The sequence below is a fragment of the Streptomyces sp. NPDC028331 genome (genome assembly GCF_055565775.1).
This window is the reverse complement of the sequence record NZ_JBVHTR010000009.1, coordinates 170,443-228,113: the sequence shown is the minus strand read 5'-3', so window position 1 is coordinate 228,113 and position 57,671 is coordinate 170,443. Positions and strand designations below refer to the sequence as shown.

The window sequence follows — 57,671 nt, the reverse complement described above, 5'->3', positions numbered from 1 at the left end:
CGATCGCCACGCGCGGGGGTGTCAAGACCGTCCACATCGCGAAGGACGGCGACGTCACCGTCGGCATGGGCCGGGCCGTCCTGCCCGCGGGGGACGTCACGGTGAGTGTCGGCGAGCGTAGCTGGCCCGCGCGCAACGTGAACATGGGCAACCCGCACGCGGTCGCCTTCGTCGACGACCTCGCGCACGCGGGCAATCTGTTCACCCCGCCCCCGTTCAGCCCGGCCTCCGCCTACCCGGACGGGGTGAATGTCGAGTTCGTGGTCGACCGCGCGCCCCGCCACGTCGCGATGCGCGTCCACGAGCGCGGCTCGGGGGAGACCCGCTCGTGCGGTACGGGCGCGTGCGCGGTCGCCGTCGCCGCGGCCCGCCGCGACGGCGCCGACCCGGCCGTGACGGGCACCCCCGTGACGTACACCGTGGACGTCCCCGGCGGCACCCTGGTGATCACCGAGCACCCGGACGGCGAGATCGAGATGACCGGCCCGGCGGTGATCGTCGCCGAGGGCGAGATCGACGCCGAGTGGCTGCGGACCGCCGCCCGCTGACGGGTCGCCCGAACTCGAGCCGCCGCGTTGTCCTTTGAGGGGGCGAACGGACGGCGCGCCGAAGCACGGCGTGGCACGCGGGCGGTGACGCCGCGCACCGCGCGGTGGCCGGAAGACACCTCTGCCGCGCCGTGCACGCCTCCGGATCGCAGACCGGAACGCTTCCGGTGCTCCGATCCCCAGTTACCGGCCGGTGCGAAGATACGAATCGACGGCCGGAAGTGGTTCCCCTGGCCAAAACGCGTAAACCTTCAGGACATCGCTCGAATGGGTGATCCGTTTCACGCTCGGCGAGAGCCGGTCGGGCGGGCGTGGTGGGCTCGATAGCATCAAGCACCGGCCGGGACGGGGGACCGTCGCGAGCCCCTGCGCCGCGAACGCCAGCAGGCACCCCGTCCGCCGGTCCACGCAGCCGGAGGTGCCCATGAGTGCGGAGGCCACGAATCCTGCCGACCCCGCCCCTTCAACGCCCGGGACCCACCGCAGAAAGAGCCGCGCCCGGCTCGACCTGCGCCGGCTGGGCCGGGCCGCACTGCTCGGCCCGGCCACCCGCGACCGGCTGCCCGACGCGATCGGCCACGTCGTCGAGGCCCATCGCGCCCACCACCCCGACGCCGACCTGGAACCGCTGCGCCGCGCCTACCTGTTGGCCGAGTCCTCGCACCGGGGACAGATGCGCAAGAGCGGCGAGCCGTACATCACGCACCCCCTCGCCGTGACCCTGATCCTCGCCGAACTGGGTGCCGAGACCACGACGTTGACCGCCTCCCTGCTGCACGACACGGTCGAGGACACCGATGTGACGCTCGAGCAGGTGCGCGAGCAGTTCGGCGAGGAGGTGCGCTACCTCGTCGACGGTGTCACCAAACTGGAGAAGGTCGACTACGGCGTGGCCGCCGAGCCCGAGACCTTCCGCAAGATGCTCGTCGCCGCAGGCAACGACGTCCGCGTGATGTCGATCAAACTCGCCGACCGGCTGCACAACATGCGCACCCTCGGCGTGATGCGCCGCGAGAAACAGGAACGCATCGCGAAGGTCACCCGGGACGTGCTCATCCCGCTCGCCGAACGCCTCGGCGTCCAAGCGCTCAAGACCGAACTCGAGGACCTGGTCTTCGCGGTCCTGCACCCCGAGGAGTACGAACGCACCAGGGAACTCATCGCCGAGAACGCGGCGCACGGCGACGACCCGCTCGCCGAGACGGCCGACCAGGTGCGCACGGTGCTGCGCGAGGCCGGGATCCCGGCCGAAGTCCTCATCCGGCCACGGCACTTCGTCTCCGTCCACCGCATCTCCCGCAAGCGCGGCCCGCTGCGCGGCGCGGACTTCGGGCGCCTCCTGGTGCTCGTCGGCGAGGACGCCGACTGCTACGCGGTCCTCGGCGAACTGCACACCTGCATGACCCCGGTGGTCTCGGAGTTCAAGGACTTCATCGCCGTCCCCAAGTTCAACCTGTACCAGTCGCTGCACACCGCGGTCGCGCGGGAGGACGGCGAGGTCGCCGAAGTCCTCATCCGCACCCACCAGATGCACAAGGTCGCCGAGGCCGGGGTGATCGCGCTCGGCAACCCCTACGCCCCCGCCTCCGACGACCCGGCCGACGGCGAGCGCGCCGACCCCACCCGGCCCGGCTGGCTCTCCCGGCTGCTCCAGTGGCAGCAGGCGGCGCCGGACACCGACACCTTCTGGTCGTCGCTGCGCGAGGACCTCGCCCAGGACCGGGAGATCACCGTGTTCCGCCCCGACGGGGGCGCGCTGGGGCTTCCGGAGGGCGCGAGCTGTGTGGACGCGGCGTACGCGCAGTACGGGGAGGACGCGCACGCCTGTATCGGCGCCCGGGTCAACGGCCGGCTGGCGACGCTGAGCACGGTCCTGAAGGACGGCGACACCGTGCAGCTCCTCATGGGCCAGGACCCGGCATCGGAGCCGTCCCGGGAGTGGCTGGAGCACGCCCACACCCCGGCCGCACGGATCGCGATCCAACGATGGCTGGCGGCGCATCCGCTGTCCGCCGAGACGTCCGGCGGCGCCTCGGCGCCGGGCGCTGAGGGCTCGTCGGACGGCGCCGCGGAGCACGCCACCGTGCTCAGGGCCGCCGCACGCCCGCCGGCGCTGCCCGCGCGCTCCACCACGGACACGCCCGGCGCGCGCGCCGCCAACGCCGTCGTGGACCTGCCCGGTGCCTCCGTGCGCCTCGCGGGCTGCTGTACACCCGTCCCGCCGGACGAGATCACCGGCTTCGCGGTGCGCGGGGGGTCGGTGACCGTGCACCGCGTCGAGTGCGCCGGAGTGGAGCGCATGAAGAGCGCCGGGCGCGAGGAGGTCGGCGTGCGCTGGGGGGACACCACCGAGTGCCGGGTCACGCTCGTCGCGGAGTCCTTCGGCCGCCCGCACCTGCTGGCGGACCTCACCGAGGCCATCGCCCTGGAGGGCGTGGCGATCGTCTCGGCCACCGTCGAGCCCCCGAGCCAGCAGCGCGTGCGCCACACGTACACGCTCCAGCTCCCGGACGCGTCGCATCTGCCGGCCCTGATGCGGGCGATGCGCAACGTGGCGGGCGTGTACGACGTGAGCAGGGCCCAGCACCCGGCGACGACCGTGCACTAGTAGCTGTGACGGGGACCCGCGGGGAGCTCCGCCCTCCGCCGCTGCCGGACCCGGGCGGGGCGGCCCGCCCGGGTCAGCCGTCCCCCCGGCTGAACCCTTTCGGGTGGGACCGATGCGCGTCGGACACGTGCGGGCAGTGCGCGCTGATAGCGGTGGTCCATGCCGCTCAGCCTTCGTACCGTCACCCCACGTGTCCACCGTGCCCAGGCGGCCCTGCTCGCCTGCGCCCTCTCCGGCTGCCTGATCGCCGCGAGCGCCCCCTCGCCCGCCGTCCCCCTCGGCATCGGCGACCGGCTCTACCCCACGCTCGGCAACCCCGGCTACGACGTCCGGTCGTACGACCTCTCCTTCACCTACAGCGGCGACAACGGCAAGCCGCTCGCCGCCGTCACCACCGTCAACGTCCGCACCACCCAGCGGCTCGAGCGCCTCAACCTCGACTTCGCGCACGGCACCGTCCAGTCCGTCGACGTCAACGGCGCGCCCGCGGACTTCACCAGCGCGGGGGAGGATCTGGTGATCACCCCGGAATCCCCGCTTCCCAGGGGCAGCCTGCTGCGCATCACCGTGCGGCACACCAGCGACCCCGTCTCCGCCGGGAACCGGCAGGGCGGCTGGGTGCGCACCGACGACGGGCTCGCCATGGCCAACCAGGCCGATGCCGCCCACCTGGTCTTCCCGTGCAACGACCACCCCTCCGACAAGGCGATGTTCACCATCCACGTGACCACGCCGGACGACTACACGGCCGTGGCCAACGGCGATCCGGTGAGCACCCGGCGCAGCGGCAGGGCCATCACCTGGACCTACCGCACCGAACACCCCATGGCCACCGAACTCGCCCAGGTCTCCATCGGCCGCAGCGCCGTCCTGCACCGCAGGGGACCCCACGGCCTGCCCGTCCGCGACGTCGTGCCCGCCAAGGACCAGGCGCGACTCGAACCCTGGCTGGCGAAGACACCCGACCAGATCGCCTGGCTGGAGAAGAAGGTCGGCCCGTACCCCTTCGAGACCTACGGGCTGCTGATCGCCCAGGCCAAGACCGGGTTCGAACTGGAGACACAGACGCTGTCCCTCTTCGAGAACCACGTCTTCACCGAGCCCGCCTATCCCGCCTGGTACGTCGAGTCGATCATGGTGCACGAGCTGTCCCATCAGTGGTTCGGCGACAGCGTCACCCCGCGCACCTGGTCCGACCTGTGGCTCAACGAGGGCCACGCCACCTGGTACGAAGCCCTGTACGCGGACGAGACGGCGCACCGGTCCCTCGAAACGCGCATGAAGGCGGCGTACGCCCTCTCCGACGGCTGGCGCGCCTCCGGCGGCCCGCCCGCCGCGCCCAAGCCCCCGAAGCCCGGCCAGAAGATCAGCATCTTCCGGCCCAGCGTCTACGACGGCGCCGCCCTGGTGCTGTACGCCCTGCGCCAGGAGATCGGCGCCCGAGCCTTCCAACGCCTGGAGCGGGCCTGGGTCGCCCTGCACCACGACTCCACGGCGACCACCGCCGATTTCGAACGCCTGGCGTCCGACATCTCCGGACGCGACCTCGGCGCCTTCTTCAGGGGCTGGCTCGACGGCGAGAAGACCCCGCCGATGCCGGGCCACCCCGACTGGAAGAGTGACCCCGTCGGCGGCGCCCAAGGCCCCGAACAAGTCGGATGACGCGACGGGCCGCACCGTGCGACCATCATCAGGTCGGCGGCGCGGCCCCCAGCGGGCGGGTGACCGGGAATCTCCCGGGGTACTCAAGCGTTGAGACAGGTGACGACGTCTGTGACGGCTCTCCACGGCCGCCACCCCGTCACCGCAACCGGATTCCCATCGACGTAAGGACCCAATGACCTCCTCTTCTTCCCCTTCCCAGGACACCAAGCGCCTCGCGCACGCCTACCCCGAAGGTCTTCGGGCCGATGCCCTGATGGAAGAGGACGTCGCCTGGAGCCACGAGATCGACGGAGAGCGGGACGGCGACCAGTTCGACCGCTCCGACCGCGCGGCCCTGCGCCGTGTGGTCGGCCTGTCCACCGAGCTCGAGGACGTCACCGAGGTCGAGTACCGGCAGCTTCGCCTGGAGCGCGTCGTGCTCGTCGGGGTGTGGACGTCGGGGACCGTGCAGGACGCGGAGAACTCCCTGGCCGAGCTGGCCGCCCTCGCGGAGACCGCGGGCGCGCTCGTGCTCGACGGCGTGATCCAGCGCCGTGACACGCCCGACGCCGCCACCTACATCGGCTCCGGCAAGGCGAACGAGCTGCGCGACATCGTCCTCGAAACGGGCGCCGACACCGTCGTCTGCGACGGTGAGCTGAGCCCTGCCCAGCTGATCCACCTCGAGGACGTCGTCAAGGTCAAGGTCATCGACCGTACGGCCCTGATCCTGGACATCTTCGCCCAGCACGCGAAGTCCCGAGAGGGCAAGGCGCAGGTCGCGCTCGCCCAGATGCAGTACATGCTGCCGAGGCTGCGCGGCTGGGGTCAGTCGCTGTCCCGGCAGATGGGCGGCGGCAGCGGCGGCCTCGCGACCCGCGGCCCCGGTGAGACCAAGATCGAGACGGACCGGCGGCGGATCCGCGAGAAGATGGCGAAGATGCGCCGGGAGATCGCGGAGATGAAGACCGGCCGCGAGATCAAGCGCCAGGAACGCAGGCGCCACAAGGTGCCCTCGGTCGCCATCGCGGGCTACACCAACGCCGGCAAGTCCTCCCTGCTCAACCGCCTCACCGGCGCGGGCGTCCTGGTCGAGAACGCGCTGTTCGCGACCCTCGACCCCACCGTGCGCCGGGCCGAGACCCCGAGCGGGCGGCTGTACACACTGGCGGACACCGTCGGTTTCGTACGGCACCTGCCGCACCACCTGGTCGAGGCGTTCCGCTCCACGATGGAGGAGGTCGGCGACTCCGACCTGATCCTGCACGTGGTCGACGGTTCGCACCCGAACCCGGAGGAGCAGCTGGCCGCCGTGCGCGAGGTGATCACGGACGTCGGCGCCACCGACGTACCCGAGATCGTCGTGATCAACAAGGCGGACGCGGCGGACCCGCTGGTGCTGCAGCGGCTGCTGCGGGTCGAGAAGCGCGCCATCGCGGTCTCCGCCCGCACCGGTCAGGGCATCGAGGAACTGCTGACGCTCATCGACGACGAACTGCCGAGGCCGTCGGTCGAGATCGAGGCCCTGGTGCCCTACACGCACGGCCGGCTGGTCGCGCGCGCCCACTCCGACGGCGAGGTGATCTCCGAGGAGCACACCCCGGAGGGCACCCTGCTCAAGGCCCGGGTGCACGAGGAGCTGGCGGCGGAACTGGCGCCGTACGTGCCGGCTCCCGCGCTCTGACGCACGGCACGAACGAACGAAGCCCGCTCCCTGTCCGACAGGGAGCGGGCTTCGCTTCTTCACGGCTGCTCGGGGACGGGCGGCGGCGAGGCGGGGCGCGTCACCGGTCCGCTCACCGGTCCGCGAATTTCCTGCTCACGCCCTCGTACACACCCTTGGCCACCGAGCCCAGTCGCGGACCGGCCAGCCAGCCCGAGGACACCGGGCCGATCGAGGTGTTGGACACCAGCGCTGGTTTGCCGTCGGCGCCGGTCTCCACCCAGCCGCCGCCGGACGCACCGCCCGTCATGGTGCAGCCGATCCGGTACATCGTCGGGTCCGTCCGCCCGAGCGACAGCCGGCCCGGCTTGTCCTGGCACCGGTACAGCTTCTGGCCGTCGTACGGAGGTGCCGCCGGGTAGCCGGTCGCGGTGATGCTGTCGACCTTCGGCACCGCCGGTGCGTCGAAGTCCACCGGGAGCGCCGAACCGACGGTCTCCTCCAGGGACTTCCCGCCGGTGCCCTGTTCCGGCGTCACATGGATGACGGCGAAGTCGTACGACGCGCCCTGGCCGCCCGTCTCGCCTCCCTGCTCGATCCACTGCTCGGAGGTCTGCGCCCAGTCACCCCACCAGACACCGTACGGTGCGATCTCCTGCCGCGTCGCGTTCCTCAACCCGGGCTCCGCCTTCGCGGAGTTGTTGTACGCCGGCACGAAGGCGATGTTGCGGTACCAGCCGCCGTTCCTCCCCGCGTGCACGCAGTGGCCCGCCGTCCACACGAGGTTGGACTTCCCGGGGTGCGCCTGGTCCTCCACCACGGTTCCGGAACAGACCATCGTGCCCTTGGGGGAGTCGAAGAACACCTTGCCCGCCGTGGGCGCGTTGTCGTGGTACGCGGGCGGCACAGCCTGTGCCTTCACCGGTGCCGGGGTCGGGTCCGTGACGCCCTGGTCGCCCGAGAGGTCGCTGGAGTCGACCTCCTTGGCGGGGTCATGCGCCTTGCGCATCCGGTCCGGGTTCCACAGACCCTTGATGATGGGGTTGATGAAATCGTCGGCCTCGCGCAGCCAGTCGTCCTTGTTCCAGTTCTTCCAGGCGCCGTTCTTCCACTTGTCGATGTCGATCCCGTGCTGCTTGAGCTTCTGCTTGATGTCGTCCGGGATCTTGATCTTGCCGGCGCCGGGGGAGGACACGGACGCGCTCGCCCCCGCGTGGGTCGCGCTGCCGCCGTCCGAGTCGCAGGCGGTCGCGGTCAGCGCCAGCGCCGTGGTGAGGCCGACCGCCGCCAGCACGGTGGAGGCTCTGGGGCGCGCACTCCTTTCCGAGCGGTGGGCGAAGAACGGTCGTATCGGTCGCATGGTGGAACTCCGCCTGGACGGAACGGTATCGGGCAGCGGTGTACAGCCGAGGAGGACGGTACCGCCACGGCGACGCCGGCCCCACCGCCTGCTGCTGGGCCGTGCATCCGGGGTGTACCCGCAGGGCGTTGCCCATCACCTGCGGAGGTGGCGGCGCCGCGGAACCGGCCGGGTCCGGCCGCCCGTTGCAGGCGGGCGCCGCCGTCAGGCGGTGATCGGCGCAATGATCTTCCGCCCGCCCGCTTCCCCGTGCCGCTCGGGTCGTTGGTAGGTGCGGGGCCCGCCGTCCCGGCTCGAGCCCTCGCCCATCGCCTCTGAACAGCGGGAGGAACTGACGTCGTGACCGTGACGGAGACTGCGGTGGTGCCGGTGGAGGGCGCGTCGGAGAGGCGCGCGGAAGCCGAGCAGGGGCGTGAAGAGAACTACGGAACCGAGCGTGTGCGCGGGGCCCACGACCAGATTCTGCGGCGGCAGTCCGCGCGCGAGTCCGCTGCGCGCACCTACGCGCGCGCCCTGCCGATCGTCCCCGTGCGGGCGCGCGGGCTCACCATCGAGGGCGCCGACGGCCGCCGCTACCTCGACTGTCTCTCCGGCGCGGGCACGCTGGCCCTCGGTCACAACCACCCGGTGGTCCTGGAGGCGATCCGGAAGGTCCTCGACTCCGGCGCTCCGCTGCACGTGCTGGACCTGGCCACGCCCGTGAAGGACGCCTTCACCACCGAGCTGTTCCGCACCCTGCCGCCCGCCCTCGCCGATCGCGCCCGGGTGCAGTTCTGCGGACCGGCCGGGACGGACGCCGTCGAGGCAGCGCTGAAGCTGGTGCGCACCGCCACCGGGCGAAGGGGCCTGCTGGCCTTCACCGGCGCCTACCACGGCATGACCGCAGGGGCGCTGGAGGCGTCCGGGGGCGCCAACGACGTCCGCGTGACCCGTCTGCCGTTCCCGCAGGACTACCGGTGTCCGTTCGGCGTCGGCGGCGAGCGCGGGGCCGAACTCTCCGCCCGCTGGACGGAGTCCCTTCTCGACGACACCAAGTCGGGGGTGCCCCTGCCCGCCGGGATGATCCTCGAACCGGTCCAGGGCGAGGGCGGCGTGCACCCGGCACCGGACGCGTGGCTGCGCCGTATGCGGCGGATCACCGAGGCCCGGGCCATCCCGCTGATCGCGGACGAGGTGCAGACGGGTGTGGGCCGCACCGGACGCTTCTGGGCGGTCGAGCACAGCGGGGTGGTGCCCGATGTGATGGTCCTGTCCAAGGCGATCGGCGGCAGCCTGCCGCTCGCCGTCGTCGTCTACCGTGACGACCTCGACGTGTGGAAACCCGGCGCCCACGCCGGCACGTTCCGCGGCAACCAGCTCGCCATGGCGGCCGGCACCGCGACCCTCGCCTATGTCCGCGAGAACGGCCTCGCCGAGCGCGCCGCCACGCTCGGGGCCCGCATGCTGGACCGACTGCGCTGCCTCGCCGCCGAGTTCCCGTGCGTCGGGGACGTGCGCGGCCGGGGACTGATGATCGGCATCGAGCTCGTGAACCCCGAGTCCGCATCCGATCCGGCGCCCCATGACTCGCCGGCCCCTCTGACCGCGGGCACCGGACCACGCCCGGCGGCGCCCGCGCTGGCCGCCGCCGTGCAGCGGGAGTGCCTGCGGCGCGGACTGATCGTGGAACTGGGCGGGCGGCACGCGAGCGTGGTCCGCCTGCTGCCGCCGCTGACGATCAGCGACGAGCAGACGGACGCGGTCCTGGACCGGCTCGCGGACGCGGTGGCCGCCGTGGCCCGAGGGCCGGTGGTCCACCCCTGAGCCCGCCCGCCGTGTGGGCCCGCCCGCCGTACCGCTTCGCCGGCACGGCACGAGAACGGGCCGGCGACCCGGAACGGCCTCCGCCGACCCGGTCGGCCTGCATCGGCCGGTAGGGCCTCCACCGGCCCGGGTCACCGCACCGGCATCCGCATCCGCATCCGCATCCGCATCCGCATCCGCACCCGCACCGCCGCGCCCGTCGCCGTACGAGCCGGAACGACCTCACGAGGTACGCCCCTTGAACGCCACCCCCGCCCGCGACGGCGACCGCCCCGCCACCACACGGGACACCGGCCATGCGCCCGTCACCGCGCCCGCACCGGGACCCGAGACGCTGCCCTCTCAGCAGGCGACGTCTCCGGAGGCCCGAGAGCCGCACGTCAGCCCGGCCGACCCCCTGGACCACCCCGATCCGCACACGGCGGCCCAGGCCGCGACCGTGGAGAACCTGCTGCGCTGCTGGGTCCGCGAGAACGACCTCGCCGCCCCCGCCGACGGCACCCTGCGCATCCCGCTCCCCGCCGGCGGTACGGCACTCCTCGTCCCGGTCCACTACTGGTCCCCCACCGGCTGGCACCGCTTCGGCCTGCCCCGCCTGGCCGGCGCACCGCACCAGGCACCGCCCGTGGACGCGGTGACGGTGGCGGCACTGCTGGCACGGGAGGCGGGCGCCGGCCCCGCACCGGCACAGGAGCCGGGCACCGTGCCGCACCACATCACCGACCTGCTGGCCCGTGTCGCCGACTCGGCACGCCGCACCACCACCTTCCTCACCGACCGCCGCGAACGTCCCGCGGACGGAGCGGACCTCTTCCTCTCCGCCGAACAGGCCCTGCTGCTCGGACACCCCATGCACCCCACGGCCAAGAGCCGAGAGGGCCTTTCCGACACCGAGGCCCGGCTCTACTCACCCGAGCTGCGCGGCTCCTTCCCGCTGCACTGGTTCGCGGTCGCGCCCTCGGTGTGCGCCTCCGACTCGGCATGGACGGAAGGCGGCCGGCCGGTGCTCGCCGGTCGGCTCACCGAACGGCTCGCCGGCCCCGATCTCCCGCTGCCCGACGGCTTCACCGCACTGCCGCTGCACCCCTGGCAGGCGCGTGAGATCCGGCACCGCCCGCAGGTCGCCGCCCTGCTGGACGCCGGACTGCTCCGGGACCTCGGCCCGCACGGCACCCCCTGGCACCCCACCTCCTCCGTCCGCACCGTCCACCGCTCGGGCGTTCCCGCGATGCTGAAGCTGTCGCTGGGCCTGCGCATCACCAACTCCCGGCGGGTGAACCTCCGCAAGGAACTCCACCGGGGCGTCGAGGTGCACCGCCTGCTGCGCGGCGGCCTCGGCCGTCAGTGGCGTGCCGCGCACCCCTGTTTCGACATCGTCCGCGACCCGGCCTGGGTCGCCGTCGACGACCAGGACGGCAACCCGGTCACGGGACTTGACGTGGTGATCCGCCACAACCCCTTCGCCCCGACGGACGACGCCTCCTGCGTCGCCGGACTCCTCTCACCCAGGCCCCGCCCGCACCCCGACGGACGGCAGCGCTCCGCCATGCGCTCCCGGCTCGCCGAGATCGTCACCCGCCTCGCCGGGCGCACCGGCCGCTCACGCGGCGCCGTCGCCACCGAGTGGTTCCTGCGCTACCTCCAGCACTTGGTGCGCCCGGTGCTCTGGCTGGACAGCGAGGCCGGCATCGCCCTGGAGGCGCACCAGCAGAACACCGTGCTCCTGCTGGACGCCGAGGGCTGGCCCGCGGGCGGCCGCTACCGCGACAACCAGGGCTACTACTTCCGCGCGCCCCGCCGCGCCGAACTCGACGCGCGGCTGCCCGGCATCGGCGCGCACAGCGACACGTTCGTCTCCGACGAGGTCACCGACGAACGCTTCGCCTACTACCTCGGCATCAACAACGTGCTCGGTCTCATCGGCGCGTTCGGCTCCCAGCACCTGGCCGACGAGCGGCTGTTGCTCGCCGCCTTCCGCCGCTTCCTCGCCGGCACCGCCACCGGTCCCGACCGGCTCCGCACACCCCTGCCGGCCCGCCTGCTCGACTCACCCGTCCTGCGCTGCAAGGCCAATCTGCTGACCCGGCTGCACGGCCTGGACGAACTCGTCGGCCCGGTCGACACCCAGTCCGTCTACGTCACCATCACCAACCCCCTTCACCTGACCTGATCACCACCAACCGCCTTGATCCCCGAGGAACATGACCCGTCCCGTCTTCTGAGAGGAGCGTCGCCGTGCCTCCCACCGACGCGAGCACCGACACCGGCACCGCCTCCGCAGAGCCCGTCACCGCCCCGGGCCCTGGAGCCGGCGCCCCGTCCGGCAACCGTCCCCACTCCGGCCCGGACTGCGAGGAAACCCTCGATCTACGGCTGCCCCGTGAGTTCCTGGCGCTTCACGTCCAGGAGCAGCCGGGCACCCCGGCCTTCCCGCCGGACGACGACCTCCTCGACCACCCGGCCGACTGGGGCGCCGTGACCACCCCCGTCGGTGTCCTCCACCTCGTGCCGGTCCACCTCGGCCGCGATCTCCCGCTGATCGCACGCTGGATGAACGACCCCGCCGTGGCGGTCTTCTGGGAACTCGCCGGGGACACCTCGGTCACCGAGCGGCACCTGCGCGCCCAACTCGCCGGTGACGGACGCAGTTTCCCCTGCCTCGGCGTGCTGGACGGCACCCCCATGAGCTACTGGGAGATCTACCGCGCGGACCTCGACCCCCTGGCCCGCCACTACCCCGCCCGTCCCCACGACACCGGGATCCACCTCCTCATCGGCGGTGTCGCCGACCGCGGACGCGGCCTCGGCTCCGCACTGCTCCGTTCCGTCGCCGACCTGGTCCTCGACCGGCGTCCTTCCTGCGTACGCGTCGTCGCCGAACCCGACCTGCGCAACACCCCCTCCGTCGCCGCCTTCCTGAGCGCCGGCTTCCGGTTCTCCGCCGAGGTCGACCTGCCCGACAAGCGGGCCGCCCTGATGGTCCGAGACCGTGCCCTGCGCCATGTGCTCTAGCGCTCTGCGCCAGATACATCACAGAGAGTAACGAGCGTCGGCCCGCATCGGTTCCGGCCCGAAGAAATTCGGCGGCGATTCTTTTCCGTTTCCGATGCAGCCGACCCCACCCCGCCGACCCCACCCCACCCCGCAGACATCACCTGCCGAGCCCACCAGCCGCCCCCGTCACCACCCCGCACCCCCGCACCCCACGGGAACCCCCCATGCGCCGAGGCATCCGGCGCCCGTTTGTCAGTGATGCACCGTAGGGTGGTCGCGCTATGACAAAGCCCTCACTCCCCGAACTCCTCCACGCAGCCGTCACAGCCGTCGGCGGCACGGAGCGCCCCGGCCAGGTGGCCATGGCCCAGGCCGTCGCGGAGGCGATCGACGACGGCTCCCATCTGCTGGTCCAGGCCGGCACCGGCACCGGAAAGTCGCTGGGTTACCTCGTGCCGGCGCTGGCGCACGGGGAGCGCGTGGTCGTGGCGACCGCCACCCTGGCGCTGCAGCGGCAACTCGTCGAGCGCGACCTGCCGCGCACGGTGGAGGCCCTCCACCCGCTGCTGCGCCGCCGCCCGGAGTTCGCCATGCTCAAGGGCCGGTCGAACTACGTCTGCCTGCACCGTCTGCACGAGGGGATGCCGCAGGACGAGGAGGAGGGCCTGTTCGACCAGTTCGAGGCCGCGGCGCCCACCAGCAAGCTGGGCCAGGACCTGCTGCGGCTGCGTGACTGGTCCCAGGAGACGGAGAGCGGCGACCGCGACGACCTCACCCCGGGCGTCTCCGACCGCGCCTGGGCCCAGGTGTCGGTGTCGTCCCGGGAGTGCCTGGGCGCCTCGAAGTGCGCGTACGGCGCGGAGTGCTTCGCCGAGATGGCCCGTGAGCGGGCCAAGCTCGCCGAGGTCGTCGTCACCAACCACGCGCTGCTCGCGATCGACGCCATCGAGGGCGCCCCGGTCCTCCCGCAGCACGAGGTGCTGATCGTCGACGAGGCCCACGAGCTGGTCTCCCGGGTCACCGGCGTCGCCACCGGCGAGCTCACCCCGGGCCAGGTCAACCGTGCGGTGCGCCGCGCGGCCAAACTCGTCAACGAGAAGGCCGCCGACCAGCTCCAGACCGCGGCCGAGGGCTTCGAACGGCTGATGGAGCTGGCCCTGCCCGGCCGTTTGGAGGAGATCCCGGAGGACCTCGCGTACGCCCTGATGGCGCTGCGCGACGCCTGCCGCACGGTGATCTCCGCGATCGGCGCAACGCGCGACAAGTCGGTCCAGGACGAGGACGCGGTGCGCAAGCAGGCGCTGGCCTCCGTGGAGACCGTGCACGACGTGGCGGAGCGCATTACCAACGGCTCCGAGTGGGACGTCGTCTGGTACGAGCGCCATGACCGCTTCGGCGCCTCCCTGCGTGTCGCCCCGATGTCGGTGTCGGGGCTGCTGCGGGAGAAGCTGTTCGCGGACCGCTCGGTCGTCCTGACCTCCGCCACACTGAAGCTCGGCGGCGACTTCAACGGCGTGGGGGCGTCCCTGGGCCTCGCCCCGGAGGGCACGGAGGGCGACGACGTGCCGAAGTGGAAGGGCGTGGACGTCGGCTCCCCGTTCGACTATCCGAAGCAGGGCATCCTGTATGTCGCCAAGCATCTGTCGCGACCCGCGCGGGACGGCGACCGCGCGGACATGCTGGACGAGCTGACGGAGCTGATCCAGGCGGCGGGCGGCCGCACCCTGGGCCTGTTCTCGTCGATGCGGGCCGCCCAGCTCGCCGCGGAGGAGTTGCGCACCCGTGTCCCCGAGTTCCCGATCCTGCTCCAGGGCGAGGAGACCCTCGGTGAGCTGATCAAGAACTTCGCGGCCGATCCGAAGACCTGCCTCTTCGGCACGCTGTCGCTCTGGCAGGGCGTCGACGTCCCCGGGCCGAGCTGCCAACTGGTCGTCATGGACAAGATCCCCTTCCCGCGCCCCGACGACCCGCTGATGAGCGCCCGCCAGAAGGCCGTCGAGGAGGCCGGGGGCAACGGATTCATGGCCGTCGCGGCGACGCACGCCGCGCTGTTGATGGCACAGGGCGCCGGCCGACTCGTACGGGCGTCCGGGGACCGGGGCGTGGTCGCCGTACTGGACCAGCGGCTCGCCACCGCCCGCTACGGCAGCTATCTGAAGGCGTCCCTGCCGGACTTCTGGTACACGACGGACCGCAACCAGGTCCGGAAGTCCCTGGCGGCGATCGACGCGGCGGCGAAGGCCCAGGGGGCGTAGTCCCTTCCGCCCCTCCTGCCGGACGTGCACCACCGCTGCGGCGGCGTGGCCCCAGGGCCGCCACGCCGCCGCACCGGCGGTGACGTACGCGGGGCAGGCCCGGCCGCGGACAGCATGGGGCCCCGGAACCGGCGCAGGGGTCCCGGGGCCCGGATCAGGGGCGGGCGTCCGTGCGCCCGCCGCGGAGGGTCACACCCGCCGCAGTACCGCCACCACCTTGCCGAGGATCGTCGCCTCGTCGCCCGGGATCGGCTGGTATGCGGAGTTGTGCGGCAGCAGCCAGACGTGGCCGTCCTCGCGCTTGAAGCGCTTCACGGTGGCCTCGCCGTCGAGCATCGCGGCGACGATGTCACCGTTCTCCGCGACGGGCTGGCGGCGGACCGTGACCCAGTCGCCGTCACAGATCGCGGCCTCGATCATGGAGTCGCCGACGACCTTGAGGACGAAGAGCTCACCGTCGCCGACGAGCTGCCTGGGGAGCGGGAAGACGTCCTCGACCGACTCCTCGGCGAGGATGGGGCCGCCGGCGGCGATCCGGCCGACGAGCGGGACGTACGACGCGGCGGGCTTGCCCGCGGTGTCGGTGGGCTGCACGGAGGACGCCTGGTCGGAGCCGCGCACCTCGTACGCGCGCGGACGGTGCGGGTCACGGCGCAGGAAACCCTTGCGCTCCAGTGCCATCAGCTGGTGTGCGACCGAGGAGGTGCTGGAGAGGCCGACGGCCTGGCCGATCTCCCGCATGGACGGCGGGTAGCCGCGCCGCTGCACGGAGTCCCGGATGACCTCGATCACCCGGCGCTGCCGCTCGGTCAGCCCGGAGCTGTCCGCCCGGATGCCTGGAGGTCGGCCGGGCAGGGACCTCTTGGGCCCCTCCGGGTTCGTGGCTTCGTTCATGGCATGCACCGGCTCGAGTCGGCCCTGGGGGCGGTCCTGGGCAGTGATGGTGGCACTGTCTGCGGTGGTGGTCACGTCGTCGGCCCCTCTCGATGGTCTCCCGTGCAGCACAACGGTAGTTGCTTTCGAAAGGTTGCGCCAAACACACGTTCGAGTGAAAAACCGCGAATTGCCTGACGTGATCAGTTCTCCGGGTGTATGAGCCGGCACCGCTTCCGGTGGGCGGAAGTGCCCGCTGCTGTACTCTTCACGGCCGGGGCGATGGCCTTGTGGGCCGCCACGGACGGCGCCCAGTCTGCCATCCGGCGCGCCGCGGACCGTGTACCGGCCTCGCTTCTCCATGTGGCGTCCACCGTATCCGCGCATGGCCCGAATGGGTATGGCCGTGCGGCACATGCCAATACGGCCGTGACGTGCGTGTCGCCGCCGAATGTACGAGCCAATCGCTACATGTAGTGGTTGGATTGCAGTAGCGACCCAGAAGTTGTGGTCCCCCCGGTCTACGTCGTCACGGAGATCGCCTATGCTTGGGGCTGCTTCGTGGGGCCACTGAGACCCGTGAGGTCTATGCGTCGTGCTGAAAAGGAGGGTTGGAGCCATGCACTGTCCCTTCTGCAGGCACCCCGACAGCCGCGTCGTCGACAGCCGTACGACCGACGACGGCACGTCCATCCGCAGGCGCCGCCAGTGCCCCGACTGCTCCCGTCGTTTCACGACCGTGGAGACCTGTTCGCTGATGGTGGTCAAGCGGTCCGGAGTCACCGAGCCCTTCAGCCGTACCAAGGTCATCAACGGCGTGCGCAAGGCATGCCAGGGGCGGCCTGTCACCGAGGACGCACTCGCCCAACTCGGCCAGCGGGTCGAGGAGGCCGTGCGGGCCACCGGGAGCGCCGAGCTGACCACCCACGACGTGGGCCTGGCCATACTCGGCCCCTTGCAGGAGCTCGACCTCGTCGCCTACCTGCGGTTCGCGTCCGTTTACCGGGCGTTCGACTCGCTGGAGGACTTCGAGGCCGCCATCGCGGAACTCAGGCAGCAGCGGGAGCGCACCGCCGTGGACGAGGACGACCACGAGATCACCGACGCGGAGCGCCGGGGAACCGACCGCGGGTCCGGAGGGGCGGCCGACGCCCTGGTGCCCGCCACCACCGCCGACTGACGGGCGGGCCGGCCCCGGCCGGCCCCGTCGAGCGGCGCACACAGACCCGTCACGCGCTCGCGAACGACGCGCGTGACCAGCAGACACAACACCGTGCCATGGGAAGAAAAGGGCACCTCAGGGCGTTTTCGCCCGATATCAGGGAGGCGGCATGACAGAGACGGCGAGTGGTCCGGCACGAGGTTCCCGGGCAAAGGGAGCCAAGGCCACCAAGGGACTGCGTATCGAGCGCATCCACACGACCCCCGGCGTGCACCCGTACGACGAGGTCGAGTGGGCGCGCCGTGACGTCGTCATGACCAACTGGCGCGACGGCTCGGTCAACTTCGAGCAGCGCGGCGTCGAGTTCCCCGAGTTCTGGTCGGTGAACGCGGTCAACATCGTCACCAGCAAGTACTTCCGCGGTGCCGTCGGCACCCCCCAGCGCGAGACCAGCCTCAAGCAGCTGATCGACCGCATCGTCAAGACCTACCGGAAGGCCGGTGAGGACCACAGGTACTTCGCCTCGCCCGCCGACGCGGAGATCTTCGAGCACGAACTGGCGTACGCCCTCCTGCACCAGATCTTCAGCTTCAACAGCCCTGTCTGGTTCAACGTCGGCACGTCCCAGCCCCAGCAGGTCTCCGCCTGCTTCATCCTGTCCGTCGACGACTCCATGGAGTCGATCCTCGACTGGTACAAGGAAGAGGGCATGATCTTCAAGGGCGGCTCCGGCGCCGGCCTGAACCTCTCCCGCATCCGCTCCTCCAAGGAGCTGCTGTCCTCCGGCGGCAACGCCTCCGGCCCGGTCTCCTTCATGCGCGGCGCCGACGCCTCCGCAGGAACGATCAAGTCGGGCGGTGCCACCCGTCGCGCCGCCAAGATGGTCATCCTGGACGTCGACCACCCGGACGTCGAGGACTTCATCGAGACCAAGGTGAAGGAGGAGGAGAAGATCCGCGCCCTGCGCGACGCGGGCTTCGACATGGACCTCGGCGGCGAGGACATCACCTCCGTCCAGTACCAGAACGCCAACAACTCGGTCCGCGTCAACGACACCTTCATGAAGGCCGTCGAGAACGGCGAGAAGTTCGGTCTGCGCGCCCGCATGACCGGCGAGGTCATCGAGGAGGTCGACGCCAAGGCCCTGTTCCGCAAGATGGCCGAGGCCGCCTGGGCCTGCGCCGACCCCGGCATCCAGTACGACGACACGATCAACCACTGGCACACGTGCCCGGAGTCCGGCCGCATCAACGGCTCGAACCCGTGCAGCGAGTACATGCACCTGGACAACACGTCCTGCAACCTCGCCTCGCTGAACCTGATGAAGTTCCTGAAGGACGACGGCAAGGGCAACCAGTCCTTCGAGGTCGAGCGCTTCTCGAAGGTCGTCGAGCTGGTCATCACCGCGATGGACATCTCGATCTGCTTCGCGGACTTCCCGACGCAGAAGATCGGCGAGAACACCCGCGCCTTCCGCCAGCTCGGCATCGGCTACGCCAACCTCGGCGCCCTCCTCATGGCGACCGGTCACGCCTACGACTCCGACGGCGGCCGTGCCCTCGCCGGCGCCATCACCTCCCTGATGACCGGCACCGCCTACCGCCGCTCCGCCGAGCTCGCCGCGGTCGTCGGCCCGTACGACGGCTACGCCCGCAACGAGCAGGCGCACCTGCGCGTCATGAAGCAGCACTCCGACGCCAACGCCACCGCCGTCCGCATGGACGACCTGGACACCCCGGTGTGGGCCGCGGCCACCGAGGCCTGGCAGGACGTGCTCCGCATCGGCGAGAAGAACGGATTCCGCAACTCCCAGGCGTCCGTCCTCGCCCCGACCGGCACCATCGGTCTCGCCATGGGCTGCGACACCACCGGTGTCGAGCCGGACCTGGCGCTGGTGAAGTTCAAGAAGCTGGTCGGCGGCGGCTCGATGCAGATCGTCAACGGCACCGTGCCGCAGGCGCTGCGCCGCCTCGGCTACCAGGAGGAACAGATCGAGGCGATCGTCGCCCACATCGCCGAGCACGGCAATGTGATCGACGCGCCGGGCCTGAAGCCCGAGCACTACGAGGTCTTCGACTGCGCCATGGGCGAGCGCGCCATCTCCCCGATGGGCCACGTCCGCATGATGGCCGCGATCCAGCCGTGGATCTCCGGTGCCATCTCCAAGACGGTCAACATGCCGGAGTCGGCGACCGTCGAGGAGGTCGAGGAGATCTACTTCGAGGCCTGGAAGCTGGGTATCAAGGCGCTCGCGATCTACCGCGACAACTGCAAGGTCGGCCAGCCGCTCTCCGCCAAGAAGAAGGAGTCCGCGCAGGAGAAGGCCGAGGAGCCCGCCGCGGAGACCAAGGTCGAGAAGGTCGTCGAGTACCGCCCGGTCCGCAAGCGTCTCCCGAAGGGTCGTCCCGGCATCACCACCTCCTTCACCGTCGGCGGTGCCGAGGGCTACATGACCGCGAACTCCTACCCGGACGACGGTCTCGGCGAGGTCTTCCTGAAGATGTCCAAGCAGGGTTCGACCCTCGCGGGCATGATGGACGCCTTCTCCATCGCCGTCTCGGTGGGCCTGCAGTACGGCGTGCCGCTGGAGACGTACGTCTCGAAGTTCACCAACATGCGCTTCGAGCCGGCCGGTATGACGGACGACCCCGACGTGCGGATGGCCCAGTCGATCGTCGACTACATCTTCCGCCGTCTGGCGCTGGACTTCCTGCCCTTCGAGACGCGCTCCGCGCTCGGCATCCACTCCGCCGAGGAGCGTCAGCGCCACCTGGAGACCGGCTCCTACGAGCCGATCGACGACGAGGAGGTCGACGTCGAGGGCCTGGCCCAGTCGGCCCCGCGCGCCCAGGAGCTGAAGGCGGTCGCCACGCCGAGGACGGAGTCCGCCGCGGCCAAGCCGGCCCCGCAGCAGGCGCACACCAGCGCCGAGCTGGTGGAGATGCAGCTGGGCATCCAGGCCGACGCCCCGCTGTGCTTCTCCTGCGGCACGAAGATGCAGCGGGCGGGCTCCTGCTACATCTGCGAGGGCTGCGGCTCGACGAGCGGCTGCAGCTGACCCGACCCGTCGAAGGGCGGCACGGCCACCGGCCGGGCCGCCCTTCGGCGTTGACGGGCCTAGGAGAGCGGGCCGCCCATGACGCGGGCGAAGCCCTCCGGGTCGGTGTCGAAGCCGTGGACGCCCGGGTGGAACGTCCACTCGCCGGAGGAGTCGCGTACGAACTCGGCCACTCTCGCCGCCGTGGCACCGAGGACGCCCCCGAAGTCGTCCTGCGCGAGCACGGTGTAGTCCTCGCGGACCCGCAGCGCCGGGTTCAGGACGCCGACGAACGTTCTGCGGCCCGCCCGCTGCTGGATGGCGACACCGACCACCACGCGCGCGTACCGGTCGTCGAGCCGGTACAACTCGACCGTCATGACCTCGTCCCAGCCGAAGCCCTTGCCGTCCAGGCTGTCGCGGTTGAGGTAGATCGTGCCGTCGGGGGAGCGGCTGTCGAAGTGCACCACATAGGCGGGTGCCCCATAGGGATCGTCGGCCAGATAGGTCGCGGCCACGATGTCGAGGTCGGTGGGTGGCTGGTCGGAGGGACTCGGATCCCACTTCACCGCCAGTTCGACCTTGCGGATGCCCTTGTTGAGACCGGTCATCTCCCATCCCCTCCCCGTGGCCATGTGCCCTCATGGGAACTCACGTTCCGTCAGGGCCAGTTGTCCATTGTGCCCTGCGCGCGGGGCGCTCGCTCGGGTGCACTCCGCGGGAGCGTGACCAACGCCACGCACGCTGGCCTTACGATGGCGCGGTGCTGGTCAAGTGGATTCGCTGCACCGTGGTCGACCGCCGCGGTTTCGAACGGGGGCAGCGAAAGTGGGCGGGGCTTCTGGGGGAGCCGGGCTTCCGGGGACAGGGCGGGGGTTTCAGCCGGGTCAGGCCCGGCGTGGCGCACATCTTCGCGTTCTGGGAGAGCCGTGCCTTCTACGACTCGTTCATGGCGCGCTCGCACGACCGGCTGGCCGCCTCACAGACGGGCACCTTCAAGGACCAACAGGTCCGGCTCTTCGACCACCGCTTCGACGTGAAGACCGGCTTCGAGCCCCGCTTCACCGACGCCGACGTGGTGCGCGTCGCGCACTGCCGGGTCCACGAGGAGCGCGCCGAGCACTTCGCGCTGATGCAGGAGAAGGTCTGGAACCCGGCCATGGCGGGTTCACCCGGCATGATCCGCGGACTCTTCGGGGAGGGGCCGGGCCATGAGTTCCTGATCCTATCCATGTGGCAGTCGGCGGCGGAGCACGGCAAGTACCGCGAGGAGCGCGTGGAGCGGCTGGCGCTGCGGGCGCAGACGGAGGCGGATGTCGCGGCGCTCACCGGGGACATCGTGGAGCTCGAGCCGACGTGGACGGTGTGACCCGGGCCGTCCAGTGAGTGGTGTGACCCGGGCCGTCCAGGTGAGTGGTGTGACCCCGGACCGCCAGGGGAGGGGTGGTGACCCGGTCCGTCCACGTAAACGGTGTGCCCCGGGCCGTCCGCGCGTCGACGTCTGACCCCGTCGGCTCGACCCGGCCCCGTCCTCCCCGGACCGTTTGGAATCCGGATGGACCTCTGCGGGTCGCTCCGGTGTGACCTGCGCCTTATGGAGACCCTCCAGTGCCCGTTCGGCGGCCGCTCGATCTAGGGTTCTGGCATGGCACGACCACGGCGCATCGTCCTTGTCCGGCACGGCGAGTCGGTGGGGAACGCCGATGACTCCGTGTACGAGCGCGAGCCCGACCACGCACTGCCGCTCACCGACAGGGGATGGCAGCAGGCGGAGGAGACGGGCAAGCGGCTGCGGGAGCTCTTCGGCAGGGAACGCGTCAGCGTCTACGTCTCCCCCTACCGCCGCACCCACGAGACGCTCCGCGCCTTCCACCTAGACCCCGACCTCGTCCGGGTGCGCGAGGAGCCCCGGCTGCGCGAGCAGGACTGGGGGAACTGGCAGGACCGCGACGACGTGCGGTTGCAGAAGGCGTACCGGGACGCCTACGGGCACTTCTTCTACCGCTTCGCCCAGGGCGAGTCCGGGGCCGACGTGTACGACAGGGTCGGTGGCTTCCTGGAGAGCCTGTTCCGCAGCTTCGAGGAGCCCGACCATCCGCCGAACGTGCTCCTGGTGACCCACGGGCTCGCGATGCGGCTGTTCTGTATGCGCTGGTTCCACTGGACGGTCGCGGAATTCGAGTCGCTGTCCAACCCCGGGAACGGCGAGACGCGCATGCTCGTGCTGCAGGAGAACGGCAAGTACAAGCTGGACCGGCCCTTCGACCGCTGGCGCGACCCGGATCCGTACTGGGTGACCGGTTAGAGTGGCAGGGCGATGACCTCTGACTTCTCTCCGCTCGGGCGCCTGGAACGCGCCCTCGCCGGCCTGCGCGGTCTCGCGGTGGGGGACGCGCTGGGCTCGCAGTTCTTCGTTCCTGCGAACTATCCGCTCCTCCAGCGCCGCGAGCTGCCGCCGGGCACCTGGCAGTGGACGGACGACACGGAGATGTCCTGTTCCGTCGTGTCCGTGCTGGCCACGCACCAGCGCATCGACCAGGACGAGCTGGCCCGCTCCTTCGCCGAGCGCCACGACTTCGACCGCGGCTACGGGCCGGCTGTGGGCCGCCTGCTGAGGCAGGTCCGGGAGGGCGGCGACTGGCGGGAGCTGGCCGCGGCGCTGTTCAACGGGCAGGGCTCATGGGGCAACGGCGCGGCGATGCGGATCGCGCCGCTCGGTGCCTGGTACGCCGACGACCCCGAGCAGGCGACCCACCAGGCTGAGATCTCCGCGTACACGACGCACCAGCACCGCGAGGCCGTGGTCGGTGCCATGGCCGTGGCCGCGGCGGCCGCCCTCGCCGCCGATCCGGCGGGGCCGCCGAGCGCGGAGGCCCTGCTCGACGGGGTGATCGCGCTGGTACCGAGGAGCGCCGTGGCGGCGGGGCTGCGGCGGGCCCGGGACATGCTGGACTACGGCGACGCGACGACGGTGGCGGCCGTGCTCGGGTGCGGGCGGCGTACGACGGCGCACGACACGGTGCCGTTCGCGCTGTGGTCGGCCGCGCGCGCCCTCGGCGACTACGAGGAGGCGTTCTGGACCACCGCCCAGGTGGGGGGCGACATGGACACGACGTGCGCGATCGTCGGCGGAGTGGTGGCCTCCGGGAAGGCGGGGGCCCCTCCGAGGGAGTGGCTGGAGCGCACGGAGCGGCTGCCGGAGTGGGCACCGTCGCTTTCCTAGGCGGGCGGGGCCGGTGAGCGGAGCGTGCCGGCTGCGCCGCGGACAGCCGGGTCGGCTCGGGCGTGGCCGCTCGGGTCGTCTTCCCTCGCGGAGCGGATGGAGCGGCTGCGCAGTGGGCCGTCGCCCTCGTAAGGGCCGGGCCCGGTGAGCCGGAGGCCAGGGGTCGGGGCCTGACGAGTGCGCCTTTGACAGGCGGGCCGATTCCTCTGCCCTGGCCCCCGGGCTGCTCAGGCCGTCCGCCCTTGTCCTCCGGTTCCGGAGCGGGGGCAAGGGCGGACGGGGCATCTCAGCCTGCGGCGGGGCCCGCCGCGCCGGCCAGGGCGTCCAGGTCGCTCTTCCGCACCCGGATGACCACCGCGGCCGTGACCAGAGCCAGTACCGCCATCGCGGCAGCCGGCACGAACGCCGTCGCTATGCCGTGGGCGAGCACCTCGTTCCCCCACGGAGCCGGCAGCTGATGTGTCTTCGCGAACTGGGCCTTCTGCTCCGCCGTGCCGTTCGTCAGGAACTTCGGCAGCTGCTTCCCCGCCTCGTCCCTGCTGGCCGTCCCGAACACCGTGGTCAGGATCGACAGGCCGAGCGAACCGCCCACCTGCTGCGTGGCGTTGAGCAGACCCGAGGCCGCCCCCGCCTCGTGCTGGGCGACACCCGACACCGCCGTGAGCGTCAGCGTCACGAAGTTCAGGCCCATGCCGAAGCCGAAGACCAGCATCGGACCGAGCACACCGCCCGCGTACGAGCTGTCCGGCTTGATGAACGCCTGCCAGCCCAGCCCGATCGTCACCAGCGTCGCGCCCACCACCATGAACGGCTTGGGGCCGAGCACCGGCAGGAACCGCTGTGAGAGGCCCGCGCCGATCACGATCGCCACCGTCACCGGAAGGAAGGCCACCCCCGCCGAGATCGGCGAGTACCCCAGCACGTTCTGCACGAAGAGCACGATGTAGAAGAACATGCCGAACATCGCCGCGGCCAGGCTGAGCATGATCACGTAGGTGCCCGAGCGGTTCCGGTCGGCGAACATCCGCAGTGGTGTGATCGGCTCCCTGGCCCGCCTCTCGATGAAGGCGAACGCCAGCAGCAGCACCACGGCTGCCCCGAAGGACCCGATCGTGAGGCCGTCCCGCCAACCGTCCTCCGCCGCGCGGATGAAGCCGTACACCAGCGACGCCATGCCCGCCGTCGACGTGAGCGCGCCCGCGATGTCGAACCGGCCCGGATGGCGTTCGGACTCGTTGATGTACATGGGGGTGAGGACGGCGATCAGCACGCCGATGGGCACGTTGACGAAGAGGACCCAGCGCCAGTCGAGCCACTCCGTGAGCATGCCGCCGGCCAGCAGACCGATCGCGCCGCCACCGGCCGAGACGGCGGCGAAGACGGCGAACGCCCGGTTGCGCTCAGGGCCTTCGGCGAACGTCGTGGTGATCAGAGCCAGCGAGGTGGGCGACGCGATCGCGCCACCCACGCCCTGCAGGGCGCGTGCGGCCAGCAACTGCCAGGGTTCCTGGGCGAGTCCGCCGAGCAGCGAGGCGAAGGTGAACAGCAGGATGCCCGTCATGAACACCCGGCGCCGGCCGAGGATGTCGCCGGCCCGTCCGCCCAGAAGCAGCAGGCCACCGAAGGTGAGCGTGTAGGCGCTGACCACCCATGTGAGGTCGGTCGTGCTGAAGTCGAGCGCGTCTTGAATGTGCGGGAGGGCGATGTTCACAATCGTCGCGTCGAGTACCACCATGAGTTGGCAGGCCGCGATGACGGTGAGCGCGATGCCGGGACGCCCCTCCCGGCGGGCGGCTTTCGGCTTCTGTTCCTCGATCAATGGAGAGGTTGTCACGATGGGTCCCCCACAAGTGCGTTAGTGAACGGCTGCGTTCACTTTTCTTGCCACACGGTAGTGAGTCCCCGTCAGTGAACGCAAGCGTTCACTGAGTTCGTTGCCGTGCGGCATCGCCGCACTGTCCGCCCTATCCTCGGAATCCCCGCTTCCGCCGCTCAACGGAGAAACACACATGGGTACTTCGTCCTGGACGGCCGCCTCTGCCCGGCCGGCCTCCCTCCGTCGGCGTGGTGCCGTGCTCGAACGCGCGATCCTCGACGCCGCGCTCGAACAGCTCAGCACGGTCGGCTGGAAGGGCCTCACGATGGAGGGCGTCGCCTCCGGCGCCCAGACCGGCAAGGCCGCGGTCTACCGCCGCTGGTCGTCCAAGGAGGACCTGGTCGCGGACGCGCTCCAGGCCGGACTGCCGCGTTTCGAGGAGGCCCCCGACCTCGGAAGCGTGCGGGAGGAGCTGCTGGCCCTGTGCCGGCAGGCGCGCGACGCCATGTACTCGCGCCCCGGATTCGCCCTCCGCTCGGTCATTCACGAATGCGACACGGCGGAGGTGGAGCGCTTCCAGGGGGTGATCTACGGGGGTGTCATCGAGCCGACCATCGGGCTGCTGCGCCAGGTCGTCACCCGTGGAATCGAGCGAGGAGAGGTGCGGCCCGACGCGGTGAACGGATACGTCTTCGACGCCATTCCGGCGATGATGATGTATCGCTCAAAGATTTGCGCATGCGAATGGAATGACCAGGAAATCGAGGAGATGATCGACCAGTTGATGGTTCCGCTGCTGCGGCCGGCGGGGGGCTGATCCCGGCCCCGGGCAGCCGCGCCGGCCTGACTGCGGCGCCACAGTCGCCGGGCTGCCGCACGGCCGTCGGTGCGTGTGCCGTCGCCCGGGGAAACCGGGGTGTCGCACGGGGATCCCGGCGGCGTACGCTAAGGGCGCCATGCCGTACGAACCCCCTACTCACACCGTCGAGCGCTCCCTCCGCGCAACGACCGGAGCGAAGATCATCGCCGGTGTCGACGAGGTGGGGCGCGGCGCGTGGGCCGGTCCCGTCACCGTCTGCGCGGCGGTCACGGGTCTGCGCCGACCGCCCGAGGGCCTCACCGACTCGAAGCTGCTGACCGTCAAGCGACGCACCGAACTCGCCGAGCTGTTGCGGAAGTGGGTCACGGCCTACGCCCTCGGTCACGCCTCCCCGGAGGAGATCGACGATCTCGGGATGACGGCCGCCCTGCGGCTCGCGGCGGTCCGCGCCCTGGAGGCGCTGCCCGTCCGCCCCGACGCGGTGATCCTCGACGGGAAGTACGACTACCTCGGCGCGCCCTGGAAGGTCCGTACGGTGATCAAGGGCGACCGGTCGTGCGTGGCGGTCGCGGCGGCCTCGGTGATCGCCAAGGTCCACCGGGACAAAATGATGGCCGAACTGGGTATCGACCATGCAGACTTCGGTTTTGCGGCCAACGCCGGTTATCCGTCGCCGGTGCACAAGGCCGCACTGGAGGTGCGGGGCCCCACCCCGTACCACCGCTTGTCGTGGGCGTATCTTGATGCGCTGCCCCAGTGGCGGCACCTCAAGAAGGTCCGCAGTTGGGCGGACGGAAGCGTTCCGGAAATCGAGGGCCAGCTCGGCTTCGACTTCTGACCGGTTCCGGTCGTACTGACGTGCCACCCGCCGATGCCGGTCGCTTCGGCGTTTGATAAAAATCAGCTCATGCCTCTCATTCCCGAGGAGCCTCAGATTCACGAGAGTGCCCAGGGTCCCCGCGCCACGCCGGCCGGCGGCCGCACCGCGCCGACCCCCCGTCCTGTACCGGGCCCCCGCCCCGCGGCCCCTGCCCGTCCCGGCCGTCCGGGGCCCGTCCGGCCGGTGCCGGCCCAGCGCACCCCGCGCGAGCCAGCCAAGCCCGGACCGTCCGCTCCTGCCTCCGCTCCGCAGATCCAGCTCATCCCGGCCTCGGCCGAGGGTGCGCTGGATGCCGCCGAGGAAGCTGTCGACCTGCTGCTGGAGTCCGGTCGCGCCCCCGGCGACGTGCTGGTGATCACCACCGGCGAGCCGCACCCGTGGGCCGCGCACGAACTGTCCTTCGGCGAGGCCGCGTACTGGGCGCAGCACGACGCCGGTGACGACGTCTTCTACGCCGACGCCTCGGTGGCGTCCCGTGCCGCCGCCCGGCCGGTGGTCGTGGTCGCCGTCAACGGCGGCACCGACGCCACTGTCGGCGCCGCGCTTCCGCTGGCGCTCAGCCGGGCCGGTGCCCTGCTGATCGTCTGCGGCGACCCGAAGCAGATCAACTCGGTGCTCGGCGCGGGCGTCTGAGCGGCCCGGCCCCGGCCAGGTCTGCTCGCGTTCCGTCCTTGGGCTCCGAAGTCCGGAGCCGGGTGCCGGTTCGGTTTTCGGCTCGGCGGCCGGTTTCGGGCTTCGGCTCGGCGGTCGGGGGTGCCGCGTCGACGGCACCAGTACGGCGGTCTCTTCGTCGTGCCTGCTGCCGTTGTGTCCCCGCCGTGTCGGTCGGCACGGCCGCGTATCGGCCGTCGGCGGCGCGGTATCGGCTGACGGTCTCCTCGGACGGCTATCGTGGGCGACGTCCGTGCTTCTTCGGCGTACGGCCCCGCTTCTTCGGCGTGCGGCCCCTTCCCGGACGGCGGCTCAGCGATCGGCTGCCGCCTGCCGAGGGTTCACGGACTGGTTCGAGGGCCTTGCGCCGTCGTGGGGAGCCGGCTCCCGGAGGCGTTTCCGACGGCCGTGTCCCTCAGCGGGCGGCGGCCCGACGCAGCAGGTCCGAGGAAACGCCCCCGGTGCGAGGCTGCTGCAGCGGTATGCCCGCCGGATCGAACTCCTCGGGCGCCGACTCGGCGTTGGGACGGCGGCCGCCGCGGTCCTCGCCGAGAACCTGCCAGCCACTGCGCGTCAGCGTGATGTACGCACCACAGCGCAGCCCGTGCAATGTGCACGCGTCGCGCAGGCCCCACATCCACGCGCCGTCCTCCTCCGTCCACCGCGTGTCGCCCTCCCGGCAGTAGAGCAGCACCGCCGTCCGCACCGGCGTCCGGCGCCTCAGGTCGTGCGGGATGACCCGGCGCAACTGGGCGAGCAGCGCGTTGCGGAACACCCACCCGTCCGCCGGGGCGGGACGCCGGGTGAACGAGGCGCTCGCGCACAGCCGTTCGTCCGGGTCCAGGACGGCCACCACGGCGGTGGAGGGCCGTGGCCGGTGCCGGGCGTGCAGTCCGCTGACGACTTCGCGGGGGTTGCGCAGCAGGGGAATCCCGGCGGCTGCCCACTCCGCGGGCTCGAGCAACCGGGCCACGGGATGGGCGGAAGCGGCGGACGGGTCGGCGGAATCTGCCAGGGATGCCGCCGAGGACGAAGCGAATCCGAAGGTCACGATCCTCCCTTCGGCTGACGCGCCCACACTGCGGGCGGGCTGGGACGGGGGGCGCACACCGCAGCAGAGCCCTGCCGGATCACGGACGAGCCGTGCGGGGAGCGGACCTCAATTCTTCCCGTCGAACTGGGTTGCGGCAACGAGCAATTGAGGCCGCTGACCGGTTCGTCGTGATGTGTCGCCGATATCCCCTCTACTTGTCTGCCCTGTGTGTTCCCAGCGAAGGGGCGGGTCACGCCTGCACGGCGAGGACCAGCGGCAACACCCCCTCCGCCCCGGCGCGGCGCAGCATGCGCGCCGCCACCGCCAAGGTCCAGCCCGTGTCCGTCATGTCGTCGACGAGCAGGACGGGACCGCCGGCCTCCTTCAGGGCCGCGGCCAGCGCGGGAGGCACGGTCAGCGTTCCGGCGAGCGCCTTCAGCCGCTGCGCGCTGTTGCTCCGGGCGACCCGCGGGGCGTCGCCTGTGTACTCCACCGAACCCAGCAGCGGCAGTCGCCCGACCTCCGCGACACGCGCCGCGAGCGTGTGGATCAGCCGTGGACGCGTACGGGAGGCGATGGCGACCACGCCGACCGGACGCGGCGGTGCGTCGGGTCGTCCCGAGGCCCAGCCGCCAGGGCCCTTCGCCCAGTCGGCCAGCACGCCGATCACCGCCTGGGCGACATCCTCCGGGACGGGGCCGTCCGGGGTCTGGGGTGCGAGTACGGGACGCAGCCGATTGCCCCAGCCGATGTCCGAGAGCCGCCCGAGTGCCCGGCCCGGTGCCGCCTGCTCCCCGGCCGGTATGCGTCCCTTCAGATCCACGCCGACCGCCGGCAGGCCCGTCGGCCACATCTTCCGCGGTTCCACCTCGACGCCGGCGCGGCCCAGTTCACCGCGCGCCGCCTCCAGCGCGGCCGGGGAGACGGCGTCCGTGAACCACGGTCCGGCGCAGGTGTCGCAGCGCCCGCAGGGCGCGGCCGTCTCGTCGTCCAGCTGCCGTCGCAGGAACTCCATCCGGCAGACCGCCGTCGTCACGTACTCCCGCATCGCCTGCTGCTCGGCCTCGCGCTGCTTGGCCACCCAGGCATAGCGCTCGGTGTCGTAGGTCCACGGGACGCCCGTCGCGATCCAGCCGCCCTGCACACGGCGCACCGCACCGTCCACGTCGAGCACCTTCAGCATCGTCTCCAGCCGCGACCGGCGCAGTTCCACCAGCGGCTCGAGAGCGGGCAGGGACAGGGGGCGCGCCGCCCCTGCCAGGACGTCCAGCGTGCGCCGCACCTGCTCTTCGGGCGGGAACGCGATGGAGGCGAAGTACTTCCAGATCGCCTGGTCCTCGCTGCCCGGCAGCAACAGCACCTCGGCGTGCTCCACCCCGCGGCCGGCACGTCCCACCTGCTGGTAGTACGCGATCGGGGACGAGGGCGAGCCCAGGTGCACCACGAAGCCGAGGTCCGGCTTGTCGAAGCCCATGCCGAGGGCGGAGGTGGCGACCAGAGCCTTGACCCGGTTGGCGAGCAGGTCCTCCTCGGCCTGCTGCCGTTCGGCGTTCTCCGTCTTCCCGGTGTAGGAGGCCACGGTGTGCCCGCACTGCCGCAGAAACGCCGTGACCTCCTCGGCCGCCGCCACCGTGAGGGTGTAGACGATCCCGGACCCGGGCAGCTCCCCGAGGTGGTCCGCGAGCCAGGCCATCCGGTGCGCGGAGTCCGGGAGACGCAGCACGCCCAGGCGCAGGCTCTCCCGGTCCAGCGGCCCGCGCAGCACCAGCGCGTCCGTGCCGGCTCCGGTGCCGAGCTGCTCCGCCACGTCCGCCGTCACCCGGGCGTTGGCCGTGGCCGTCGTCGCCAGCACCGGCACACCGGGCGGGAGGTCCGCGAGCATCGTCCGCAACCGGCGGTAGTCGGGGCGGAAGTCGTGGCCCCAGTCGGAGATGCAGTGCGCCTCGTCCACCACCAGGAGACCGGTCGCGGCCGCCAGCTCGGGGAGCACCCGGTCGCGGAAGTCGGGGTTGTTGAGCCGCTCCGGACTCACCAGCAGCACGTCCACCTCGCCGGCGGTCACCTCCGCCTGGATGGAGTCCCACTCCTCCGGGTTGGAGGAGTTGATGGTCCGCGCGTGGATGCCCGCGCGCCCGGCGGCGTCGACCTGGTTGCGCATGAGGGCGAGCAGTGGCGAGACGATGACCGTGGGACCCGCACCGCGCTCGCGCAGCAACGCGGTCGCGACGAAGTACACCGCGGACTTGCCCCAGCCGGTGCGCTGCACGACCAGGGCTCTGCGCCGGTCGGCCACCAGGGCCTCCACGGCACGCCACTGGTCCTCGCGCAGCCGGGCCTCACCGGCCGGCGCGCCGACGAGCCGGGCGAGCACGGCGTCGGCAGCGGCGCGCAGGCCGTCCTCGCCCGTGGCCGGGGCGCTCGGGCCCTCGGGCGCGGTCCCCGGGGGTGCCGCGAAGGGGGGTGCTTCGTCCGTCGTCGGTCGCAGGTGTTCGTCGGTCATGGCGTCCATGCAACCCGATCGGTCGGACATCGTGCGAGCGAGCACCACCGCCTGTGGACAATCCATGACGTGCACATGGTCGTGGTTGTCCACAGGCCAAGCGGAATCTGAAGATCCGCGGGATGGTCGCCGCATGACGAACCACGACGAAGCGGCCGGCCCGTCCGGCATCGGAGACATGCACGGATCCGCACATCACGGCGGCGAGCCCGCCCCGTACGAGGGGCACAGCGGCTCGGCAGGAGGCCCCGGCGAGACCCAGGTCACGCTGCGCACCCCGGCCGAGCTGGCCGACGCCCTGCCATACCTGCTCGGGTACCGCCCCGAGGACAGCATCGTGCTGGTGGCACTGCACGATCGGGACGGGCGGGGAAGGTTCGGCGGGCGCGCACGGCTCGGCATCCCCGCCCAGCCCGGCGACTGGGCGTCCGCGGCGCAGCAGCTGGCGCACGGCCTGGTGGCCGGAAGCGAGCGCAGAGGTGCCCGGCCGGAGAGCATGGTCGCCTACCTGGTCCAGGAACCCTCGAGCGGTGAGACGGGACGCGATGTGATGGAGCGCCTCCGTCCGCTGGCCCAGTCGCTGCGCACGGCCTGCGGCAGCCTCGATGCGCCCGTGGTGGAGGCCCTGTGCCTCTCCGACGGCCGCTTCTGGTCGTACGTGTGCCCAAGCCCCGACTGCTGTCCCTCCGAGGGACGGCCGATGGGCCTGCCCGGTACCTCCGTCCTGGCGGCCGCCGCGACCTACGCGGGTCTTCAGGTGCGCGGCACGCTGAAGGAGTTCCGGGCGAGGCTCAGCCCCTGGGAGACGGCGGCCGCGCTCGATCAGGAAGTGGCGCTGGACGCCGCCAGCATGGCGCTCGTGCGGAGAATCCTCGACGACGGCACCCGCGACGAGGTCACCGCGGAGACACTCGCCCTCGCCGAGCGGGTGATGGCCCGGCTTGCCGAGACCCCACCGGTGTCCGGGGCCAGGGCGGCGGACCTGCGCGACGACGAATTGCTCGGGCACGACGAGGCCGCCGCCCTGATCGTCGGCCTCCAGGACCGCACGACCCGCGACCGCGCGGCGGAATGGATGGAGGGCGCGGAGGCCGCTGTGGCGCTGCGGCTGTGGCGTGCCCTGGCCCGCCGCTGCGTCGGCTCGTACGGCGAGCACGCGGCGGCGCCGCTGACGCTCGCCGGGTGGGTCGCCTGGTCGACCGGCGACGAAGTGGAGGCACGCGAAGCCCTCGCCATGGCCCTGGGCGCGGACCCGGACTACCTCTTCGCCCGCCTCCTGCACCAGGCATGCAACGAGGGCCTCAGCCCGGAGACCGTCCGCCGCTGCCTGCGCGCGGAACGGGCGGGCCGCGAAGCGAACCAGGGAACGAACACGACGACGCCGGATGACACCGCCGAGCCCCCGAGCGGTGCCGCGCCGCCCACCGCGGCCGAGGCACCCGCCCCGCAGCAGCCCGCCGACGCTCCTGCCGCTCGCCGCCGGAGGCGCACGGTCCGGTCGGCCGGCTCCGCAGGCCGGCCGACCCGTGGTCCTGACACGGCGGCCGAGGCCCGGCACCGGCGCCGCGCCGACACCCCGCCCGGCGGCGAAGGGCAGCGGCGGGCGACGGAGGGGGCGACCGGCCGGTCCGGGCCCCGACGCCGTCCCGGCCGGTGTACGGAGGGCGGTGCATGAGTACGTCGAGCTGCGCGGCGTACCGCCGTTCGGTCGGCTTCCCGTCTCACAGGCGTGACCCGGGACAGCCGCGATCCGTTCACCTGAGTGGCGGAACCCGTGCTCGGGTCGCGCCGCCGCATCGCTCACGACCCTCTCCGGAGCCGCTCACCCGGCTCCGGGCGCACCCCAGGCGTACCGAGCGCAGAGAAAGCCGCCCCATGCCCCTGCCCCCACCGTTCTCCGCCCCCGACGGCACCCGGCGTCCACGCCACGGCCTCTCGGCGCCCCAGCCTCCCAAGGGCGCCCCACCGGCCCTGCCGAGGCCGCCGGGTGGCACACCGGCTTCTGCCGCGCAGGCCGACCGGCTCCAGGTCTGCCCACCGCCGCCTCCACCGCGCCGTGTCGCCGATCTGCCGCCCGCCCACACCGCGCTGATCTGCGTCGCCCTGCCCGGCCTCGTGATCTCCACGGACCAGGGCCAGCTGACGGGCCAGGGCCTGGAGGGGTTCTTCCGCGCGGGCCGGCGTGTGCTGTCCCGCTGTCAGGTGCGGGTGTCCGGGCGGGAGCCGCTCCCCGTGCAGGCCCGCATGGTCGCGGCGGACCGTGCCCGCTTCGTGGGGACGGTGCACGCGTCACCCGACGCCGGACCGGATCCGGACGTCGTCGTGGAACGGATCCGGTCCGCGGACGGCACGGAGCGGATCACCCTGCACAGCGCTGCCCCCCGCCCGCTGCGGCTGCCGATGGAGGTGGCCCTCGGCACGGACCTCGCGGAACTGGGAGAGATCGCCTCGGGCAACACCGGCCCGGAACTCCCCGCCACGGTGCACGACGCCGGGCTGCGCTGGTCCTCTCAGAAGGGCGACTGCGCGGTCACGGCCGCACCGCCTCCCACGGACGCCCTGGCCTCAGCGGGCCTCCTGCGCTGGGAGCTGGAACTGCCCCCGGGCGGGACGCGGAGCGTGGAACTGCGACTGCGACAGGACGGTGCGGGCCCGGTCAGAGCGGTGGGACACGGCGCGACGAGCCCACTCGCCCAGGCCCGGGCCACCGGGGACGACCCCCGTGTCCAGTCGCTGTTCCGCACCAGCGTCGAGGACCTCCGGGCCCTGCTGCTGCGGGACCCCGCGCACCCCACCGACACACAGCTGGCGGCCGGAGCGCCGTGGCGCTGCGGCCCGGCGCCCGCAGAGTCCCTGGCGGCGGCCCGGATGGCGCTGCCGCTCGGCACCCGGCTGGCCGCGGGCACGCTGCGGATCCTCGCCCGCACCCAACTCGGCGGCCCGGGCCTCCGCTCGGGAATGATCCCGGGGCCTCGCCGGGACGCGGGCGCACATCTGCCACCGAGCTGCACAGGCACCGAGGCCACCCTGCTGTTCCCGGTGCTCCTCGCGGAAGCCTGGCGCTGGGGGCTTCCCGAGCGGGAGGCGGAGGAGCTGTTGCCGGCGGCCGAGCACTGTCTGCGGTGGCTGCGCACCACCGTCGGCGACGGCGTCTACCTCCCCGACCCGCAGCCGGGCGGGCCGCTGCGCTGCAAGACCCAGGCGTACGCCCACCGTGCCGCGATGGTGGGCGCCGGTCTGCTCGACGCATGCGGCCGACCGGGCGGGGCGGAGCTGCGCGAATGGGCCGAGGAACTGCGCGACGCGTTCTGTGAGGACTTCTGGATCGAGGACCGGTCGGGTGGTAGACCGGCGGCCGCCCGTACCCGTGACGGACGCCTCGTACCGCACCTCGGCGCGGACGTCGCCCACCTCCTCGACACCGGGCTGCTCGGCTGCGGCACCCTGGCGCCCGGTCTGCTGGACAAGGTGCGCACCGAGCAGCTCGCGCGGTTGCTCGGTGGCCCCGCCATGGACTCGGGCTGGGGACTGCGCGGCCTGGCGGCCAAGGAGGCGGCGTACAACCCGTTCGGACACCGTGGGGGAGCGGTTCAGGTCCAGGAGACGGCGATCGCCGTCGCCGGACTGGCCGCCGCCGGGTACGAGAAGGAGGCGGGCGGCCTGCTCGGCGGGATGCTGGCGGCGGCGGAGGCGTTCGGGTACCGGCTGCCCGAGATGTTCGCCGGCGAGCCGCGGACGGAGGGGAGCGCGCCGCTGCCGCACCCGGCAGCCTGCCGTCCAGCCGCCACGGCGGCCGCCTCCGGGGTACTGCTGCTCACCGCGCTCGTCGGAATCCGTCCCGACGCGCCCGCAGGGACGGTGACTCTGTGTCCGGTCCGCAGCGCCCCGCTCGGCGAGATCGTCCTGACCGGACTGAGACTCGCCGGCGCCCCCTTCTCCGTGCGCGTGGGCCGGCTCGGCCTCGCCATGGTGGAGGAGGCGGCCGACGGGCTGCAGCTGGGGGTGTGACCTCGGATGACGAGGCGTGGCGGTGCGGGCGGCGACCCTCGATGAGACCCGTATCGGACAGAAGTGGATCAGCCGCGGAAGCGGTCACGGAAGGGAGTGTTTATCGTCAGGCAGACGACTATGATCGCGACATGCCCTACGACCCGTCAGCCTTTCCGCCCTTCGCCGTCACCGTGGACCTGGTCGTGCTGACCGTGCGCCGCCACGCGCTGTGCGCGCTGGCGGTGCGCAGGGGTGAGCCGCCCTTCCAGGGCCGGTGGGCGCTGCCGGGAGGTTTCGTACGGGCGGACGAGGACCTGGCGCAGGCCGCCGCACGCGAGCTGGCGGAGGAGACGGGGCTGCGGGCCCACGATCCGTCCGCACCGGCCCAGGACAACGGCGCCCATCTGGAGCAGCTGGCCACATACGGCGACCCGAAGCGTGACCCGCGGATGAGGGTGGTCAGCGTCGCCCATCTCGCGCTCGCCCCTGACCTGCCCGCACCCCGGGCCGGCGGTGATGCCGGCAACGTGCGCTGGGCGCCTGTCGAGGAGCTCCTGCAGCAGGGCGGGTACGGCCGCGCCGGCGAAGCGGTGGCTCCGCTCGCCTTCGACCATGCTCAGATCCTGGCGGACGGTGTCGAGCGTGCCCGGTCCAAGATCGAGTACTCGTCGCTGGCCACCGCGTTCTGCCCGCCCGAGTTCACCGTCGGCGAGCTGCGCAGGGTCTACGAGGCCGTATGGGGCGTGGCGCTCGACCCGCGCAACTTCCACCGCAAGGTGACCGGCACGCCCGGCTTCCTCGTCCCCACGGGCGGTACGACGACCCGGCAGGGCGGCCGCCCCGCACAGCTGTTCCGCGCGGGCGGCGCCACGTTGCTCAACCCGCCGATGCTGCGTCCCGAGGTCTGATCGCCTGCGTCACGGAAGCAGGGGGCGCACGGCCGGGAGGCGGCCGCCGCCGGCGGGTTCTTCGGCGCCGTCGACGCCGTCACCAGCGGTCGGCCTGCAGTCGCGGGAATCCACTCCGGACGTATGTCCGATCAAGGCGCACGTCAATCAAGGCGCACGTCCGATCAAGGCGCACGTCCGATCACGGCGCATGTTTCGATCAAGGTCGGAGCCAGTCCGCGCAAGGTTCCCGACAAAACGGACTTATCGCGCTATCTTGCTTCGAGTGATCCAGGCGATCGGATTGACCGGCAACCCCCGCAGGGACCTTCCGCCCGCCGTCGACGACGTGTCCTTCGAGGCGCACGCCGGCCACGTCACCGCGCTTCTGGGAGCCTCCGGTGCGGGCAAGACGACGGCGCTCAGGCTCATGCTCGAGCTTCAGTCGGGCCGCGGCATCACCTACTTCCGGGGCCGTCCGCTGCACCGCATCGCCCACCCCGCCCGCGAAGTCGGCGTTCTGCTCGGCGAGGTGCCCGGCCATCCCGCGCGCACGGTCCGGGGACAACTGCGCATGCTGTGCGCTGCCGTGGGTGCGCCGGCCCGTCGCGCCGACGAGGTCCTCGAGGCCCTGGGACTCGCCGGCCTGCGCGACGTGCGCCTGGGCAGCCTCTCGCGCGGCATGGACCGCCGCCTGGGCCTCGCCTGCGCCCTGCTCGGCGACCCCCACACGCTGGTGCTCGACGACCCCGCGGGCGAGCTCTCCGCCCGCGAGGGGCGCTGGCTGCACGGCGTTCTGCGCGCGCACGCCGCCCAGGGCGGCACCGTCCTGTTCACCACGGCCGACCCGAAGGAGGCGGCGCGCACCGCCGACCACGTCGTCACCCTCGACAAGGGCCGGCTCGTCGCCGACCAGCCGGCCGCCGACTTCGCCCGCACCCGGCTGCGGCCCCGCGTGGCCGTTCGCAGCCCGCACGCCGCCCGCCTCGGCGCCCTGCTCGCCAAGGAGGCCAGAAGCGCCCAGCGTTCGGTGGAGATCGTCCAGGAGGACGGCAACCGGCTGTCGGTGTACGGCAGTACGTGTGCCGACGTCGGCGAGTGCGCCTTCCGGCACGGCATCCTCGTTCACCAACTCGCGGACGAGATCGGCGACATGGGTCCGACCGCCGGTGCCGAGTCCGCCGCGTCCACGTCGGCTGAGACGTCGGAACCGGGCGATCTGCGCCCGCTGCCGCCGCCGGTCGGTGTCCGGTCCGCCCCGAGCCCCCTGCGCCCGCTGCGCTACGAACTGCGCCGTGCCGCCGGGATCGGCACCGGTTACGCCACCGCCGCCGTCGTCCTCGTCACCTCCGTGCTCCTGTCCGTACTCCTCGCCCGTGCCGGGCACACTCCGCAGCACCGCCTGCTCGCCGCCTGGCCGCAGCAGCTCCCCCTGCCGCCCGCCGCGCTCGGTGCCGGACTGCTGGGCGCTCTCTCCTTCGGCGATGAGTTCCGCCATCCCGCACTGGCGGCGGCCCGCGGGACCGTCCCCCGGCGCCTGGGGCTGCTCGCCGCCAAACTCCTCGTCGCCGCGGCCGCGGCGCTGGCGCTGGCCGCTCTCAGCGCCGGCTGCGACCTCGTATCGCTCTACCTCCTTTACGGGCGGGAGGTCGCCCGGTTTCCCGACGACTGGCCGCCCCTCGCGGCGAGTTGGTGCGGGCTGGTCGCGGGATGCGCCTGGGCCGGTGTGCTGGCCGCCGGTCTCTTCCGGTCCACGACCGCGGGGCTCGCCGCCGTCCTCGCGGTGCCGGTCCTCGTCGTACCCCTGGTCGAGAAGGCGCTCGCAGGGCCGTCCGTGCGGGCCGCGGCGGGCCTCGCCGAGCGGATGCGCGCTCTGACGCTGCTGCGGTGGCCCTTCGGCGGAGAGCGGTATCTGGCCGTGGCGGCGCACATGATCGCCCAACCCGTGGGCGGAGCACTGACCTTGTCCCTGTCCGCATTGCTGTGCGCGTACCTGATCACAACCCTGCGCAGCAGGGTCCGATGACAACAGTGCGTGTCGATCCGGTCCCCCCGTGTCGCAACTCCCCTGAAAAGCGCCCATTTCTTTCCGATAAGGCGTCAATTGCGACGCCGTGAGCGATCACCCTTTCGTGTGCTTTTCACCAAAGACCTCAAGGGAGTTGGAAAGGGCGCCGACAAAGGATCCGTGAGTACCCTTGCGCACACCATGATGACCGCCGCCCGCTCAGCAGACTCCGGCATGGCCGGGCCGGGCGAACTCGACCGCTACCCCTACGCCGAGGCGCCCGCCGCCGACCGCGTCGGCGCCCCCTCGTGGGAGGGCGGGGACCCGGAGCTGGGCCGCGTCGGCCGGCGCGCCGCGGGCAGCCGCGGACGCGGACTGCACGGCCAACTCGTCCAGCAGCTCGGCCAGATGATCGTCTCCGGCGACCTGGGTGCCGACCGGCCGCTGGTGCCCGAGGAGATCGGCCAGCGGTTCGAGGTCTCCCGGACCGTCGTCCGTGAATCGCTGCGCGTCCTGGAGGCCAAGGGCCTGGTCAGCGCCCGTCCGAACGTCGGCACACGCGTACGCCCCGTCAGCGACTGGAATCTCCTGGATCCGGACATCATCGAGTGGCGTGCCTTCGGGCCCCAGCGCGACGACCAGCGCCGGGAGCTGAGCGAGCTGCGCTGGACCATCGAGCCGCTCGCCGCGCGCCTGGCCGCCGGCCACGGGCGCGAGGAGGTGCAGCAGCGGCTCGGCGACATGGTCGAGATCATGGGCCATGCGATGGGGCAGGGCGACTCCCTGACCTTCTCGCGTGCCGACGCGGAGTTCCACTCGCTGCTCATCCAGGTCGCCGGCAATCGCATGCTGGAGCATCTCTCGGGGATCGTCTCGGCCGCCCTTCAGGTCTCCGGCGGCCCGGTCACCGGCTGCGACCGCCCGAACGACACGGCCCTGTCGCAGCACGCCCGTATCGTCGACGCGCTCGCCGCGGGCGACGGCGCGGCCGCCGAGGGCGCCATGAGGCAACTGCTCACCGTCCACCCCGAGGTGGAGCGCGTGGTACCCGCGCCGCGCGAGCACTGACCGCGCACTGCCGGTGATGCGACCCGGGGGCGGGTACCCGTATCGGACGGCACCCGGCCCGCGCGGCCGGTCGCCGCGGAGCGCCGTACGCCCGCCGTCGGGCTCCGTCGGATCCTCCCGGGACCCGGCGGAGCCCGACGGAGACCGGCGGTCCCGCTTGGGGCCCAGGTGACGCCGCCGCCATCGGGTGATCCGATGCCGGTCATGGGGTGACCCGGTGCCGACCGCGGGTTGCCGGCTCGGCGGCGGATTCCTGGTGTCGGATACGGATTCCGGGATACGCGGGGTGTGGAACCGTCGACGGTCGAGTGTCGGCAGTGTCATCGAGCGTCTACTCCTGCCCGTATCTGGACGTTTTTGAGCGGTTACGGGGTGTGATCCGGGCCACGCAGATTGGGCGTAACGCTCTTCGGGGCTGCGCGATGACCTAAGAGGTGACAGCCGAGGAGGGAATACGGACGCCGTTCACGGCGCTGTGCATCTTCCCGGCCCCCGCCCGCGCCGTCGGCCCATCCCCAAGCCGGCGGTCGGCTCCTGTCCGTTGTGGATGGGGCCGGAAGCCGTTTTCCAACGTTCCGAGAGGTTGTTCGTGTCGGCCAGCACATCCCGTACGCTCCCGCCGGAGATCGCCGAGTCCGTCTCTGTCATGGCTCTCATTGAGCGGGGAAAGGCTGAGGGGCAGATCGCCGGCGACGATGTGCGTCGGGCCTTCGAAGCTGACCAGATTCCGGCCACTCAGTGGAAGAACGTACTGCGCAGCCTCAACCAGATCCTCGAGGAAGAGGGTGTGACGCTGATGGTCAGTGCCGCAGAGCCCAAGCGCACCCGCAAGAGCGTCGCAGCGAAGAGTCCGGCCAAGCGCACCGCCACCAAGTCCGTCGCGGCGAAGACGGTGACCACCAAGAAGGCCGCCGCCCCCGCCGCTCCGGCGGTCCCGGTCGCCGACGACCCGGCTGAGGACGCGCCCGTCAAGAAGGCCGCGGCCAAGAAGGCGGCGGCGCCGGCCAAGAAGACGACCGCCAAGAAGGCCGTCGCCAAGAAGACGGCGGCCAAGAAGACGACCGCCAAGAAGGACGACGTCGAGCTGCTCGAAGAGGACGTCCTCGAGGAGACCCCCGTCAAGGCCGGCGAGGAGCCGGAGGGCGCGGAGAACGCCGGCTTCGTCCTCTCCGACGAGGACGAGGACGACGCCCCCGCGCAGCAGGTCGCCGCCGCCGGTGCCACCGCGGACCCGGTCAAGGACTACCTGAAGCAGATCGGCAAGGTCCCCCTGCTCAACGCCGAGCAGGAGGTCGAGCTGGCCAAGCGCATCGAGGCCGGTCTCTTCGCCGAGGACAAGCTGGCCAACGCCGACAAGCTCGCCCCCAAGCTCAAGCGCGAGCTGGAGATCATCGCCGAGGACGGCCGCCGTGCCAAGAACCACCTGCTGGAGGCCAACCTCCGTCTGGTGGTCTCCCTGGCCAAGCGCTACACCGGGCGCGGCATGCTCTTCCTGGACCTCATCCAGGAGGGCAACCTCGGTCTGATCCGCGCGGTCGAGAAGTTCGACTACACCAAGGGCTACAAGTTCTCCACGTACGCCACCTGGTGGATCCGTCAGGCGATCACCCGCGCCATGGCGGACCAGGCCCGCACCATCCGCATCCCGGTGCACATGGTCGAGGTCATCAACAAGCTCGCGCGCGTCCAGCGCCAGATGCTCCAGGACCTCGGCCGCGAGCCCACCCCGGAGGAGCTGGCCAAGGAACTCGACATGACCCCGGAGAAGGTCATCGAGGTCCAGAAGTACGGCCGCGAGCCCATCTCCCTGCACACCCCGCTGGGCGAGGACGGCGACAGCGAGTTCGGTGACCTCATCGAGGACTCCGAGGCCGTCGTCCCGGCCGACGCGGTCAGCTTCACGCTGCTGCAGGAGCAGCTGCACTCCGTGCTCGACACGCTCTCCGAGCGCGAGGCGGGCGTCGTCTCCATGCGTTTCGGTCTCACCGACGGTCAGCCGAAGACCCTCGACGAGATCGGCAAGGTGTACGGCGTCACCCGTGAGCGCATCCGCCAGATCGAGTCCAAGACGATGTCGAAGCTGCGTCACCCGTCGCGCTCCCAGGTGCTGCGCGACTACCTCGACTAGGCCTCGGCCGTACGCCCTGGAGGGGCCGCTTCCTACGGGAGGCGGCCCCTTTGCGTGTGCGGGATGCGGCGAGCTGGATCACTGTGGGTGTTCTACGACCATCCGACAGTGAGGAGAGCGCATGCGTCGCCCCTACGTCCGATCCCTGGCACTCGCGGCCGCAGCAGCCCTGATACAGCTCGCGGCCCCCGCGCCGGCGACGGCCGACAGCGTTGTCATCGGAGGCGTTCCGGTCGACATCTCGCAGAGCCCCTGGACGGTCGCCCTCTCCAGCCGTGACCGATTCGGAGGTACCCGGGCGGGGCAGTTCTGCGGAGGCGTGGTGGTCAGTCCGTCCATGGTCCTGACCGCCGCCCACTGTCTGAGCGCGGCCGTCCTGGGAGCTCCGCCGGGGCGGGTGCGGGATCTGAAGGTGATCGCGGGCCGTACGGACCTCACGTCCAGCCAGGGCAAGGAGATCCCCGTGGCCTCGACGTGGGTCAATCCGCAGTACAACAGCTACATGAACACCGGGGACTTCGGTGTCGTCACACTCGCCTCCCCGCTCCCGGCGAGCTCGGTGCTCCCCATGGCGCCGGCCGGTGATCCGGCCTACACCCCGGGCACGCCCGCGACGGTGTACGGCTGGGGGGACGTCACCGGGAACGCCGACTACACGACCAGTCTGCGGGCCGCCAACCTTCAGGTCCTGACGGATGCGACCTGTGAACGGGCGTATCCCGGCGGTCTGGAGGGCAAGTACGTGGCGTCGTCCATGCTGTGCGCAGGGGCGCCGGAAGGCGGCCATGACGCCTGCCAGGGAGACAGTGGGGGGCCGCTGGTCGCCAAGGGACGCCTGATCGGCGTGGTCTCCTGGGGAAGCGGCTGCGGGCAGCCGGGGAGCCCCGGCGTCTACACGCGGGTCTCGGAGGCCGTCAAGGCGCTGGGGGGCGGCCACTGAGGGCGGCGCTTCCTGGAGCTTCGGGCCCCGTGAGGGGCACACCCGTGCGGGCTGTCGCGCGCACGGAGTGTGCGGTCGGTGTGTACCACGAGGACGCCGACCCTACGCGTCGTACGAGTACGGGCGGCCACTCCCCGGGTGGGGTGGCCGCCCGTTCACCGGCGTCGGTGCCGGTGCAGGCTCGTCGTGGAGGCGTAGGGTCAGCGCTCCTCGTCGGACGCGTTCGCCGGAACGGAGGTGAGCCGTTCCGTCTCGTCCTGTATCTCAGCGGCGATCTTCTTGAGTTCCGGCTCGAACTTGCGGCCGTGGTGGGCGCAGAAGAGCAGTTCTCCGCCGCTCAGGAGGACGACGCGCAGGTACGCCTGGGCGCCGCAGCGGTCGCAGCGGTCAGCGGCCGTCAGCGGGCTCGCGTGGGTCAGAACAGTAGTCACGTCGCCTCTTCTCTAGCTCGACGAGCTGTCGTACCAGGGTCAACATCCAACCAGGCCGAAAACGTTCCCGCTCGCGGCTTCTCCTCGAAAAAATCTTTCGAGCCGGCTGTCTGCTGCCGGTTGGCGGCGAATGTGCCGTATTACGTCTCTGGTGTCGTACGGGTTCGCTCTGTGTGTCGGTTGTCCGTCCTCCCGGCTGGTTGCCGGTTGTGGATGAGGACGTGCCCCGAGGCTAAATGGTTCATGCGCCCAAGGGAACGTGATATGTACTTCACCCCTCACGAGGGATCGAACGTCCGTACGACTCTGGATTAGTCTGAGTCATCGACGAGGGTGGCGTTACAACGGCTCTACCAGGCCTCGGTACCCTCGGAGCGGCGACCGAAGCCGCCCCCCTACCCCAAGGGGCCCCATGTGAAATTCAGCGAGGAGCGAACCGCGTGACCGCCGAGACGTCCGTGCCGTCCACAGCGCTGCTGACCGGAGCAGACCGGGACGGTTCCAACTACACCGCGCGGCACCTCCTCGTCCTCGAAGGCCTCGAGGCCGTGCGCAAGCGCCCCGGCATGTACATCGGCTCCACCGACAGCCGGGGCCTGATGCACTGCCTGTGGGAGATCATCGACAACTCCGTGGACGAGGCCCTGGGCGGCTACTGCGACCACATCGAGGTGATCCTGCACGACGACGCCTCGGTGGAGGTGCGTGACAACGGCCGGGGCATCCCGGTCGACGTCGAGCCCAAGACCCGCCTCTCGGGTGTCGAGGTCGTGATGACCAAGCTGCACGCGGGCGGCAAGTTCGGCGGCGGCTCCTACGCGGCGTCCGGAGGTCTGCACGGCGTCGGCGCGTCGGTGGTGAACGCCCTCTCCGCGCGCCTGGACGTCGAGGTCGACCGTGATGGCCACACTCACGCGATCAGCTTCCGGCGCGGCGTGCCCGGCGCTTTCGCCGCCGACGGCCCGGACGCGAAGTTCGAGGCCAAGGGCGGGCTGCGCAAGACGAAGAAGATCCCCAAGACCCGCACCGGCACGCGCGTGCGCTACTGGGCCGATCGCCAGATCTTCCTCAAGGACGCCAAGCTCTCCCTGGAGACGCTGCACCAGCGCGCCCGCCAGACCGCCTTCCTGGTGCCCGGTCTCACCATCGTCGTCCGTGACGAGTACGGGCTCGGCGAGGGCGGCAGCAAGGGCGAGGAGTCCTTCCGCTTCGATGGCGGCATCAGCGAGTTCTGCGAGTACCTGGCGAGCGACAAGCCGGTCTGCGACGTCCTCCGCTTCTCCGGACAGGGCACCTTCAAGGAGACGGTCCCCGTCCTGGACGACCACGGCCAGATGACGCCCACCGAGGTCACCCGGGAGCTCGGCGTCGACGTGGCGCTGCGCTGGGGCACCGGTTACGACACGACGCTCAGGTCGTTCGTGAACATCATCGCCACGCCGAAGGGCGGCACCCACGTCGCCGGCTTCGAGCAGGCCGTCACCAGGACGATGAACGAGGTCCTGCGCGCCAAGAAGCTGCTGCGCGTCGCCGAGGACGACATCGTCAAGGACGACGCCCTCGAGGGGCTGACCGCGGTCGTCACGGTGCGCCTGGCCGAACCGCAGTTCGAGGGGCAGACCAAGGAGGTCCTCGGCACCTCCGCGGCGCGCCGCATCGTGGCGAACGTGGTCTCCAAGGAGCTCAAGGCGTTCCTGACCTCCACCAAGCGCGATGCCGCCCAGCAGGCCAGGGTCGTCCTGGAGAAGGCCGTCGCCGCCGCCCGCACGCGTATCGCGGCCCGCCAGCACAAGGACGCGCAGCGCCGCAAGACGGCCCTGGAGTCCTCGTCACTGCCCGCCAAGCTCGCCGACTGCCGCAGCGACGACGTCGACCGCAGCGAACTGTTCATCGTCGAGGGCGACTCCGCGCTCGGCACGGCGAAGCTCGCGCGGAACTCCGAGTTCCAGGCACTGCTGCCGATCCGCGGCAAGATCCTCAACGTCCAGAAGTCGTCCGTCACGGACATGCTGAAGAACGCCGAGTGCGGCGCGATCATCCAGGTCATAGGAGCGGGGTCCGGCCGCACCTTCGATCTCGACGCGGCCCGCTACGGCAAGATCATCATGATGACCGACGCCGACGTGGACGGTTCCCACATCCGGACCCTGCTCCTCACACTGTTCCACCGCTACATGCGGCCCATGGTCGAGGCGGGCCGCGTGTTCGCCGCGGTGCCGCCGCTGCACCGCATCGAACTGATCCAGCCCAAGAAGGGCCAGGACAAGTACGTCTACACGTACTCGGACCGTGAGCTGCGCGACAAGCTCCTCGAGTTCCAGAGCAAGGGCATCCGGTACAAGGACTCGATCCAGCGCTACAAGGGCCTCGGCGAGATGGACGCCGACCAGCTGGCCGAGACGACGATGGACCCGCGTCACCGCACCCTGCGCCGGATCAACCTCTCCGACCTCGAAGCCGCCGAACAGGTCTTCGACCTCCTGATGGGCAATGACGTGGCACCGCGCAAGGAGTTCATCTCCAGCTCGGCGGCGACACTGGACAGGTCCCGCATCGACGCGTAGTCGCTGCGCCGGCCGGGAGGGTGTTCCGGGGCGGGGTGGCGCCTCGGGATGCCTGCCGACTGCATCTCGGCCGACTGCATCTCGGGCGCACGAGGGCCGGGCCGACCGCCGCTGAGCGGGCCGGGGCAGCGGGGCGGCGCCGGCGTACCGGCGTCTCAGGTGCCGTACCGCCAGGCCCGCCCAGCGCCGGATGCCGTCGTCGTGCTCGCCCCAGCGCCGGACGCCGCCGTGCCCGCCCCGACGCTCCGACCCCGGTCGGCGCTCGTGGCTGGCCGCGCCCCAGGGTCTCCACCCCCGGGTGGAGGCGAGGCGGGTCCGAGGATCCACCCGCGATCCACCCCGGCTCCGATCTACCGCCCCGCCGGCTTCCGTAGCGTCGAAGGCGTCGACGGCACACCCGCCGCGGCAACCCCTTCCTCGCCCACGGAGGCCACGATGTCCGGGCTCACCGACGCCCTGCTGATCGCCGCCGCGGTCGTCCTGGTGCTCGCGCGTCAGTTCCGCGCGCGCCGGGTGTCCGCCGACCGCCGCTGGTGGGTCGTGCCCGCAGTCCTGGTCTTCCTGGCCGTGCGCCGGCCCGGTGTCCTCGACCCCCATCACCACGCCGAGTCCGTCCTGCTGATCGTGGCCGAGCTGCTCATCGGGCTGGCCACGGGAGCCGGCTGGGCCTGGACCACCCGCATATGGACCGAGCCGGACGGCACGGTCTGGAGCCGCGGAACCAAGGCGAGCGTGGCGGTGTGGGTCGTCGGCATAGGCCTGCGCGTGGGGCTCTTCGCCATCGCTGCGGCCCTCGGCGTGCACCAGGACAGTTCCGCGCTGCTTCTCGCCCTGGCCGCCACCCTGCTGGTGCGCAGCGGGATCCTGGTCTGGCGGTCGCGTTCCGTGTCCGCCGCTCAGGTGCAGGGCCCGGCATACGGTGGGCGCGTGACCCCGCCCTCGAGGAAGGAGACCGTGTGACGGAGGACGCGTGGACTCGCTGGCCCTCCCGCGAGGCCCTGTCCCGCGCCGGCGTATCCAGCGCCCGGCGCGGCCTCGCCCGGATCGCGCGGCTCGTCGCTCTCGGCATGCTCCTGTGGACGACCTTCACGGACGGCAGCCTGCACTCGTGGGGAATCGTCGCCGCCGCGCTCGGAGTCCTGATGTGCGCGGCAGGCGCGTGGGCCTTCTTCCGGGCCACCCTCCACCACCGGCTGCTGCCCTCGGTCATCCTGCTGGCGGCGCTCCTCGGGCTGGGCGCGGCAGCGTACGTGGGGGACCTCCGCGTGCCGGCGATGGTGCTGTGGTGCGGCTGCGCCATCGGCGCCATGGAGCGGCTGCCCCTCGCGGCCGCTGTCCCCGCCTCCGGTGTGGGGCTCGGGGCGTACGCGGCGGTGACCGATGACGCCTGGCTGACCACGACGGTCACCGTCGTCGGCATCGCGCTCGCCGGCTATGTCCTGCGCCTCGACGCCGAGGCACGTGGCAACGCCCTGCGGCTGCTCGCCCAGGAGAGGGCTGCGCGAGCGGCCGAGGCGGAGTCGGCGGCCCTGGCGGAGCGGACGCGGATCGCACGGGAGATCCACGACGTACTGGCGCACAGCCTCTCGGCGCAGTTGGTGCACCTGGAGGCGGCCCGGTTGCTGATCGAGGCGGGAGCCGACCGGGACAGGATCCTGGAGCGGGTCGTCGCGGCACGGGGGATGGCCCGGGACGGGCTGGCCGAGACCCGGCAGGCACTCTCCGCGCTGCGTGGGGAGATGTCCCCGCTTGAGGACTTCCTCAGCGAGCTCGTCGCCACGGCGGACGGGGCGGACATCACCTTCACGGGTGAGCGTCGGCCGCTGCCCGTCGAGGCTTCCCAGGCCGTCCGCAGGGTCGCTCAGGAGGCGGTGACCAACGTCCGCAAGCACGCTCGGGGCGCCAAGGTGCACATACGGCTCGAGTACGCCGAGCACCACGTGACGCTGGACGTACGGGACTCGGGCGGTTCACCCGGAGAGCTGGCCGGGTCGGGGGCCGGATACGGTCTGCTGGGCATGCGAGAGCGGGCCGAGCTGCTGGGCGGCTCGCTGCAGGCAGGGCCCGGCGAGGAGGGATTCGTGGTGACGCTGAAGGTACCCGTATGACGGAGGAGGACGGCACGAAGCCCGCCCGAGTGGTGGTGGCGGACGATCAGACGGTGGTACGCGAGGGCATCGTGATGCTGCTCGGGCTGCTGCCCGGCATCGAGGTCGTCGGCGCCGCCGGGGACGGCGAGGAGGCGGTCCGGCTCGTCGCCGAGCTGGCGCCGGACGTGGTGCTGATGGACCTGCGCATGCCGCGCTGCGACGGTGTGGAGGCCACGCGGCGCATCCGCGCCGAGCACCCCGGCACCCAGGTCGTCGTGCTGACCACCTTCGCGGACGACGAGTCGCTGTTCCCGGCGCTGAGAGCCGGGGCGCGCGGCTACCTCACCAAGGACGCGGGCGGGGACGAGATCGTACGGGCGGTGCGGAGCGTGCTGTCCGGGGAGGCGGGGCTGTCCCCGAGCATTCAGCGACGCCTGCTGGAGCGGCTGGCGCAGCCGGCGGAGCCGACAGCGCCCGCCCAGGCGCCGGACGGGCTCACCACGCGGGAGACGGAGGTGCTCGTACTGATCGCCGAGGGGCTCACCAACCAGGAGATCGCGCGCAGGCTGCACGTGTCCACGGCCACCGTGAAGACCCACATCAACAATCTCTTCGCCAAGACGGGGCTCAAGGACCGTGCGCGGGCGGTGCGTTACGCGTATGCGAAGGGGCTGGTCCGGCCCCCCTCGCAGTGAGTCACCTGATGGGGTGAAGCGTTTCGGGAAGAAGAGTCTGGGATCTTCCCGCTCTGTCCATGCTTGGGCATGAGGTCAAACAACGATCGTTCCCGCAGAGGCGGGGACGGTCCCGAGAGTTCGGTTGAGAAGCACCACGGCTGCGATCCGGCCCCGGCAGGCGCGGGAGCGACCGGGCAGGCGGAGTACGACGACCCCTGGTACGACGCGCTCGCGTCCGGCTGGGGCGAGCTGGACGGGACGGGCGCCCCTGCCCCGGTCGTGCCCTCCGCGCGCCGGGAAGAGGAAGGCGTCGGCCGCGTCGCCGACGTCTATGTGCAGGTGCAGCGCAGCGCGGCGTTCCAGGAGGTGCGCAGCCGGTACCGGAGGTTCGTGGTCCCGGGTCTGGTGGTCTTCTTCACCTGGTACGTGGGCTATGTGGTGACCGCGCAGACGGCACCGGGGCTGATGGCGCGGCCGGTGGCGGGAGCCGTGAACGTGGCGATGCTGGCGGGGCTCGGGCAGTTCGCGACGACGTTCCTGTTCACGTGGGCGTACGCACGGCACGCACGGTTGCGCAGGGACCGCGCCGCGCTCGATCTCCGGTGGGACACCCAGGAGTTGACACGGCCGCTCCGAGGTGGCGAGCGGTGACCGGTCACCATCAGACGGCGCTGCTGCTGTTCGGCGTGTTCGTCGCGATCACCCTGGCGATCACCACCTGGGTGAGCCGGGACCGGCACGGGTCGGCGGAGGAGTTCTACGCGGGCGGGCGCCTGTTCTCACCGATGGAGAATGGTTTTGCCATCGCGGGCGACTACATGTCGGCGGCCTCCTTTCTGGGCGTGACGGGGCTCATCGCCCTCTTCGGGTACGACGGGATGCTGTACGTGGTGGGCTTCCTCGTCGCCTGGCTGGTGGTGCTCTTCTTCGTCGCCGAACTGGTACGCAACTGCGGGCGGTTCACGCTCGCCGACGTCGTCGCGGCACGGATGGGCGAGCGCCGGGTGCGGATCGCGGTGGGGACGTCTTCGGTGACGGTGTCGGTGCTGTACCTGGTGGCGCAGATGGTGGGCGCGGGCAGCCTCGTCGCGTTGCTCTTCGGGGGGACGAGCGCGGCGGCGCGCGCGTGGACGGTGGTCGTCGTCGGAGCGCTCATGGTGATCTACGTGACGCTGGGCGGGATGCGGGCCACCACCTGGATCCAGATCGTCAAGGCGGTCCTGCTGCTCGGCGGTACGGTCGCGCTGACCGTTCTGCTGCTGATGCGTTTCCACGGCGACGTCGACGCGTTGCTGCGCACGGCGGCGGAGCGGAGCGGGCACGGGGACGCGTTCCTCGCTCCCGGGCTGAAGTACGGCGGCAACTGGACCGCCCGCATCGACTTCGTCAGCCTGGGTCTGGCGCTGGTGCTGGGCACGGCAGGGCTGCCGCACATCCTGTCCCGCTTCTACACCGTGCCGACGGCGCGCTCCGCCCGCCGTTCGGTGGTGTGGTCGGTCGGGCTCATCGGCGGCTTCTACCTGATGACGATCGTGCTGGGCTTCGGTGCGGCCGCCGTCGTCGGCCCGGACGCCGTGCGCGCGTCCAACGCCGCCGGGAACACGGCGGTGCCGCTGCTGGCCCAGCGACTGGGCGGCGGCGCGGACACCACCGGGGGGACGGTCCTGTTCGCCATGGTCGCCGCGATCGCCTTCGCCACCATCCTCGCGGTCGTGGCCGGTATCACCCTCGCCGCCTCGGCCGCCGTCGCCCACGACCTTCACGCGTCGCTGCGGCGCAGCCGCCCCGAGCCGCACAGCGAGGTGGCGGTGGCGCGGGCCGCCGCCGTCGGCATCGGTGTGGTCGCGATCGCCCTCAGCCTGCTGGTCCGCGACCTCAACGTGGCCTTCCTGGTGGGGCTCGCCTTCGCGGTGTCCGCGTCCGCGAACCTTCCGGTGCTGCTGTACACGCTGTTCTGGCGCGGCTTCACCCCACGCGGCGCCGTCTGGGCGGTCTACGGCGGCCTCGTGCCCGCACTGGGGCTCGTGCTGCTGTCCCCGGTCGTCTCGGGCAGCCCCGGATCGCTCTTCCCGGCCGTCGACTTCCAGTACTTCCCGCTGCAGAACCCGGGCCTCGTCTCCGTCCCGCTCGGCTTCCTCGCGGGCTGGCTCGGCACGGTCACCTCTCCGGAAGCGCCGGACGAAGCCAAGCACGCGGAGACCGAGGTGCGGTCACTGACGGGCGCCGGAGCGGTCTGACAGGGCGGGCGTCCCGCCGACGTACCCGTGCGCCGGGGCGCCCCGTCACCCCCTACGGCGCCACCCATGCGTACCGGTGCTCGGGCCGCCCCGTGTCGCCGTACTTCAGGGACAGGTGCAGTCGGCCCGCCTGTTCCAGATGCCGCAGATAACGCTGGGCGGTGGAGCGGCTCAGGCCCGTCCGGGCCGCCACCTCGTGCGCGGAGAGCGGCCGGCCGGCCCGGTGCAGCACCTCGCAGATGAGGTCCGTCGTCGGTTCGGAGTGGCCGCTGGGCAGCCTCGGCGACGGGATCACGGGCATGGTGCGCAGGGCGCTGAAGATCCGGTCCACCTGCTCCTGGCCGGCCACGCCCCGGCCGCCGACGCGGTCGACCGTGCGGCGCAGGGCGGCATAGGAGTCGAGGCGGGTGCGCAGGGCCGCGAAGGTGAACGGTTTGACCAGGTAGTGCAGCGCGCCCAGACGCATGGCGGCCTGGACGGTCGCCACGTCGCCGGCGGCAGTGATCATGATGACGTCGGTGCCGTGGCCGTGGTCGCGCATGCGGTGGACCAGTTCGAGCCCCGTCTGGTCGGGCAGATAGTGGTCGAGCAGCACCAGGTCGATCGGGGCGCGTTCCACCGCGGCGAGCGCCTGGGCAGCGCTGTGCGCGCGGGCGGCGACCCGGAAACCGGGAACCTTTCCCACGTACTTGGCGTTGATCTCGGCGACACGGAAGTCGTCGTCCACGACCAGGACGTCAATCATCGGGCCTCTTTCTCCCAAGGCCGTGCGGGCGTTACGCCCGTGTTTCGGCTCCGCAGTTGTAGCGCGAGCAAAAAGAGCACAACAGACTCTTGCAAGCAGAAGTCGAGCTTGCGCCCAGAAGACTCCTGCCGTGGCCCGTGCCACACCTACCGTCCCGGGCCATGAGCGCAGACACGAGCCCCGCCATCGAGCTACGGGGCGCGAGCAAGACCTTCCGGACCCCGTCAGGCGGTTTGCACACGGCTGTAAGGAACCTCGACCTGACGGTCGGGCGCGGCGAGTTCGTCGCCGTCGTCGGACCCACCGGATGCGGCAAGTCGACGACCCTGACCCTGGTCAGCGGTCTGGAGGAGCCCACCGAGGGCGAGGTCCTGGTGGCCGGCGAACCGGTCGCCGGAGTCGGGGACAAGGTCGGTTTCGTCTTCCAGCAGGACGCCACGTTCCCCTGGCGCACGGTCCTGTCCAACGTGATGGCGGGCCCGCGTTTCCGTGGCGTGCCCAAGGCGGAGGCCAAGCAGAAGGCACGCGAGTGGCTCGCCCGGGTCGGGCTCGCCGCCTTCGAGGACCGTTACCCCCACCAGCTCTCCGGCGGCCAGCGCAAGCGGGTCGCCCTCGCCGCCACCTTCGTCAACGACCCCGAGATCCTGCTGATGGACGAACCGTTCTCCGCGCTCGACGTGCAGACCCGGGCGCTGATGTCGGACGAACTGCTGGAGCTCTGGGAGGGAACGGGCGCCTCGGTCGTCTTCGTCACCCACGACCTGGAGGAGTCCATCGCGCTGGCCGACAAGGTCGTCGTGATGACCGCCGGACCCGCCACCGTGAAGCAGGTCTTCGACATCGACCTGCCCCGCCCGCGCAAGGTCGAATCGGTGCGCCTGGAGCCGCGGTTCATCGAGATCTACCGCGAGATCTGGGAGTCCCTGGGCGAAGAGGTCCGCATCACGCGCGAGAGGGGTGCCGCCCGTGTCGCCTGAGGTCATCTCCGCGCCCGCTCCCGCCGACACGTCCAAGCCCGACCGCGCCCACTCGCGTGCGCGCGCCGCCCGCAGACGCAAGGCGGTCGTCCTGCTCGTGCGTGTGCTGCTCCTGGTCGCCGTGCTCGGCCTCTGGGAGGTACTCTCGCGGACCAAGGCCATCGACCCGTTCAACTTCTCGATGCCGTCGAAGATCTGGGACCAGATCTCCACCTGGGTCATGCACGGCACCGCACAGGGCTCGCTCGGCGAGCAGATCTGGGTCACGCTCCACGAGGCGCTGCTCGGCTGGATCATCGGTGTGGTCGCCGGTGTCGTGTGCGGTATCGCGCTCGGGCGGATCGCCTTCCTCGCCGACGTCCTCGGCCCCTACATCAAGGTGCTCAACTCCATCCCCAGGATCGTCCTCGCCCCGATCTTCGTGATCTGGTTCGGACTCGGGCCGTCCTCCAAGATCGCCTCCGCCGTCGTCCTGGTCTTCTTCCCGGTGTTCTTCAACGCCTTCCAGGGCGCCCGCGAGGTCGACCGCAACCTCGTGGCCAACGCCCGCATCCTGGGCGCGAGCGACCGCCGGGTGACACTGCAGGTCGTCATCCCGTCGGCCACCTCGTGGATCTTCACCAGCCTCCACGTCAGCTTCGGGTTCGCCCTCATCGGCGCCATCGTCGGCGAGTACATCGGTGCCACGAAGGGCATCGGGCTGCTCGTCGCCCAGTCCCAGGGCACCTTCAACGCGGCCGGCGTCTACGCAGCGATGGTCATCCTCGCGGTCGTCGCGCTGGTGGCCGAGGGACTGCTCACCTTCGCCGAGCGCCGCATCTTCCGCTGGAAGCCGTCGGACTCCGGTCACTGACCGCCCCGGAAGCCTCCTTCGACACCCCCCTCGAGATCCGTTCTCCTCCCGCACCGCCCTCCCACAAGGACGTGAACCGTCATGCGCAAGTCCGCCAGAATCGCCGCCCTCGCCGCGGCCGGCCTGCTCGCCGCCACCTCGCTCACCGCCTGCGCCAACGACGCGGCCACCACCGCCTCGTCGGACTCCGGCAGCAAGGGCGACGGCAAGGGTGAGAAGGTCAAGATCATGGTGGGTGGCCTGGACAAGGTCATCTACCTGCCCGCGATGCTCACCCAGCGGCTCGGCTACTTCGACGCCGAGGGCCTCGATGTGGAGCTGCTGAGCGAGCCGGCCGGTGTGCAGGCCGAGACAGCGCTCGTCTCCGGCCAGGTCCAGGGGGCCGTCGGCTTCTACGACCACACGCTCGACCTGCAGACCAAGGGCAAGCACGTCGAGTCCGTGGTGCAGTTCTCGCAGGCCCCCGGCGAGGTGGAGATCGTCTCCGGCAAGGCCGCCAAGGACATCACCTCGCCCAAGGACTTCAAGGGCAAGAAGCTCGGCATCACCGGACTCGGGTCGTCGACCGACTTCCTCACCAAGTACCTCGCGGTCAAGAACGGCGTGAACGTCAGCGAGTTCAGCCCGGTCGCCGTGGGTGCCGGCCCGACGTTCATCTCCGCCCTCCAGCAGGGCTCCATCGACGCCGGCATGACCACCGACCCGACCGTCGCCAATGTCCTCGCCAAGAAGCTCGGCAAGGTGCTCATCGACATGCGCACGCCGCAGGGGTCGCAGGAGGCGCTCGGCGGCCCCTACCCGTCGTCGAGCCTGTACATGCAGACGGACTGGGTCAACAGCCACAAGGACACCGTCCAGAAGCTCGCCAACGCGTTCGTGAAGACCCTGAAGTGGATGTCCACGCACTCCGCGGACGAGATCGCCGCCAAGATGCCGGCCGACTACTCGCAGGGCGACAAGACGCTCTACGCGGCCTCCATCAAGAGCACGCTGCCGATGTTCACCAAGGACGGCGTGATGCCCGAGAACGGTCCGGAGACGGTCGAGAAGGTCCTCAAGGCGTTCAACCCCAACATCAAGAACGCCACCATCGACCTGGGCAAGACATACACCACGGAGTTCGTGAAGAAGGCCACGGGCTGAGCCCGACGGCCGTGCCTCAGGCGCGGGTCGCCCACACGTAGCGGTGCTCGGGGCGGCCCGCGTCGCCGTACCTCAGGGTCAGCGTGGCCCGTCCCGTGCGCTCCAGGAGTTTCAGGTAGCGCTGGGCGGTCTGGCGGCTCAGCCCGGTCCGCTCGGCGATCTCCTGGGCGGACAGCGGCCCCTCGGCGTCCACCAGGGCACGGCGTACCAGCTCGGCCGTCGTCGCCGAGTGCCCCTTGGGCAGCCCCGGGGTGGAATCCGCCGACAGGGCCCCGAAGATGCGGTCGACCTCCGCCTGCTCGGCCTCACCGCCGCCGTCGAGGGTGCGGCGCAGCGCGGCGTACGCCTCCAGCTTGGCGCGCAGCCCCGCGAAGGCGAACGGCTTGACCAGGTACTGGAGCGCGCCGTGCCGCATCGCGGCCTGGACGGTCTCGATGTCACGGGCCGCCGTCACCATGATCACATCGGTCTGGTGGCCCCGTCGGCGCATCTCCTGCACGACCGCGAGCCCCGTGCCGTCCGGCAGGTAGTGGTCCATCAGCACCAGGTCCAGGCGGGGCAGCGTCTCCATCTGGCGCAGCGCGTCGGACGCGTTGTGCGCCTGGCCGACCACCCGGAAGCCGGCGACCTTCTCCACATACGCGGCGTTGACCCGGGCGACCCGGGGGTCGTCGTCCACGACCAGTACGTCGATCGGCCGGGTCATCGCGACCTCTCCTGGGGTGTCGGGGCGGGTGTGTCCGGGACCGGCGCCCTGTCCGCCGGTGCCCGGGGTGCGGGGGCGGCGACCCCTCGGTCTCCGGTAGCCGGCTCCGGTTCCTCGAGCGCTTCGGGGAGGACGACGACGAACTCCGCGCCTCCTCCGTCCGCCTCGGCCACCTGGGCGCTGCCTCCCTGGCGTTCGGCCAGGCGGCGCACCAGGGACAGCCCGATCCCGCGCTTGCCGTGCGCCGGGGGCTGTTTGGTGGACCATCCCTCGGTGAAGATCAGTTCCCGCCGCTCGGCGGGTATTCCGGGACCGGTGTCCCGCACCCTGAGGACCGCCGTGCGTCCCTGAGCGCGCAGGTCGACCTCCACGCGCGCGTGCGGTGTGCCCGCGACGGCGTCGAGCGCGTTGTCGACCAGGTTGCCGACGATCGTGACCAGTCCTCTCGGGTCGATCAGCCGGTCCGGCAGCAGCGTCCGGTCCGCGATCCACAGGGCCACCCCGCGCTCGGCGGCGACCGTCGCCTTGCCCACCAGCAGGGCCGCCAGCAGCGGATCGTGGATCTTCTCGGTGACCTGTTCCGCCGTAGCCCTATGGTCGCCCACCACTTCGCCGACGAACTCCACGGCGTCCTCGTACATTTCCAGTTCCAGCAGACCCAGAAGCGTGTGCATGCGGTTGGCGTGTTCGTGGTCCTGTGCGCGCAGGGCGTCGATCAGGCCGCGGGTGGAGTCCAGTTCGCGGCCGAGCTGTTCCAGCTCGGTGCGGTCGCGCAGGGTGGCGACGGCGCCGCCGTCGTCGGTGGGCATGCGGTTGGCGACGAGGACCCGGTGCCCGCGCACGGTGAGCAGGTCGGTGCCGGTGACCCGTCCGGCCAGCACATCGGTCGTACGGCCCGCGCCGAGTGCCTCGTCGAGGGAGCGGCCGACGACCTCGTCGCCGATGCCCAGCAGGCGCTGCGCCTCGTCGTTGAGCAGTCGCACCCGGCCCGCGCGGTCCAGGGCGACGACGCCCTCCCTGATGCCGTGCAGCATCGCCTCGCGCTCGGCGAGCAGCGCCGAGATGTCCGAGAAGGCGAGGTCACGGGTCTGCCGCTGCACCCTGCGGGAGATCAGGTAGGCGGCCAGCGCGCCGATCGCCAGGGCCGCGCCCGCGTACGCGAACAGCCCCGGGATCGCGTGGATCAGCCGAGCCCTGACGCTGTCGTACTCGATGCCCACCGAGACCGCGCCGACGATCCTGCCGTGCGCGTCCAGAAGCGGCACCTTGCCGCGGGCGGAGCGGCCCAGGGTGCCGCTGTCGATCTGCATGACCTCCTTGCCGGCCAGAGCCACGCTCGGGTCCGTCGAGACGATCTTGCCGATCTGCCAGGTGTCCGGGTGCGACCAGCGCACCCCCTTCGTGTTCATCACCACGACGTACTCGGCGTGGCTGGCCTTGCGGATACGCTCCGCCTCCGCCTGCACGGGCCCGTCGGGCGACGGCAGCGTCGTCTGCAGATCCCTGGCGATCTGCGGCTGGGCCGCCGTGGTCTGCGCGATCGCCAGGGCCCGGCGCATCGCCTGGTCGTCCAGCAGACGGCTGAGCGGCGCCAGGAACAGTCCGGTGGCGAGCACGGCCACACCCGCGGCGATCGCCACCAGCATCAGCAGGACCTGCGAGAACATCCGCCGCGGCAGACCGAGGCGCAGCCGTCGTCCAGGGGCAGAGGGGCTCATGGGTACGACGGTACGGGGAGGGGCGCAGCGTGCCGTAGGGAGTGTGGTGTGGATCTCCTGTGCGGTGCGCGTGCGGCACGTGGCCGGGAGCCGTGCAGGGAGCCGTGCCCCCTGTGCGCGGCGGCCGCGCCTCAGCAGTGCGCCGGGTCGCCGAGGACCGCGGGGCGCAGCTCCCGCACCGAGACCACGTCCATCCGCGCCGGGGAGCCCAGCACCGAGCCGCAGCTCTCCGGGCGCGGCGGCAGCGAGGCGCCCTGGGCCACGACGACGCGCCACAGACGGCCGTCGGTGTGGGCGACGGTGACCTCCCAGCGAGGCGCCGCACCGTCCGTGCGCAGGACGGTCAGCGCTTCCGCCGCGTACTCGTGGGCCGCCGTGCGCACCGCGAGCTCCGCGGCCTGCGCCGGCCGTTCCCAGGCGGAGCTGCCGCGGCATCCCTCGACCACGACCCGCCCTTCGCGCACGGCCTGGAGGACCTCCTTGACGTGCGCGGCCTGCGCCCGCCCGTACGCGTATCCGAACGGCAGGACGAGCAGGGTGGGGGAGAAGCGGTGGCCGCCGAGGTGGGTGACCTCCCAGACGCCGTGGACTCCGGAGGCCGTCAGCTCTGCCGCGAGGGGACGGCCGAGGAGGGCACAGCAGCGGTCCCGCCTGCCGTTGGTGCAGACGAAGGCGAGCGGGTCGCCGGTGTGCGGCCGCCCCCGGAGTACCGAGTCGAAGCTGTGCGGGTCACCCATGCCGAGGGCGGCGAAGTCCAGATCGAGCAACACCTCCGGCGCGGTGGTCGTGGCGGCGTGCAGCCAGACGTTTCCGGGCACGGTGTGCGCCACGTAGACCTGCCGTTCGGCGGGTGTGCCGCAGTCGGCGTGCCGTCCGGGGCGGCGGATGAGCCCGATCCGTACGCCGGTGCCCTCCGCGGCCGCTTCCAGGGCCCGGCCGAGCGCCGGATCCAGGTGGCTGGAGGTGAGCGCCTTGGGGCCCCACGGGCCGGGCTGTTCCAGCAGCAGCCAGGTCCTCGCGGTCGCCGCGGTGCCCGCGAGGGGCTCGTCGAGGTCCCGGGACGCGGTCGTGCACGTACTCACGGAGGTAAGCCTAACCTGACCCGTTCGATGGCGACTTCCAGCCGTGCCGGGCGGGGCGCATCCGGGGCGCGCGCCCGAGTACGGGGGAGTGTGAGGAGCGCGTCCGGTGAGTGGTTGCGAGTGGACGCGCCCGGGGGCTCACTGAGGGAGCGGCTGCGGCGGACGCGCTCCGGCATAGCGCCCGCTCGGGCGCATGCGCAGCGGTCGCTCGTCGTACTCCTCCAAAGTGTGTGCGATCCAGCCCGCCGTGCGCGCGACGGCGAAGACGGTCTCGCCGGCCGTGGCGTCCATGCCGGAGGAGACCGTGAGAACGGCGAGGGCCAGATCGACATTCGCGCGCAGGGGAGTGTGGCGCGCCGCGGTGGACTCGATGTCCCGGGCCGCCGCCAACGCGGGGGCTGCGGACGGCATGTCCTCCAGCAGCGCGAACAGCGCATGCGCGCGGGGGTCCTCGCCGGTGTACAACCGGTGTCCCAGGCCGGGGATCCGGCGTCCGGCGCGCAGTTCGTCGGCCACCACGGGGACCGCGGTGCCCCGGTCCAGGACCTCCAGAAGCA

The 57,671-nt window shown here is 71.6% G+C and carries 44 protein-coding genes (2 of these 44 only partly in view); 32 read left to right on the top strand and 12 right to left on the bottom strand.

The genetic code is table 11. The features are described 5' to 3' along the window. The 4 genes from dapF to hflX form a co-directional block, all read left to right on the top strand. Positions 1-548, top strand: the 3' portion of a protein-coding gene (gene dapF, locus ACZ4SW_RS16275; protein WP_468243085.1) for a diaminopimelate epimerase. 322 nt of this gene lie to the left of the window's left edge; the window shows 548 of its 870 coding nt (coding positions 323-870); its start codon lies beyond the left edge, outside the window; it ends in the stop codon at positions 546-548. Between the two features lie 424 nt (positions 549-972). Next, complete coding sequence (locus tag ACZ4SW_RS16270; RefSeq protein WP_468243082.1) at positions 973-3,156, top strand: RelA/SpoT family protein; 2,184 nt, start codon at positions 973-975, stop codon at positions 3,154-3,156. Between the two features lie 159 nt (positions 3,157-3,315). Continuing rightward, positions 3,316-4,818 (top strand): M1 family metallopeptidase, encoded by a 1,503-nt coding sequence (locus tag ACZ4SW_RS16265; protein WP_468243080.1) that lies wholly within the window; start codon positions 3,316-3,318, stop codon positions 4,816-4,818. 175 nt (positions 4,819-4,993) lie between these two features. After that, the gene (gene hflX / locus ACZ4SW_RS16260; RefSeq protein WP_468243077.1) at positions 4,994-6,484 is read left to right on the top strand and encodes a GTPase HflX; all 1,491 of its coding nucleotides are present in this window, start codon (positions 4,994-4,996) and stop codon (positions 6,482-6,484) included. A gap of 112 nt (positions 6,485-6,596) precedes the next feature. Here the strand turns inward: hflX and ACZ4SW_RS16255 are convergent, their stop codons facing one another. Beyond that, on the bottom strand, positions 6,597-7,823 hold the full coding sequence (locus ACZ4SW_RS16255) for a trypsin-like serine peptidase (protein WP_468243075.1): 1,227 nt from the start codon (positions 7,821-7,823) through the stop codon (positions 6,597-6,599). A gap of 438 nt (positions 7,824-8,261) precedes the next feature. On the opposite strand from ACZ4SW_RS16255, the gene ACZ4SW_RS16250 reads away from it, so the two are divergent. The 4 genes from ACZ4SW_RS16250 (at position 8,262) to ACZ4SW_RS16235 (ending at position 14,875) form a co-directional block, all read left to right on the top strand. Then, positions 8,262-9,626: a diaminobutyrate--2-oxoglutarate transaminase family protein gene (locus ACZ4SW_RS16250; protein ID WP_468243209.1), complete on the top strand. Its 1,365-nt coding sequence runs from the start codon at positions 8,262-8,264 to the stop codon at positions 9,624-9,626. Positions 9,627-9,864: 238 nt separating this feature from the next. After that, positions 9,865-11,796, top strand: a complete 1,932-nt coding sequence (locus tag ACZ4SW_RS16245; RefSeq protein ID WP_468243073.1) for an IucA/IucC family protein — start codon at positions 9,865-9,867, stop codon at positions 11,794-11,796. Between the two features lie 65 nt (positions 11,797-11,861). Then, positions 11,862-12,638 carry a GNAT family N-acetyltransferase gene (locus ACZ4SW_RS16240; protein WP_468243071.1) on the top strand — a complete coding sequence of 259 codons (777 nt, stop codon included), beginning with the start codon at positions 11,862-11,864 and terminating at the stop codon, positions 12,636-12,638. Positions 12,639-12,901: 263 nt separating this feature from the next. Continuing rightward, on the top strand, positions 12,902-14,875 hold the full coding sequence (locus ACZ4SW_RS16235) for an ATP-dependent DNA helicase (RefSeq protein WP_468243068.1): 1,974 nt from the start codon (positions 12,902-12,904) through the stop codon (positions 14,873-14,875). 189 nt (positions 14,876-15,064) lie between these two features. Here the strand turns inward: ACZ4SW_RS16235 and lexA are convergent, their stop codons facing one another. Continuing rightward, positions 15,065-15,844 (bottom strand): transcriptional repressor LexA, encoded by a 780-nt coding sequence (gene lexA, locus ACZ4SW_RS16230; protein ID WP_388562051.1) that lies wholly within the window; start codon positions 15,842-15,844, stop codon positions 15,065-15,067. 523 nt (positions 15,845-16,367) lie between these two features. Between lexA and nrdR the strand changes: the two genes are divergently transcribed. Both nrdR and ACZ4SW_RS16220 read left to right on the top strand, forming a co-directional pair. Beyond that, positions 16,368-16,928 carry a transcriptional regulator NrdR gene (gene nrdR / locus ACZ4SW_RS16225; protein WP_468243066.1) on the top strand — a complete coding sequence of 187 codons (561 nt, stop codon included), beginning with the start codon at positions 16,368-16,370 and terminating at the stop codon, positions 16,926-16,928. Positions 16,929-17,079: 151 nt separating this feature from the next. Continuing rightward, positions 17,080-19,968: a vitamin B12-dependent ribonucleotide reductase gene (locus tag ACZ4SW_RS16220; RefSeq protein ID WP_468243064.1), complete on the top strand. Its 2,889-nt coding sequence runs from the start codon at positions 17,080-17,082 to the stop codon at positions 19,966-19,968. Positions 19,969-20,027: 59 nt separating this feature from the next. Here ACZ4SW_RS16220 and ACZ4SW_RS16215 read toward each other — a convergent pair whose 3' ends face one another. Further along, entirely contained in the window at positions 20,028-20,582 is a 555-nt protein-coding gene (locus tag ACZ4SW_RS16215; protein WP_468243061.1) for a TerD family protein, read from the bottom strand. A gap of 128 nt (positions 20,583-20,710) precedes the next feature. Between ACZ4SW_RS16215 and ACZ4SW_RS16210 the strand changes: the two genes are divergently transcribed. The 3 genes from ACZ4SW_RS16210 (at position 20,711) to ACZ4SW_RS16200 (ending at position 23,170) form a co-directional block, all read left to right on the top strand. Then, complete coding sequence (locus ACZ4SW_RS16210) at positions 20,711-21,316, top strand: YdbC family protein (protein WP_468243059.1); 606 nt, start codon at positions 20,711-20,713, stop codon at positions 21,314-21,316. Positions 21,317-21,592: 276 nt separating this feature from the next. Next, positions 21,593-22,252, top strand: a complete 660-nt coding sequence (locus ACZ4SW_RS16205) for a histidine phosphatase family protein (protein WP_468243057.1) — start codon at positions 21,593-21,595, stop codon at positions 22,250-22,252. Between the two features lie 12 nt (positions 22,253-22,264). Then, complete coding sequence (locus ACZ4SW_RS16200; RefSeq protein ID WP_468243055.1) at positions 22,265-23,170, top strand: ADP-ribosylglycohydrolase family protein; 906 nt, start codon at positions 22,265-22,267, stop codon at positions 23,168-23,170. A 286-nt stretch (positions 23,171-23,456) separates the two neighbouring features. On the opposite strand, the gene ACZ4SW_RS16195 is transcribed toward ACZ4SW_RS16200, so the two are convergent. Further along, complete coding sequence (locus tag ACZ4SW_RS16195; RefSeq protein ID WP_468243052.1) at positions 23,457-25,004, bottom strand: MFS transporter; 1,548 nt, start codon at positions 25,002-25,004, stop codon at positions 23,457-23,459. A gap of 175 nt (positions 25,005-25,179) precedes the next feature. On the opposite strand from ACZ4SW_RS16195, the gene ACZ4SW_RS16190 reads away from it, so the two are divergent. The 3 genes from ACZ4SW_RS16190 to ACZ4SW_RS16180 all read left to right on the top strand — a co-directional run bounded on the left by ACZ4SW_RS16190 (position 25,180) and on the right by ACZ4SW_RS16180 (position 27,319). After that, the gene (locus ACZ4SW_RS16190) at positions 25,180-25,803 is read left to right on the top strand and encodes a TetR/AcrR family transcriptional regulator (RefSeq protein ID WP_468243050.1); all 624 of its coding nucleotides are present in this window, start codon (positions 25,180-25,182) and stop codon (positions 25,801-25,803) included. Between the two features lie 139 nt (positions 25,804-25,942). Continuing rightward, on the top strand, positions 25,943-26,644 hold the full coding sequence (locus tag ACZ4SW_RS16185; RefSeq protein ID WP_468243048.1) for a ribonuclease HII: 702 nt from the start codon (positions 25,943-25,945) through the stop codon (positions 26,642-26,644). Positions 26,645-26,713: 69 nt separating this feature from the next. Then, positions 26,714-27,319: a hypothetical protein gene (locus ACZ4SW_RS16180; RefSeq protein ID WP_468243046.1), complete on the top strand. Its 606-nt coding sequence runs from the start codon at positions 26,714-26,716 to the stop codon at positions 27,317-27,319. A gap of 433 nt (positions 27,320-27,752) precedes the next feature. On the opposite strand, the gene ACZ4SW_RS16175 is transcribed toward ACZ4SW_RS16180, so the two are convergent. Then, positions 27,753-28,388: a hypothetical protein gene (locus ACZ4SW_RS16175; protein ID WP_468243044.1), complete on the bottom strand. Its 636-nt coding sequence runs from the start codon at positions 28,386-28,388 to the stop codon at positions 27,753-27,755. Between the two features lie 232 nt (positions 28,389-28,620). After that, a complete protein-coding gene (locus ACZ4SW_RS16170; protein WP_468243042.1) occupies positions 28,621-30,870 on the bottom strand; it encodes a RecQ family ATP-dependent DNA helicase in 2,250 nt (749 codons plus the stop codon). Between the two features lie 133 nt (positions 30,871-31,003). On the opposite strand from ACZ4SW_RS16170, the gene ACZ4SW_RS16165 reads away from it, so the two are divergent. From ACZ4SW_RS16165 to ACZ4SW_RS16135, 7 genes are all read left to right on the top strand, one after another. Next, complete coding sequence (locus ACZ4SW_RS16165; protein ID WP_468243040.1) at positions 31,004-32,545, top strand: DUF4192 domain-containing protein; 1,542 nt, start codon at positions 31,004-31,006, stop codon at positions 32,543-32,545. Positions 32,546-32,745: 200 nt separating this feature from the next. After that, entirely contained in the window at positions 32,746-34,878 is a 2,133-nt protein-coding gene (locus ACZ4SW_RS16160; RefSeq protein WP_468243037.1) for a glycogen debranching N-terminal domain-containing protein, read from the top strand. Positions 34,879-35,009: 131 nt separating this feature from the next. Then, a complete protein-coding gene (locus ACZ4SW_RS16155; protein ID WP_468243035.1) occupies positions 35,010-35,768 on the top strand; it encodes an NUDIX hydrolase in 759 nt (252 codons plus the stop codon). A gap of 265 nt (positions 35,769-36,033) precedes the next feature. Further along, a complete protein-coding gene (locus ACZ4SW_RS16150; protein ID WP_468243033.1) occupies positions 36,034-37,773 on the top strand; it encodes an ABC transporter ATP-binding protein in 1,740 nt (579 codons plus the stop codon). Positions 37,774-37,935: 162 nt separating this feature from the next. Continuing rightward, a complete protein-coding gene (locus ACZ4SW_RS16145) occupies positions 37,936-38,823 on the top strand; it encodes a FadR/GntR family transcriptional regulator (RefSeq protein ID WP_468243031.1) in 888 nt (295 codons plus the stop codon). 589 nt (positions 38,824-39,412) lie between these two features. Continuing rightward, complete coding sequence (locus tag ACZ4SW_RS16140; RefSeq protein WP_468243029.1) at positions 39,413-40,951, top strand: RNA polymerase sigma factor; 1,539 nt, start codon at positions 39,413-39,415, stop codon at positions 40,949-40,951. A 121-nt stretch (positions 40,952-41,072) separates the two neighbouring features. Next, the gene (locus ACZ4SW_RS16135; RefSeq protein ID WP_468243027.1) at positions 41,073-41,891 is read left to right on the top strand and encodes a serine protease; all 819 of its coding nucleotides are present in this window, start codon (positions 41,073-41,075) and stop codon (positions 41,889-41,891) included. A 200-nt stretch (positions 41,892-42,091) separates the two neighbouring features. Here ACZ4SW_RS16135 and ACZ4SW_RS16130 read toward each other — a convergent pair whose 3' ends face one another. Next, positions 42,092-42,322 carry a DUF7455 domain-containing protein gene (locus ACZ4SW_RS16130; protein ID WP_468243026.1) on the bottom strand — a complete coding sequence of 77 codons (231 nt, stop codon included), beginning with the start codon at positions 42,320-42,322 and terminating at the stop codon, positions 42,092-42,094. A gap of 440 nt (positions 42,323-42,762) precedes the next feature. On the opposite strand from ACZ4SW_RS16130, the gene ACZ4SW_RS16125 reads away from it, so the two are divergent. The 6 genes from ACZ4SW_RS16125 to ACZ4SW_RS16100 all read left to right on the top strand — a co-directional run bounded on the left by ACZ4SW_RS16125 (position 42,763) and on the right by ACZ4SW_RS16100 (position 49,890). Next, positions 42,763-44,886 carry a DNA gyrase/topoisomerase IV subunit B gene (locus ACZ4SW_RS16125; protein ID WP_468243024.1) on the top strand — a complete coding sequence of 708 codons (2,124 nt, stop codon included), beginning with the start codon at positions 42,763-42,765 and terminating at the stop codon, positions 44,884-44,886. A 435-nt stretch (positions 44,887-45,321) separates the two neighbouring features. Continuing rightward, positions 45,322-45,846, top strand: a complete 525-nt coding sequence (locus ACZ4SW_RS16120; RefSeq protein WP_468243023.1) for a DUF1453 domain-containing protein — start codon at positions 45,322-45,324, stop codon at positions 45,844-45,846. Next, on the top strand, positions 45,843-46,994 hold the full coding sequence (locus tag ACZ4SW_RS16115) for a sensor histidine kinase (RefSeq protein ID WP_468243021.1): 1,152 nt from the start codon (positions 45,843-45,845) through the stop codon (positions 46,992-46,994). Before ACZ4SW_RS16120 ends, ACZ4SW_RS16115 begins: the two co-directional genes overlap by 4 nt. Next, complete coding sequence (locus ACZ4SW_RS16110; RefSeq protein WP_468243018.1) at positions 46,991-47,671, top strand: response regulator transcription factor; 681 nt, start codon at positions 46,991-46,993, stop codon at positions 47,669-47,671. Before ACZ4SW_RS16115 ends, ACZ4SW_RS16110 begins: the two co-directional genes overlap by 4 nt. A gap of 69 nt (positions 47,672-47,740) precedes the next feature. Next, positions 47,741-48,304: a DUF485 domain-containing protein gene (locus ACZ4SW_RS16105; protein ID WP_468243016.1), complete on the top strand. Its 564-nt coding sequence runs from the start codon at positions 47,741-47,743 to the stop codon at positions 48,302-48,304. After that, positions 48,301-49,890, top strand: a complete 1,590-nt coding sequence (locus ACZ4SW_RS16100) for a solute symporter family protein (protein ID WP_468243013.1) — start codon at positions 48,301-48,303, stop codon at positions 49,888-49,890. Before ACZ4SW_RS16105 ends, ACZ4SW_RS16100 begins: the two co-directional genes overlap by 4 nt. Before the next feature lie 52 nt (positions 49,891-49,942). On the opposite strand, the gene ACZ4SW_RS16095 is transcribed toward ACZ4SW_RS16100, so the two are convergent. Next, positions 49,943-50,635: a response regulator gene (locus tag ACZ4SW_RS16095; protein ID WP_468243011.1), complete on the bottom strand. Its 693-nt coding sequence runs from the start codon at positions 50,633-50,635 to the stop codon at positions 49,943-49,945. A gap of 161 nt (positions 50,636-50,796) precedes the next feature. Between ACZ4SW_RS16095 and ACZ4SW_RS16090 the strand changes: the two genes are divergently transcribed. The 3 genes from ACZ4SW_RS16090 to ACZ4SW_RS16080 all read left to right on the top strand — a co-directional run bounded on the left by ACZ4SW_RS16090 (position 50,797) and on the right by ACZ4SW_RS16080 (position 53,608). Then, complete coding sequence (locus ACZ4SW_RS16090; RefSeq protein ID WP_468243008.1) at positions 50,797-51,612, top strand: ABC transporter ATP-binding protein; 816 nt, start codon at positions 50,797-50,799, stop codon at positions 51,610-51,612. After that, positions 51,602-52,465, top strand: coding sequence for an ABC transporter permease (locus ACZ4SW_RS16085; protein WP_468243006.1), 864 nt, complete (start codon positions 51,602-51,604; stop codon positions 52,463-52,465). Before ACZ4SW_RS16090 ends, ACZ4SW_RS16085 begins: the two co-directional genes overlap by 11 nt. Before the next feature lie 81 nt (positions 52,466-52,546). Beyond that, on the top strand, positions 52,547-53,608 hold the full coding sequence (locus tag ACZ4SW_RS16080; protein ID WP_468243003.1) for an ABC transporter substrate-binding protein: 1,062 nt from the start codon (positions 52,547-52,549) through the stop codon (positions 53,606-53,608). Between the two features lie 16 nt (positions 53,609-53,624). Here the strand turns inward: ACZ4SW_RS16080 and ACZ4SW_RS16075 are convergent, their stop codons facing one another. The 4 genes from ACZ4SW_RS16075 to ACZ4SW_RS16060 form a co-directional block, all read right to left on the bottom strand. After that, positions 53,625-54,314, bottom strand: coding sequence for a response regulator (locus ACZ4SW_RS16075; RefSeq protein WP_468243001.1), 690 nt, complete (start codon positions 54,312-54,314; stop codon positions 53,625-53,627). Further along, positions 54,311-56,032, bottom strand: a complete 1,722-nt coding sequence (locus ACZ4SW_RS16070) for an ATP-binding protein (protein WP_468242999.1) — start codon at positions 56,030-56,032, stop codon at positions 54,311-54,313. Before ACZ4SW_RS16070 ends, ACZ4SW_RS16075 begins: the two co-directional genes overlap by 4 nt. A gap of 131 nt (positions 56,033-56,163) precedes the next feature. Continuing rightward, entirely contained in the window at positions 56,164-57,114 is a 951-nt protein-coding gene (locus tag ACZ4SW_RS16065; protein ID WP_468242996.1) for a sucrase ferredoxin, read from the bottom strand. Between the two features lie 138 nt (positions 57,115-57,252). Further along, positions 57,253-57,671, bottom strand: partial view of a citrate synthase gene (locus ACZ4SW_RS16060; protein ID WP_468242994.1) — the final stretch only. 838 nt of this gene lie beyond the right edge of the window; the window shows 419 of its 1,257 coding nt (coding positions 839-1,257); its start codon lies beyond the right edge, outside the window; the stop codon is at positions 57,253-57,255.

Coding starts and splice junctions, on each gene's coding strand:
- ACZ4SW_RS16180 (WP_468243046.1), top strand. CDS start 26,714: ATGCCTCTCATTCCCGAGGAGCCTCAGATTCACGAGAGTGCCCAGGGT.
- ACZ4SW_RS16255 (WP_468243075.1), bottom strand. CDS start 7,823: ATGCGACCGATACGACCGTTCTTCGCCCACCGCTCGGAAAGGAGTGCG.
- ACZ4SW_RS16075 (WP_468243001.1), bottom strand. CDS start 54,314: ATGACCCGGCCGATCGACGTACTGGTCGTGGACGACGACCCCCGGGTC.
- ACZ4SW_RS16220 (WP_468243064.1), top strand. CDS start 17,080: ATGACAGAGACGGCGAGTGGTCCGGCACGAGGTTCCCGGGCAAAGGGA.
- ACZ4SW_RS16120 (WP_468243023.1), top strand. CDS start 45,322: ATGTCCGGGCTCACCGACGCCCTGCTGATCGCCGCCGCGGTCGTCCTG.
- ACZ4SW_RS16200 (WP_468243055.1), top strand. CDS start 22,265: ATGACCTCTGACTTCTCTCCGCTCGGGCGCCTGGAACGCGCCCTCGCC.
- ACZ4SW_RS16080 (WP_468243003.1), top strand. CDS start 52,547: ATGCGCAAGTCCGCCAGAATCGCCGCCCTCGCCGCGGCCGGCCTGCTC.
- ACZ4SW_RS16105 (WP_468243016.1), top strand. CDS start 47,741: ATGAGGTCAAACAACGATCGTTCCCGCAGAGGCGGGGACGGTCCCGAG.
- ACZ4SW_RS16135 (WP_468243027.1), top strand. CDS start 41,073: ATGCGTCGCCCCTACGTCCGATCCCTGGCACTCGCGGCCGCAGCAGCC.
- ACZ4SW_RS16270 (WP_468243082.1), top strand. CDS start 973: ATGAGTGCGGAGGCCACGAATCCTGCCGACCCCGCCCCTTCAACGCCC.
- nrdR (WP_468243066.1), top strand. CDS start 16,368: ATGCACTGTCCCTTCTGCAGGCACCCCGACAGCCGCGTCGTCGACAGC.
- ACZ4SW_RS16265 (WP_468243080.1), top strand. CDS start 3,316: ATGCCGCTCAGCCTTCGTACCGTCACCCCACGTGTCCACCGTGCCCAG.
- ACZ4SW_RS16070 (WP_468242999.1), bottom strand. CDS start 56,032: ATGAGCCCCTCTGCCCCTGGACGACGGCTGCGCCTCGGTCTGCCGCGG.
- ACZ4SW_RS16185 (WP_468243048.1), top strand. CDS start 25,943: ATGCCGTACGAACCCCCTACTCACACCGTCGAGCGCTCCCTCCGCGCA.
- ACZ4SW_RS16170 (WP_468243042.1), bottom strand. CDS start 30,870: ATGACCGACGAACACCTGCGACCGACGACGGACGAAGCACCCCCCTTC.
- ACZ4SW_RS16090 (WP_468243008.1), top strand. CDS start 50,797: ATGAGCGCAGACACGAGCCCCGCCATCGAGCTACGGGGCGCGAGCAAG.
- ACZ4SW_RS16215 (WP_468243061.1), bottom strand. CDS start 20,582: ATGGCCACGGGGAGGGGATGGGAGATGACCGGTCTCAACAAGGGCATC.
- ACZ4SW_RS16110 (WP_468243018.1), top strand. CDS start 46,991: ATGACGGAGGAGGACGGCACGAAGCCCGCCCGAGTGGTGGTGGCGGAC.
- ACZ4SW_RS16165 (WP_468243040.1), top strand. CDS start 31,004: ATGACGAACCACGACGAAGCGGCCGGCCCGTCCGGCATCGGAGACATG.
- ACZ4SW_RS16155 (WP_468243035.1), top strand. CDS start 35,010: ATGCCCTACGACCCGTCAGCCTTTCCGCCCTTCGCCGTCACCGTGGAC.
- hflX (WP_468243077.1), top strand. CDS start 4,994: ATGACCTCCTCTTCTTCCCCTTCCCAGGACACCAAGCGCCTCGCGCAC.
- ACZ4SW_RS16205 (WP_468243057.1), top strand. CDS start 21,593: ATGGCACGACCACGGCGCATCGTCCTTGTCCGGCACGGCGAGTCGGTG.
- ACZ4SW_RS16160 (WP_468243037.1), top strand. CDS start 32,746: ATGCCCCTGCCCCCACCGTTCTCCGCCCCCGACGGCACCCGGCGTCCA.
- ACZ4SW_RS16095 (WP_468243011.1), bottom strand. CDS start 50,635: ATGATTGACGTCCTGGTCGTGGACGACGACTTCCGTGTCGCCGAGATC.
- ACZ4SW_RS16235 (WP_468243068.1), top strand. CDS start 12,902: ATGACAAAGCCCTCACTCCCCGAACTCCTCCACGCAGCCGTCACAGCC.
- ACZ4SW_RS16190 (WP_468243050.1), top strand. CDS start 25,180: ATGGGTACTTCGTCCTGGACGGCCGCCTCTGCCCGGCCGGCCTCCCTC.